Annotated in this window: 58 protein-coding genes and 3 pseudogenes (1 of these 61 running past the window's edge); 16 read left to right on the forward strand and 45 right to left on the reverse strand. The window is 66.0% G+C overall.

What is annotated here, in order from left to right:
- The first annotated feature begins 221 nt into the window (after window positions 1-221).
- A complete protein-coding gene (locus AB1446_09490; protein MEW6547131.1) occupies window positions 222-965 on the forward strand; it encodes a GntR family transcriptional regulator in 744 nt (247 codons plus the stop codon).
- Between the two features lie 90 nt (window positions 966-1055).
- On the opposite strand, the gene AB1446_09495 is transcribed toward AB1446_09490, so the two are convergent.
- The 3 genes and pseudogenes from AB1446_09495 to AB1446_09505 all read right to left on the reverse strand — a co-directional run bounded on the left by AB1446_09495 (window position 1056) and on the right by AB1446_09505 (window position 5191).
- Complete coding sequence (locus AB1446_09495) at window positions 1056-2894, reverse strand: ASKHA domain-containing protein (GenBank protein ID MEW6547132.1); 1839 nt, start codon at window positions 2892-2894, stop codon at window positions 1056-1058.
- Window positions 2895-3153: 259 nt separating this feature from the next.
- Window positions 3154-3318: pseudogene (locus AB1446_09500) on the reverse strand (D,D-dipeptide ABC transporter permease).
- A 166-nt stretch (window positions 3319-3484) separates the two neighbouring features.
- Complete coding sequence (locus AB1446_09505) at window positions 3485-5191, reverse strand: D-aminoacylase (GenBank protein MEW6547133.1); 1707 nt, start codon at window positions 5189-5191, stop codon at window positions 3485-3487.
- A gap of 619 nt (window positions 5192-5810) precedes the next feature.
- Between AB1446_09505 and cysK the strand changes: the two genes are divergently transcribed.
- Window positions 5811-6746, forward strand: a complete 936-nt coding sequence (gene cysK / locus AB1446_09510) for a cysteine synthase A (GenBank protein MEW6547134.1) — start codon at window positions 5811-5813, stop codon at window positions 6744-6746.
- Here cysK and AB1446_09515 read toward each other — a convergent pair.
- The 4 genes from AB1446_09515 to AB1446_09530 form a co-directional block, all read right to left on the reverse strand.
- Window positions 6743-7186 carry an Rrf2 family transcriptional regulator gene (locus tag AB1446_09515; protein ID MEW6547135.1) on the reverse strand — a complete coding sequence of 148 codons (444 nt, stop codon included), beginning with the start codon at window positions 7184-7186 and terminating at the stop codon, window positions 6743-6745. The two genes, cysK and AB1446_09515, sit on opposite strands and share 4 nt — an antisense overlap.
- A gap of 910 nt (window positions 7187-8096) precedes the next feature.
- Entirely contained in the window at window positions 8097-9539 is a 1443-nt protein-coding gene (locus AB1446_09520) for a M20 family metallopeptidase (GenBank protein MEW6547136.1), read from the reverse strand.
- 31 nt (window positions 9540-9570) lie between these two features.
- The gene (locus AB1446_09525; GenBank protein MEW6547137.1) at window positions 9571-9984 is read right to left on the reverse strand and encodes a secondary thiamine-phosphate synthase enzyme YjbQ; all 414 of its coding nucleotides are present in this window, start codon (window positions 9982-9984) and stop codon (window positions 9571-9573) included.
- 5 nt (window positions 9985-9989) lie between these two features.
- Window positions 9990-10685: a 5-formyltetrahydrofolate cyclo-ligase gene (locus AB1446_09530; GenBank protein ID MEW6547138.1), complete on the reverse strand. Its 696-nt coding sequence runs from the start codon at window positions 10683-10685 to the stop codon at window positions 9990-9992.
- Between the two features lie 338 nt (window positions 10686-11023).
- On the opposite strand from AB1446_09530, the gene AB1446_09535 reads away from it, so the two are divergent.
- Window positions 11024-11344: a hypothetical protein gene (locus AB1446_09535; GenBank protein ID MEW6547139.1), complete on the forward strand. Its 321-nt coding sequence runs from the start codon at window positions 11024-11026 to the stop codon at window positions 11342-11344.
- A gap of 430 nt (window positions 11345-11774) precedes the next feature.
- On the opposite strand, the gene AB1446_09540 is transcribed toward AB1446_09535, so the two are convergent.
- From AB1446_09540 to AB1446_09635, 20 genes and pseudogenes are all read right to left on the reverse strand, one after another.
- The gene (locus AB1446_09540; protein ID MEW6547140.1) at window positions 11775-12167 is read right to left on the reverse strand and encodes a hypothetical protein; all 393 of its coding nucleotides are present in this window, start codon (window positions 12165-12167) and stop codon (window positions 11775-11777) included.
- Complete coding sequence (locus AB1446_09545) at window positions 12164-12559, reverse strand: alpha/beta hydrolase (GenBank protein ID MEW6547141.1); 396 nt, start codon at window positions 12557-12559, stop codon at window positions 12164-12166. Before AB1446_09545 ends, AB1446_09540 begins: the two co-directional genes overlap by 4 nt.
- Window positions 12560-12877: 318 nt before the next feature.
- Window positions 12878-13225, reverse strand: coding sequence for an ASCH domain-containing protein (locus AB1446_09550; GenBank protein ID MEW6547142.1), 348 nt, complete (start codon window positions 13223-13225; stop codon window positions 12878-12880).
- A gap of 63 nt (window positions 13226-13288) precedes the next feature.
- Window positions 13289-13768 (reverse strand): biotin/lipoyl-containing protein, encoded by a 480-nt coding sequence (locus tag AB1446_09555; protein MEW6547143.1) that lies wholly within the window; start codon window positions 13766-13768, stop codon window positions 13289-13291.
- Window positions 13765-14061, reverse strand: coding sequence for a hypothetical protein (locus AB1446_09560; protein MEW6547144.1), 297 nt, complete (start codon window positions 14059-14061; stop codon window positions 13765-13767). The genes AB1446_09555 and AB1446_09560 overlap by 4 nt, the downstream gene beginning before the upstream one ends.
- A 14-nt stretch (window positions 14062-14075) precedes the next feature.
- Entirely contained in the window at window positions 14076-15644 is a 1569-nt protein-coding gene (locus AB1446_09565; protein MEW6547145.1) for a carboxyl transferase domain-containing protein, read from the reverse strand.
- 63 nt (window positions 15645-15707) lie between these two features.
- A complete protein-coding gene (gene mce / locus AB1446_09570) occupies window positions 15708-16136 on the reverse strand; it encodes a methylmalonyl-CoA epimerase (GenBank protein MEW6547146.1) in 429 nt (142 codons plus the stop codon).
- Window positions 16133-16546: a cobalamin B12-binding domain-containing protein gene (locus AB1446_09575; protein MEW6547147.1), complete on the reverse strand. Its 414-nt coding sequence runs from the start codon at window positions 16544-16546 to the stop codon at window positions 16133-16135. The genes mce and AB1446_09575 overlap by 4 nt, the downstream gene beginning before the upstream one ends.
- An 83-nt stretch (window positions 16547-16629) precedes the next feature.
- Window positions 16630-18342 carry a methylmalonyl-CoA mutase family protein gene (locus tag AB1446_09580; protein MEW6547148.1) on the reverse strand — a complete coding sequence of 571 codons (1713 nt, stop codon included), beginning with the start codon at window positions 18340-18342 and terminating at the stop codon, window positions 16630-16632.
- A 144-nt stretch (window positions 18343-18486) separates the two neighbouring features.
- Window positions 18487-19740 (reverse strand): Glu/Leu/Phe/Val dehydrogenase, encoded by a 1254-nt coding sequence (locus AB1446_09585; protein MEW6547149.1) that lies wholly within the window; start codon window positions 19738-19740, stop codon window positions 18487-18489.
- Window positions 19741-19825: 85 nt separating this feature from the next.
- Entirely contained in the window at window positions 19826-20389 is a 564-nt protein-coding gene (locus AB1446_09590) for a 2-oxoacid:acceptor oxidoreductase family protein (protein MEW6547150.1), read from the reverse strand.
- On the reverse strand, window positions 20379-21209 hold the full coding sequence (locus tag AB1446_09595) for a 2-oxoacid:ferredoxin oxidoreductase subunit beta (GenBank protein ID MEW6547151.1): 831 nt from the start codon (window positions 21207-21209) through the stop codon (window positions 20379-20381). The genes AB1446_09590 and AB1446_09595 overlap by 11 nt, the downstream gene beginning before the upstream one ends.
- 2 nt (window positions 21210-21211) lie before the next feature.
- Entirely contained in the window at window positions 21212-22309 is a 1098-nt protein-coding gene (locus AB1446_09600) for a 2-oxoacid:acceptor oxidoreductase subunit alpha (GenBank protein ID MEW6547152.1), read from the reverse strand.
- Complete coding sequence (locus tag AB1446_09605) at window positions 22281-22526, reverse strand: 4Fe-4S binding protein (protein ID MEW6547153.1); 246 nt, start codon at window positions 22524-22526, stop codon at window positions 22281-22283. Before AB1446_09605 ends, AB1446_09600 begins: the two co-directional genes overlap by 29 nt.
- Before the next feature lie 24 nt (window positions 22527-22550).
- Window positions 22551-23549, reverse strand: a complete 999-nt coding sequence (locus tag AB1446_09610) for a GntR family transcriptional regulator (protein ID MEW6547154.1) — start codon at window positions 23547-23549, stop codon at window positions 22551-22553.
- 222 nt (window positions 23550-23771) lie between these two features.
- The gene (gene yajC, locus AB1446_09615) at window positions 23772-24077 is read right to left on the reverse strand and encodes a preprotein translocase subunit YajC (GenBank protein ID MEW6547155.1); all 306 of its coding nucleotides are present in this window, start codon (window positions 24075-24077) and stop codon (window positions 23772-23774) included.
- A 3-nt stretch (window positions 24078-24080) separates the two neighbouring features.
- The gene (gene tgt / locus AB1446_09620; GenBank protein MEW6547156.1) at window positions 24081-25190 is read right to left on the reverse strand and encodes a tRNA guanosine(34) transglycosylase Tgt; all 1110 of its coding nucleotides are present in this window, start codon (window positions 25188-25190) and stop codon (window positions 24081-24083) included.
- 20 nt (window positions 25191-25210) lie between these two features.
- Window positions 25211-26257, reverse strand: a complete 1047-nt coding sequence (queA, locus tag AB1446_09625; GenBank protein MEW6547157.1) for a tRNA preQ1(34) S-adenosylmethionine ribosyltransferase-isomerase QueA — start codon at window positions 26255-26257, stop codon at window positions 25211-25213.
- A gap of 2 nt (window positions 26258-26259) precedes the next feature.
- A pseudogene (locus AB1446_09630) lies at window positions 26260-26418 on the reverse strand (sporulation protein).
- Window positions 26419-26838: 420 nt separating this feature from the next.
- Window positions 26839-28173, reverse strand: a pseudogene (locus AB1446_09635) (SpoIID/LytB domain-containing protein).
- On the opposite strand from AB1446_09635, the gene AB1446_09640 reads away from it, so the two are divergent.
- Window positions 28172-29224 carry a 2-hydroxyacyl-CoA dehydratase family protein gene (locus AB1446_09640; GenBank protein ID MEW6547158.1) on the forward strand — a complete coding sequence of 351 codons (1053 nt, stop codon included), beginning with the start codon at window positions 28172-28174 and terminating at the stop codon, window positions 29222-29224. The pseudogene AB1446_09635 and the gene AB1446_09640 sit on opposite strands and share 2 nt — an antisense overlap.
- Before the next feature lie 12 nt (window positions 29225-29236).
- Window positions 29237-30445 (forward strand): 2-hydroxyacyl-CoA dehydratase family protein, encoded by a 1209-nt coding sequence (locus AB1446_09645; GenBank protein ID MEW6547159.1) that lies wholly within the window; start codon window positions 29237-29239, stop codon window positions 30443-30445.
- Here AB1446_09645 and AB1446_09650 read toward each other — a convergent pair.
- The 15 genes from AB1446_09650 to tyrS all read right to left on the reverse strand — a co-directional run bounded on the left by AB1446_09650 (window position 30435) and on the right by tyrS (window position 41396).
- Entirely contained in the window at window positions 30435-31079 is a 645-nt protein-coding gene (locus AB1446_09650) for a L,D-transpeptidase (GenBank protein ID MEW6547160.1), read from the reverse strand. The genes AB1446_09645 and AB1446_09650 overlap by 11 nt on opposite strands.
- Before the next feature lie 24 nt (window positions 31080-31103).
- Window positions 31104-32294, reverse strand: a complete 1191-nt coding sequence (locus AB1446_09655; protein MEW6547161.1) for an anti-sigma factor domain-containing protein — start codon at window positions 32292-32294, stop codon at window positions 31104-31106.
- 20 nt (window positions 32295-32314) lie between these two features.
- The gene (gene sigI / locus AB1446_09660; protein ID MEW6547162.1) at window positions 32315-33034 is read right to left on the reverse strand and encodes an RNA polymerase sigma-I factor; all 720 of its coding nucleotides are present in this window, start codon (window positions 33032-33034) and stop codon (window positions 32315-32317) included.
- Between the two features lie 49 nt (window positions 33035-33083).
- Window positions 33084-33299 (reverse strand): DUF2905 domain-containing protein, encoded by a 216-nt coding sequence (locus AB1446_09665; protein MEW6547163.1) that lies wholly within the window; start codon window positions 33297-33299, stop codon window positions 33084-33086.
- Window positions 33300-33303: 4 nt separating this feature from the next.
- Window positions 33304-33858 (reverse strand): epoxyqueuosine reductase QueH, encoded by a 555-nt coding sequence (locus AB1446_09670; protein ID MEW6547164.1) that lies wholly within the window; start codon window positions 33856-33858, stop codon window positions 33304-33306.
- An 8-nt stretch (window positions 33859-33866) separates the two neighbouring features.
- Window positions 33867-34907, reverse strand: a complete 1041-nt coding sequence (ruvB, locus tag AB1446_09675; protein MEW6547165.1) for a Holliday junction branch migration DNA helicase RuvB — start codon at window positions 34905-34907, stop codon at window positions 33867-33869.
- A gap of 19 nt (window positions 34908-34926) precedes the next feature.
- Window positions 34927-35616, reverse strand: coding sequence for a Holliday junction branch migration protein RuvA (gene ruvA / locus AB1446_09680; protein MEW6547166.1), 690 nt, complete (start codon window positions 35614-35616; stop codon window positions 34927-34929).
- Complete coding sequence (ruvC, locus tag AB1446_09685) at window positions 35613-36113, reverse strand: crossover junction endodeoxyribonuclease RuvC (GenBank protein MEW6547167.1); 501 nt, start codon at window positions 36111-36113, stop codon at window positions 35613-35615. Before ruvC ends, ruvA begins: the two co-directional genes overlap by 4 nt.
- A 65-nt stretch (window positions 36114-36178) precedes the next feature.
- Window positions 36179-36703, reverse strand: coding sequence for a BofC C-terminal domain-containing protein (locus AB1446_09690; GenBank protein MEW6547168.1), 525 nt, complete (start codon window positions 36701-36703; stop codon window positions 36179-36181).
- 97 nt (window positions 36704-36800) lie between these two features.
- Complete coding sequence (locus AB1446_09695; GenBank protein MEW6547169.1) at window positions 36801-37550, reverse strand: YebC/PmpR family DNA-binding transcriptional regulator; 750 nt, start codon at window positions 37548-37550, stop codon at window positions 36801-36803.
- A gap of 18 nt (window positions 37551-37568) precedes the next feature.
- Entirely contained in the window at window positions 37569-37724 is a 156-nt protein-coding gene (locus tag AB1446_09700; protein ID MEW6547170.1) for a hypothetical protein, read from the reverse strand.
- Window positions 37725-37726: 2 nt separating this feature from the next.
- Window positions 37727-38458 carry a HesA/MoeB/ThiF family protein gene (locus tag AB1446_09705; protein MEW6547171.1) on the reverse strand — a complete coding sequence of 244 codons (732 nt, stop codon included), beginning with the start codon at window positions 38456-38458 and terminating at the stop codon, window positions 37727-37729.
- A gap of 74 nt (window positions 38459-38532) precedes the next feature.
- Entirely contained in the window at window positions 38533-39255 is a 723-nt protein-coding gene (locus AB1446_09710) for a HesA/MoeB/ThiF family protein (protein ID MEW6547172.1), read from the reverse strand.
- 60 nt (window positions 39256-39315) lie between these two features.
- Window positions 39316-40044 carry a sporulation protein YunB gene (yunB, locus tag AB1446_09715; protein MEW6547173.1) on the reverse strand — a complete coding sequence of 243 codons (729 nt, stop codon included), beginning with the start codon at window positions 40042-40044 and terminating at the stop codon, window positions 39316-39318.
- Between the two features lie 50 nt (window positions 40045-40094).
- Window positions 40095-41396 carry a tyrosine--tRNA ligase gene (tyrS, locus tag AB1446_09720; GenBank protein ID MEW6547174.1) on the reverse strand — a complete coding sequence of 434 codons (1302 nt, stop codon included), beginning with the start codon at window positions 41394-41396 and terminating at the stop codon, window positions 40095-40097.
- Window positions 41397-41590: 194 nt separating this feature from the next.
- On the opposite strand from tyrS, the gene AB1446_09725 reads away from it, so the two are divergent.
- From AB1446_09725 to AB1446_09755, 7 genes are all read left to right on the forward strand, one after another.
- Window positions 41591-43819, forward strand: a complete 2229-nt coding sequence (locus AB1446_09725; protein ID MEW6547175.1) for a penicillin-binding protein 1A — start codon at window positions 41591-41593, stop codon at window positions 43817-43819.
- A gap of 37 nt (window positions 43820-43856) precedes the next feature.
- The gene (locus tag AB1446_09730) at window positions 43857-44588 is read left to right on the forward strand and encodes an ATP-binding protein (protein MEW6547176.1); all 732 of its coding nucleotides are present in this window, start codon (window positions 43857-43859) and stop codon (window positions 44586-44588) included.
- 152 nt (window positions 44589-44740) lie between these two features.
- The gene (locus AB1446_09735) at window positions 44741-45748 is read left to right on the forward strand and encodes a glycosyltransferase (GenBank protein MEW6547177.1); all 1008 of its coding nucleotides are present in this window, start codon (window positions 44741-44743) and stop codon (window positions 45746-45748) included.
- A 322-nt stretch (window positions 45749-46070) separates the two neighbouring features.
- Window positions 46071-47957 carry a putative glycoside hydrolase gene (locus AB1446_09740; protein MEW6547178.1) on the forward strand — a complete coding sequence of 629 codons (1887 nt, stop codon included), beginning with the start codon at window positions 46071-46073 and terminating at the stop codon, window positions 47955-47957.
- 46 nt (window positions 47958-48003) lie between these two features.
- Window positions 48004-49053 carry a hypothetical protein gene (locus tag AB1446_09745; GenBank protein ID MEW6547179.1) on the forward strand — a complete coding sequence of 350 codons (1050 nt, stop codon included), beginning with the start codon at window positions 48004-48006 and terminating at the stop codon, window positions 49051-49053.
- Between the two features lie 99 nt (window positions 49054-49152).
- Window positions 49153-50037, forward strand: coding sequence for a serine hydrolase (locus AB1446_09750; GenBank protein MEW6547180.1), 885 nt, complete (start codon window positions 49153-49155; stop codon window positions 50035-50037).
- A gap of 34 nt (window positions 50038-50071) precedes the next feature.
- A complete protein-coding gene (locus AB1446_09755) occupies window positions 50072-50500 on the forward strand; it encodes a PaaI family thioesterase (protein ID MEW6547181.1) in 429 nt (142 codons plus the stop codon).
- On the opposite strand, the gene pheA is transcribed toward AB1446_09755, so the two are convergent.
- Window positions 50461-51291: a prephenate dehydratase gene (gene pheA, locus AB1446_09760; GenBank protein MEW6547182.1), complete on the reverse strand. Its 831-nt coding sequence runs from the start codon at window positions 51289-51291 to the stop codon at window positions 50461-50463. The two genes, AB1446_09755 and pheA, sit on opposite strands and share 40 nt — an antisense overlap.
- Before the next feature lie 146 nt (window positions 51292-51437).
- Between pheA and AB1446_09765 the strand changes: the two genes are divergently transcribed.
- The 4 genes from AB1446_09765 (at window position 51438) to AB1446_09780 (ending at window position 55666) form a co-directional block, all read left to right on the forward strand.
- Window positions 51438-52946 (forward strand): aminotransferase class I/II-fold pyridoxal phosphate-dependent enzyme, encoded by a 1509-nt coding sequence (locus AB1446_09765; protein ID MEW6547183.1) that lies wholly within the window; start codon window positions 51438-51440, stop codon window positions 52944-52946.
- A gap of 59 nt (window positions 52947-53005) precedes the next feature.
- On the forward strand, window positions 53006-54589 hold the full coding sequence (locus AB1446_09770) for an N-acetylmuramoyl-L-alanine amidase (protein MEW6547184.1): 1584 nt from the start codon (window positions 53006-53008) through the stop codon (window positions 54587-54589).
- Between the two features lie 479 nt (window positions 54590-55068).
- Window positions 55069-55260 carry a type II toxin-antitoxin system VapB family antitoxin gene (locus AB1446_09775; GenBank protein MEW6547185.1) on the forward strand — a complete coding sequence of 64 codons (192 nt, stop codon included), beginning with the start codon at window positions 55069-55071 and terminating at the stop codon, window positions 55258-55260.
- On the forward strand, window positions 55253-55666 hold the full coding sequence (locus AB1446_09780) for a PIN domain-containing protein (GenBank protein MEW6547186.1): 414 nt from the start codon (window positions 55253-55255) through the stop codon (window positions 55664-55666). The genes AB1446_09775 and AB1446_09780 overlap by 8 nt, the downstream gene beginning before the upstream one ends.
- Window positions 55667-55918: 252 nt before the next feature.
- Here the strand turns inward: AB1446_09780 and AB1446_09785 are convergent, their stop codons facing one another.
- Both AB1446_09785 and AB1446_09790 read right to left on the reverse strand, forming a co-directional pair.
- Complete coding sequence (locus tag AB1446_09785; GenBank protein MEW6547187.1) at window positions 55919-57229, reverse strand: Ger(x)C family spore germination protein; 1311 nt, start codon at window positions 57227-57229, stop codon at window positions 55919-55921.
- On the reverse strand, window positions 57226-57671 hold the 3' end of the coding sequence (locus AB1446_09790; GenBank protein ID MEW6547188.1) for a GerAB/ArcD/ProY family transporter. The gene runs 718 nt beyond the window's last position; the window shows 446 of its 1164 coding nt (coding positions 719-1164); the start codon falls outside the window, past its right edge; it ends in the stop codon at window positions 57226-57228. The genes AB1446_09785 and AB1446_09790 overlap by 4 nt, the downstream gene beginning before the upstream one ends.

The following is a 57671-nucleotide window of genomic DNA, read 5'->3' on the forward strand; positions in this document are numbered from 1 at the left end:
AAAGATCCTTTCTGGGAGACGGTGTATGCTGAGACATGATGATCCAGGGCCACAACCTCAGGAAGGGGACATTTCCTCAGTCCGGTTGAACGTTAATTGGGGTGACATTTTCTCAGTCCGTTGACAGGACACCCCCTCATCACCGAGCAGGGTTAGTGGGCTCCAGGTAGAATTCGCCTTTGTAAGCGCCGCCACCCTATATGTGAGGGTGGAAACCCGGAATGGAAGGAAGTCTCATGACACCCAAGCCAGACGAGATGCCCGGACAAGCGAACGTTGCGGCCGAACAGCAAAACCGCACGACCGTCGAGGACAGGGTTTACGAGAGGATAAAGACTGCAATAGCCAAACGTTACATCGGACCCGGCCGGCAACTGGTCGAAGAAACGCTCGCAAAGCAACTGGGCGTCAGCCGAACACCGGTGCGAGCAGCGATAAGACGCCTGGTCTACGAGGGATTCGTAGAGGTCGTCCCCCATCGCGGGGCTTTCGTAATCAAACCCACCATAAAGGAAATCGATGATACCTTCGCCGTGAGAATCCAGCTCGAACGCTTGGCTGCACGCCTGGCCGCAGCCAACGCGACCCCGGCGGATATTGATTACCTGGAGCGACTCGTGAGGGAAGAAGCCAGTAGATTCGACCGCCGCAACGTGGATGCCTACTACCGCGTGAACGACGCCTTCCACCTCAAGATAGCCGAAATGGGGAGCAACAAGACCCTGCACAGGTTCGTGGCAGACGTCCTGTCGAGGGTCAACATCTACCTTATCCTCTTCGACCCATTAGTGCACCTCGAGTTCAACCCCTCCATCGAGGAACACCACTCGATCGTGGATAGGCTCCGGCATCACGATGCTGAGGGCGCAGAGCAGGCCATGTGCGCACACCTGGAAAGCACGCTGGCCGGCCTCGAGCTGGACAAGGTCCCCGAGCAATACCCTGATGACTATCTGGTCGTGTGACGCCACCAGCAGGCCCCTTACCCCCTCCCGGGCTAAGATGGCCAGGATTGGCCGCGCCAGGGCGCCGAGGCACGTGCCCTCCAGGCGAACTCAACCCGGGAAACTCAGGCAGGAGAGGAAAAGGTCCTGGTAGCCAGGCAGCGTCAACAACTCCACATACCTCACCGACCTCGCCAGAGACGCCGCCTCCCGGCGCTTACCCTGCGAGACGAGGGCCAGGTAGGCCCCCATACCCGCTGCGTTGCCCGCCCGTACAAACCTCTCCGGAGGTAGCCGCGGGAACATACCCGTCGCCATGGCACTCTCGGGATCGATACCCGTCCCGAAGGCACCCGCCAGGTATACCACGCGTACTTCCTCCACCCCAGTACCCGTGGTGCGAAGGAGTCCTTCGATGCCCGAACGCACGGCCGCCTTGGCAAGTTGCAACTGCCGGATGTCCTGCTGCGTCAGGGCAATTCCACCGAGACGGAATTCCAACCCGCCGGGCCCTTCCACCACCCCCGGTTGACCGCGATTTAGCCTGCCGCTTTCGTCCATGATCCCTTTCTTCAACAGGACCGCCAGAACGTCTATCAGGCCAGCCCCGCAAAAACCCACCGGTTCTCCTCCACCGACCACGCTGAAGCGGACTTCCTCACCCTGCAGCCACACGCGGTCGATAGCCCCCGCCAGCGCGCGCATCCCCCGGGAAACGTGCCCGCCTTCGAAGGCCGGCCCCGACGCGCAGGAACAGCTCGTCACCACGCCATCCCGGGCAAGCGCGATCTCCGTGTTGGTGCCCACATCTATCGCGAGCGCCACACCCTGCTGTTCACGGAGCCCGGTGGAAAGCAGCACAGCCACGTGGTCGCCCCCCACATACCCCGCAACGCACGGCATGAGATACACGTACGCGCCGGGGGCCAGATACATCCCCAGGTCGCGGGCCTTGACCTCCAGGGGGCCAGTCAGGGCGGGGACATACGGGGCGCGCGCCAACTGGGACACCCCCAGCCCCAGGAACAGATGATGCATGGCCGTGTTACCGCAAACCACGGCCTCCTGGATCTCGGTGGCCTCCCGTCCCATTCGTCCGCAAAGCTCCCGGGCCAGGTCGTTCAGACCCTCGACGATCGCCTCCCTGATCCGCCGGTAGTTTTCGGGCGCGGCCGCCGCGTAGCCCAGGCGCGAAACCACGTCCTCACCGTACGCAATCTGCGGATTGAGGCGTGCGGCCGCGTGAAGGATTTCTCCTGTCCCCAGGTCCACCAAGTAGCCCGCCACCTTCGTCGTACCGAGGTCAACCGCCAGTCCGAGCAGGGGGGTGGGCTTGCGATGCAAGGCGACGATCTCGCCCCCCCGGACCACTGCCCAGCCCCGATACCCCCAGTCCGGCAACGCGTCCGCGAGTGACCGCAGGACGACCGTATCGCAGCGCACGTCCGGCGGCCAGGATTCCCCGGCGGTGGCACCACCCGCGAGTTCCCTGCAGCCGCCCATCTGGGACCCGACCGCGGCCGCTAGCCGGTCGGCTTCACCCTCCCTCTGTCCCACCTGGGGCGGCGTCAACCGGAACTCCACCTGCCGTACCACCGGCTCCAGAGCCACCCGGTCGGCTCCTGCCCCGGCCACCTGCAGCCGATCCCCGCCGCACAGCCGGTCGAGCTCTACGGTCACATCCCCGAGCACCCTCGCCCGGCAGGCGAGCCGGTAACCCAGGCCGCTCCTCCACCGGGCAAGGAGTTCAAGTTCGTCCTCGTCCGCTCCCGACACGCGCCCCGCACCGATCCTCACCCGGCACTGACCACACCGGCCCTGACCACCGCAACTGGGCCTGATGCCCCACCGCACCACCTGGCCAGCGACGAGTTGTGCCGCCTCCAGGACAGTCGTACCCTCGCGCACTTCGACCCTGATCCCCGGCGGCTGAAACTCTACTACCGGCATCCCGACACCCTCTCCACCAGGACGTCCCACAACGCGCCGCTGAGGTACCTGCCCAGCGTCACCACCGGGACCACGAACCCTTCCCGCCAGAGACTGGTCACGAAGTCCAGGTGGTGCCTGCCCCGCCGGGAATCCGGCTCGCGGGGCGGGTGCCTCAGGGAGCGGTCAATTAGGGAGAGGTCAGGGTTCCCCTCCTGCGGAAATCCGGACTCAACCCCTTTGCAAAACTCACTTTCGGGATGTTCCCCGCCCGGTCCTGCCACTCCACCACCGCTGTGGCCACCATGGTGTTGGTGAGGCTGGGGCCCAGAACAGGGGCAATAGTCATGGCGAGGATGAGGGAGGGAAAGACCAGGAATATGTCGGCGACGCGCATGAGGGCCTCGTCCACCCACCCGCAGGCGTAACCGGAAACGAGCCCGATGACCGCAGGGAGCGGCACTGTGGGTCGGCGTAGAGATGGCGCGCGGGCTCGTGCGGGTCATAGGGACACGGGGATTCGCCGCCTGCGCTCTACGGGCAACGCCCCACCCGGCCTTTCCAGCCATGCCGCCAGCCTGGCGCCACTCCGGTTTCCGCTGTCCCCTTACCTATCCCTTGTGCCTGAGAACCTGTCCGGCCAGGGCTCCCGCCTCCTCACCGTTATCCACTGCCACCACACCGTTGACCAGCACGTACTTGATACCCACCGGGTAAGCACAGGGGCCGGAATGTGTGGCCGTGTTCGCAATGTTTGCGGGGTCGAAGAGGCATAAGTCCGCCCAGAACCCCTCGGCGAGTAAGCCGCGATCGCGAAGCCCCAGCAACCCTGCCGGCAAAGACGTCATTTTGCGAACGGCTTCCTCGAGCGGGACGTACCGCTCCTCGCGCACGAACTCTCCCAAGACTCTGGCGTACGTGCCGTAGTTTCGCGGGTGCGGGGATATCCCCGGCCGCCGCAAATCCGGAATCCTCGCCAGCGTCCAGCCATCTGTCGAAACAGCAGCGAGAGGATGCCGCACGAGGGCTCGGATGTCCTCAACCCACATCCTGCCGCCCGCGACCTGACAGTATCCCTCATCATCGAGATAAAGGCGGCGCAGCCCTTCCCACGCGTCCTCGGGGTCGCCCAGCACCCGGCAGGCCTCACGCAGGTTCGCCCCCACCAATTCCGGGTGGCTTGGTGAGTGCACCACGTAACAAGAAGCCAGGGGGTCTTCCGGACCGGAAACCTTCACCCCGTGCTCGGCCAGCACACGGGCTCTTCCCTCGGCGGCGCGCCGCTCCTTCTCCTCCTGCTCCCGTAGCCGGCTCTTCAGGGCAGCCCATTCCCCGGCATTGGTGAGCCTGGCTCGCAGGCTGTCCGCGTCTCGGGGCGATATCTCGAAGTCGGTATAGAAGAAGCTGCCAAGGTTCGACTGTGCAGCGTACTCCCACGGGTAGAAGTCGCAGATCACGTCGACTCCCTGCGACCTCGCTTCCTCCATGAGGGCGAGCGTCGCGCGAACCTTGCCCCAGTTCTCCTCACCAATGGCCTTGTGGTGACTTATGCTACCCGGGATCCCGGCGTCGCGGCATATCGAAATGAACTCCTTCGTCGCGGAAATGAGCAGGTCCGCTTCGCTACGCATGTGCGAAACATATGCTCCTCCATAGAGAGCAACCACCCTGCAGAGTTCCACCAGCTCTCCGGTCGTGGCGTTACGGCCAGGAGCATACTCAAGACCGCTGGAAAGCCCGAACGCCCCCTGCTCCATGCACGCTCGCAGTTCATCTTTCATGGCCTGTAATTGCTCGGGCGACGGTACCGTGGCTTCCCCGCCCGCTCCCTCCTGGCCCATCACTGCTATCCGCAGAGCACCGTGGCCCACGAAGTGGGCAACATTGATGCCAATGCCACGGCGCTCCAGCTTCTGCATCCAGTCGTCCAGGGTTTCCCAGTCCCTTTCGCCCAACTCACCAACCGGGACCTGGCTCATCCCGGCCATGCGCTTGGGTGCCTCGTCGGCCAACTGCCCGCGAGCCGGAAACACACCGTAGCCGCACATCCCCACCGCCTCGGTGGTCACGCCAGCACGGAGGCTGGAAACCGCGTGATTGTGTATGAAAATCGAGTAGTCACTGTGGCTGTGGAGATCTATGAATCCTGGAGAGCACACGAGGCCATCCGCGTCGATAACCCGCCGAGCTTCGCCTTCATCTACCCCGCCCCTGCGTATCAGCACGATTCGCCCGTCCTTGACCCCAATGGCCCCACGGTAAGCACGACTTCCGGTCCCGTCCACCACCCAGGCCCCTTTGATCAAGATGTCGAGCATTGTCTAACGCCTCCCTGACTTGACTTTGACGAACTGGTATTCCACGCGAAAAACTTTTTCCCCTTCGGGATTGCAGCCACGGCCAACACCCGCCCGATCAGGCTGACAAAGCCCCGCCTGGCGCACCTGGCCGGACGGCTATCCAACTCAAGCAGAACCTGCGCCCCGCCGTACAACATGCGTGTGCCGAAAAGCAGGTTGTCTGCCGAGATGCGCTCGTTGTGCAGTGTGCCAGCACCCCCTCCGGCGGCATAGGCATCCGGCCGCAGCGGCTGAAGCCCGGGCCCGGCTTCTCTGGCACAAGCGCTCCTGATCGTACGACCAGTGGGAAGGGGGGGATCGTGCTGCCCCCTGGCAGCAAATGCAGCCGCGTCAGGACCAGGCACTGCTTCGGCCGTATCGGTCGCCAACCACAAGTACTCGGGATCGGCAGGCCATCCACCGTCGTCTATTGTTGACCTACCAGATTATCTGGCTTAGGATGAAGACAATAATCCACTCATCTGGGGTCGCAGGGTGTCCGGAGGTGGAAAGAGGTGGAGGCAGGAGGGGTCGAACCCTCAAGGTGAGAATGTGGTCCCGCCACGTTGCGAAACAGAAAGACAGGAGGCTGACACAAGTGCCGGAAACCAAGATTTACGAAGATGTCACCAAGCTCATCGGGCGCACCCCGCTGGTGCGCCTGAACCGGGTCACTTGCGGGTGCGTAGCCACAGTAGTGGGAAAACTCGAATTCTATAACCCCTGCGGCAGCGTCAAGGATCGCATCGGAGTGAGCATGATCGAAGCGGCGGAGCGGGCCGGCCTGATCAGGGAAGACACCGTCATCGTAGAACCCACCAGCGGCAACACCGGCATCGCCCTGGCCTTCGTGTGCGCCGCCAAGGGTTACCGCCTCATCCTGACCATGCCTGAGACCATGAGCCTGGAACGGCGGGCACTCCTCAGGGCTCTGGGGGCCGAACTGGTGCTCACCCCGGGGGAGGAAGGTATGAGGGGGGCAGTGCGCAAGGCCGAGGAGCTGGTCCGCAGCAACCCCCGGTACTTCATGCCGAATCAGTTCGCCAACCCGGCCAACCCGGAAATCCACCGCCGCACTACGGCAGAAGAGATATGGCAGGACACTGCCGGTCGGGTGGACATCCTGGTGTCGGGGGTAGGCACCGGAGGCACCATCACGGGCGTGGCGGAGGTACTGAAATCCCGCAAACCCTCCTTCAAGGCAATCGCGGTGGAACCGGCCAGCTCTCCGGTGCTTTCCGGCGGCCCTCCCGGCCCCCACAAGATCCAGGGAATAGGGGCGGGCTTTGTCCCCCAGGTACTCAACGTGGAGATCATCGACGAGATCGTGCAGGTGACAAACGAGCAGGCCTTCCAGATGGCACGCCGGCTGGCCCGGGAGGAGGGGCTGCTTGTCGGCATCTCCTCTGGCGCCGCCGTCCACGCCGCTGTCGAGGTGGCCAGGCGCAGGGAAAATGAGGGCAAGCTGATCGTGGCGATCCTGCCCGACACGGGAGAGCGCTACCTCTCCACCGCCCTGTTCCAGGAATCCTAGATGTAGTACATCAGGGCGCCACTGGAAAGCTCCTCTTCCCGGCGGGCCAGATCGGCGAGGGTATAGCGCCGCAGAGTGTTCTCGAGCGCTTTGGTGAGCTGGATCCACACCTCCCGCATGGCGCAACGGGACGCCCGCGGGCAGCCTTCGGGCCGATCCACGCACTCCACTGGGGCCAGGGATCCCTCCGTTATCCGCACCACATCGGCCACCGTAACCTCCGAGGGGCAACGGGACATCTGGATACCTCCGCCGGTCCCGCGGTGCGTGGCCACAAGGCCAGCCGACTTCAACACGCCAACAAGTTGGGCCAGGTAGTCGGGGGAGATGTCCTGCTGGGTGGCCACCTCCTTGAGTTGAACCTGGCGACCGGACAGGTGAGCACGGGATATGCTGACCAGAGCCCGACAGGCATAGCGGCTACGTGTGGACAGCTTCAAAAGTTCACCTCCTCCCCCCGCCCGGAAAGCGCACAGGCGCACGCCATCAACCCAATGGTAGGCCAACTGATCGATTAAGTCAAAACGCCCACAGGGATCATGGGAGCGGGGATAGAATGGCGGCAAGCGGGCCAGCATTCTCAGGGGGAAACAGTCTATGCTGGACGGAGTTCTGGTCGGCGGAGTATATTCCTCTCACCGGCATACCGCCAGCTGCGGGCAGACCTGGAACAGCACGGGCTGACCCACATACGTGCCGAGATTCCCTCGGCCAGCCTCTTCCCCGACGGCGAAACCGCTTGCCTGTATGGCGACCTGGAACGCACCCAGGCCAGCGTAGGACGCCACTCTGCAGCAGACGCTTTCACCCCCGCCCTTTCGCCGCGCGATCTGGCAGCGTACTGGTTCGAAAACCCCTGAGTGCGCGCCTGGTTTGTCCCCAAGGCTAGACACACGGCCGCCGGCCCGGAAACTGCCGGCGGAGGAGTGGCCGCGTGGCTTTACATGTGCCTGGGCATGGATCCCCAGGCCGGCATAGCCACCCCCGCCGGAGGCGCCAACCGGCTGCCTCAAGCCCTGGCCGGGCTCTTCCGATCCCTGGGTGCATACGAAGTGAAGGGCGACGCTGCCGGGCAGATTGCCGGGCAAGCCTGGGATCGCATCAAGGAAGCGTACGCTGACCGGGTGATCGAGATCCTGAGCCGGTATTGCCCCAACCTGAAGCAAGATATGCTGGGGCGGGTCTCGCTATCGCACCCTTATCCGCCGACTGTACCTCACGGGAGCCGCCACCCATCCCCAGTTACGCCTCGGGGTACGGCGACGTTAGGCTCCCGGTCAAGGGAAGGAAAGAGGCGGGCTGCCCGACGCGGCTATGCAAATGTGGATTCGGGCCAAAGCCGCAGAGGGTTCACCTCGGGCGGGATGAGGCAAGCTGATGGAAGGCCGGCTTCACCTCGAGCGGGATGGCACATCGGTAGGGCCGTCCCCCGGTACGCTTCAGGAACTCGGCTCGTGCCTTTTCCAGCACCCCGGGGTTGAGCAGCAGTTCCAGGCCAGCTTGGGCCAGCACCCTGGCCGCCGCGAGCATCCCCGCGTGGCCGATCCCCATGCCCGCCTGGGCGGTAAACTGCCAGGAATGTCCTGGGGTACCCAGAGCCACGCAGGCCGTACTGAACTGGGCAGTGGGACAGCACCAGCTGACATCTCCCACGTCCGTGGAGCCACGGGGCGGCAGTTCCTCCCGCGGGGGCGGCACGATGGTGTCGTTGAGCGTCTGCCGACGGAGCAGATCCCGGGTATCAGCATCAAGGAGCAGCTCGTCGATCATGCTCTCCTTCTGCCCGGGAGGAAACGTCCGCGCGATGCGGCTGGCGAACTCCAGTTCAGCCTGGCCGAAGCGCGGCGGCCCGGCCACCACCATAGCCCGGGCCAACACCTCTTCCAGCGCCCGGTTAGGGATGAGGTTGTAGATGCCGTCCAGGAACTCCACCTGGTAGGTGGTGCCGGTCATGAGGGCGGCTCCTTCCGCACACTTCAGCACCCGCTCGTACACTTCCTCCACCTGGTGGCGGTGGGGAGCCCGCACGTAGTACCACACGCTCGCCCGCGCGGGCACCACGTTGGGCTGCAGACCGCCGTCGGTGATCACGTAATGCACCCGCGCCTTCTCGGGGATGTGCTCCCGCAGGTAGTTCACCCCGACGTTCATGAGTTCCACCGCATCCAGGGCACTCCGGCCCAGGTGAGGGGCCGCAGAGGCGTGGGAAGCTCGCCCGTAGAATGTGACGTTCATCGAATTGAGGGCCAGGGAAGTCCCCGTCCGCACCAGGTTCACGTCCCCCGGATGCCAGGTCAGGCAGGCATCCAGTTCCAGGAAGAGGCCTTCCCGGGCCATGAACGCCTTGCCGCTGAAGTTCTCCTCCGCCGGGCAGCCAAAGTATCGCAGGGTCCCGCCAAGACCCCGTGCCGCCATCTCCTCCCTCAGAGCCAGCACCGCCCCCAGGGCCCCCACTCCGAGCAGGTTATGGCCACAGCCGTGGCCGGCGCCGCCCGGCACGAGTTCCTCCCGTTGCGGGGAAACCTTCTGTGACACTCCGGGCAGGGCATCGTACTCACCCAGAAACCCGACGGCGGGCCTGCCCTCGCCCCAGGTGGCGACAAAGGCGGTGGGCATGCCGGCCACGCCCCTTTGCACCCGGAAGCCGGCTGCCTCCAGTGCATGTGCCAGCACGGCCGCCGAACGGTGCTCCTGGAGCCCCAGTTCCGCGAACTGCCAGACCCGGTCGCTCAGTTCGACCAACCTGCCGCGGTTGTCCTCGACCCACCGAAAAGCTCGCTCTGCCCGATCCACTACCGTCCGCCTTTCTCCACGCGCCCGAGCATCACGCGCCCGCCGGGGGTGAGATGACGGGCAACACCTCGACCCGAAGGCGTCGGCGCCGCGGTCCGTCAAATTCGGCCAGGAATATACCCTGCCACGTCCCCAGGGAAAGCTGGCCTCCGGACACCGGTACCAGCACGCTCGAACCCACCAGGGCAGCCTTGATGTGGGCGTGGGCGTTCCCTTCCCGGTGCTGGTACGGCCCCGCGACCGGGACCAGCCGGTCCAGCTGGGCGAGAATGTCGGAGAGGACCGCCGGGTCTGTGTTCTCCGTCACCAGGACACCCGCTGTGGTATGGGGGCAGAATACCATGCATGCCCCCTCCGGCACGCGCACGCGCCGGACCACCTCGTCCACGGAGGCGGTGATGTCCACCATCTCGGCCCGGGCGTGGGTTTGAACCTCAAGCTGCACACCGCTCACCACCATCTGCTCACGTCATTTCGGGATGATCGCGCTCTTCTGATGTCAAGGGGGCCTCCTTCGGTAACCAGGATGTCCACGGGGAGATCATGGGGCAGCACGGGCAGCTGGTCCACTACCTGCAGGGAGAACGCCAGGCCCACCCGTACGGCCCGCGGCAGGTAGCCCAGGAGCCGGTCATAATACCCTCCCCCGTAGCCCAGCCGGAAGCCGCGGCGGTCAAAAACCACGCCCGGTACCAGCACGAGGTCTACGAGAGCGGCATCCACCGGCGGGCAGCGGCCCGGGTCGGGCTCCAGAATCCCCTGATAACCCGGCACGAGATCGGCAGCCAGGTCGCGCACACGCAGGAGGTCAAGAACCCTCCGCTTCCTGTCTACCCGGGGGAGCGCCAGTTCTTTGCCGCTGGCGACCGCGTCCGCCAGCAAGGGAAAGGTATCTACTTCTTGCCGGAAAGACGCATAACCCAGAACCACCCGGCTCACCTGCCATACCGGATGGGACAGCAGATGGCTCTTTACCCGCTCGCTGAGCGCCACGACCTCCTCAGGAGCAAGTGCCAGGCGCTGCGCGAGGACCCGGCGCCGGAGCTCGGCCCGTTCCCGCACGATTTCATCGCTACCCCGGGCAACAGGAGTGCGGGCAGTTGCCGCTCCACCCGCCGAGCTAGCCGGTGACCTCGGAGAAGCCATGGTCTGGGATTCCCTACCCTTGAGCCGCAATGGTTTTGGGGCTCAGGACTCCGGAGTTGCTAACCGTTTGCTAACCGGATACCCCATCCACACCTTCTCCATGGCCTTTACTGCCTCTCGCTGGGTGTCAGGCAACACGTGGCTGTACACCTCCAATGTAATGACACTCGGGGTCACGCTCGAGGACTACTGTCCAGCTGTTCTCCGACCTCTCTCTAATGTGCCCTCTCATCCTCTTGCGCCCCCCAAGATTAGGGCAGGGCGGAGCGCACCCTACCTTTTCGCCCCGCCCATCTCCGATTCCTTCGGGGCGGCCATCCATTGACCCACCCGGGTTGGTGGACATTGTGGAAGGGATCTGCGAGACTGCCCTGTACCGTGGGGGTGGTCGCTATCACACGGATTGGGGTGACTACGACGTGGTCGAGGACGACGGGTTGGTCCTGGCCGGTTGGAACCTGGTTACCCTCGACTGCTGTGCTGCTCGGGCGGTGGGCTCGCTGGAAATGGGTGAGAGGAGTTTTGCCCGGATCGGGGAGCAGGTATTCGGAGAAGCTGCGGTGGTTCCGCCCGAGTTGGCCGATGTGCTCGACCGCCATGCCCATCGCCTGTTTGGGGTAGTGGGTCCTCAGGGCACCGCCGCACCGGGGATGACGTGAGCGCGTCACCCGAACCGGTGACACGGAAACTGTTCTACCGGCTGTGTTCCGTGTCCGCCCGGCGTCGCCACCCCTGGCGCCGACGCGGGTCACCTGCTATCATCGGCCAGGTACCTGCGCACGACGGCGGCCACCAGTGGGCGAAAGTCGCTGCCTATACGACCCAACTCGGCGTGTACCTCCAGTTCGCGATGCAGGTCCCACCGCACGCCGGGTACGGGCAGGACCGCCAGGTCGACGTCGGAGAGCGGGTTTGGTAGGGGGTACCGTAGGAACCGTACAGATAAAGCGCGAGGATGTCGGGCTGAGCCTCGCAATAGCGCGCCATCTCGCCCAGTTCGTCGTCATGCAGCCTGATTCGGGAAAAATCCCGGGACAGTCTCACCGCCCGGACACCTCACGACGGCAGTTCGCTCGTCCTGAAGGTATTTTATTCCACCGGCGGGCGCTTGTCCATTCGCATATCGGGTGATCGGGGCCACATCTGGATCGGATCGTGCGACGCCCGATCGCAGCCCACGGTGATTGCCCGCTCGGGCACCAGGTCCAGTTGCCCGCCGAACCAGGGGGCCTGCGCCGGCCGGCTGACTTCGGTGAGTGCGGTCACGTGGGTGCCTAAGGCGGGGTCCGTTCCCGGTTCGTTGAACCCCACGTGCCCCTTGACCCCTATGCCCACCACGGCCAGGTCTATGTCGCCCGCGCCTGCGATGGCGTGGTCGTAGCGCAGGCATTCCGCAGGCAGATCGTCGACCCAACCGCGGGGCAGGTCGCAGCGGGCTTCGTCCAGGTCCCTGCAGGATGGCCAGCAGATCTCGACCTTCACCTTGTGGCCTCCTGGCTGAGGCCCGTGAGGAAGTCGAGCACGATGCGGTTAAACTCGGGGGGCTTCTGCATGTTCAGCATGTGACCCGTGCCGGGGATGATGACCCTGGTCGCCCCGGGAATCCCATTCTGCAGGATCTCTGCGATACGCAGGATATCGGGGACGTCCCCCTCGCCCACCACGACGAGCGTGGGAGCTTTGATAGCACCGGGCCGCCCCATGGCAGGGGGATTGATCTTCTGAGACGTGACCGGTGCCTTCCACAGATCAAAGACGGCGAACTGGTCATCCCACATGCGCCTGTCGAGGCAACCGCCGTGGATCAGGACGAGGAGTTCTCCCTCGCCCTGCACCTCGTAGGAGATGCGGCCCCCCGCGACTTCGCAGTACACCGGCGGTACCCCCCAACGTGATTTCCTGGATTTGCGCCCTGGGCCGATCGGCTGCGAGTGGCAGAGGACGGGACTATCTATATAGCCCCGTCGCGGGAAACAGTCAAGACCAGCCCGCTGTTGAACACAGACGCCGAAGGGAGAAGGCAAAACCGGTTCGTCGCGGGGCGCACTGTTGATATAGTGCTGAAGGGAAGGACAAACCCGGTGTTACGGGCGTGGAGGAATTGCCGGGACCGGGGTGTGGCCGAGAAGCAGGTCGCTTGGCGAACCCCGCCCGGCCCTTGTGTATCAACGGTTTTCGCCTGCCAGGAACGCCTAGTCACACACCTCGGAGAAGTGGATGACCGACACCGTCTCGTCCGGGGATATCTCTCGTCCATAGATGGATTTCAGGAATTCCAGTGCATCTTCCGGGGATTTCATATCCGGGCTCTCCCCGCGTAGGTCTTCCGGGGTCAGGGCCGAGAGGGGCTTCACTGCCACCCGGTCGATCACCGCCAGGAACACCTTCTTACGCGGCTGGAACCGGTTCCCATAGGTCACCCAGACCAGGTCGCCCTCCTGATACTTGGCCCTCTTATCACCCAACCTGATGGTGCAGCACTTTTCCCGCGTCAGCAGGTTGGCATGGTACACACTGGAGTAAAAGTTCAGGGCCCGCATGCTCCTCCCCCCATCTAGCCGGGCAATCAGCACCGCGTGAACAATCTCCGCGTCAGGCGGTCATCAGCCACGGGCGATCACCACCAGGGGATCACCGGCGTTGACCGCCGTGCCCCTGTCCACCAGTACCTGCCGCACCGTCCCGGCCACCGGAGCCAGGACTTCATTTTCCATCTTCATGGCCTCCAGCACGAGCAAAACCTCCCCCGCCTTCACTTCCTGACCGGCGGCCACCTTGACGTCGGAGATCACCCCCGGCAGGGGAGCCCGCACCGCTTCGCCCTCGACCAGCGGCTCCCGCTCCACCCCGGGGCCCGGCCTCGCCGGGGGTGCACCGCGGGATGCAGCAACGGGCGCGGGCGCAACCCCGGGGCGCGGCGCCGCCGCGGCCGCCGGAGTGACCACCGGGCCTGCTGCTACAGCCCCACCTGCGGCAACCCCCGCCCGAGGGGCAGCTGCTGCCCCCGCAGGCCGCGGCGGGGAGATTTCCTCGACCTCCACCTCGAATACCTCTCCGTTTACCACCACCCGGAATTTCCTCACCTGGCTTCCACTCCTTGCCTACCTGCTGCTCTGCGGCCAAAGAGGCTGGTCCGCGCCGCCATCAACTCCAGCCGGCCCGCCAGCCCCCATGCCGGAATCGGCGCCCCCGCAGGTGCGGGGGCAGGCGCCTCGAACCGGCGCACGTCAACGATCCGGAAGGCACGGCCGCTCAGTGCCTCCGCCTCCAGGTACCCCGCCAGCGCCGCCGCTATGGCGGCCACAACCGTACCCGCCACCGGTTCCTGGGACCGGGCACGCAAGCGAACTTCGGGGGCATGCATAACCTCGACCAATGTGTCACCTTCCGCTACAGGGGAATATTGCCATGCTTTTTGGCCGGGCGTGACTCCCGCTTTTGGGCCAGGGCCTCCAGAGCCCGCGCCACATGCTCACGGGTACGGGCGGGGTCTATTACCGAATCCACATACCCGCGGGCGGCCGCTACGTAGGGATTGGCAAACCGGTCACGGTATTCCCTGATCTTTTCCTGCCGGAACCGGACGGGATCTTCGGCCCGGGAGATCTCGTCCCGGAAAATTATGTTGGCGGCCCCCTCGGGACCCATCACCGCGATTTCCGCCGTGGGCCAGGCCAGGGCCTGGTCGCACCCCAGGGCCCGCGCACACATGGCAAGGTAAGCGCCCCCGTATGCCTTGCGCAGGATGACGGTGACCTTGGGGACGGTCGCCTCCGAGTAAGCGTAGAGGAGCTTCGCTCCGTGCCTGATTATGCCCCCGTACTCCTGAGCCGTACCGGGAAGGTATCCGGGGGTGTCCACCAGGGTGAGGAGGGGGATGTTGAAGGCGTCACAGAAGCGCACGAAGCGGGCTGCCTTGTCGGAAGCGTTGATGTCCAGGCACCCAGCCAGTACGCGGGGCTGGTTGGCCACCACGCCCACCACGCGGCCCCCAATGCGTCCAAAACCGACCACGATGTTGGCGGCGTAACGGGCGTGGACCTCCAGGAAGTCACCCCCGTCCAGCAGGGGCAGGATGACGTCGTGCACGTCGTAGCCCCGGTTTGGGTCGGTGGGGACCGCATCCCGCAGGGCGGGATCCTCCCGCTCAACCGGGTCCCCCGTCAGCACGACCGGGGGGTCTTCCATATTGTTGGAAGGCAAGAACGAGAGCAGGTGCCGCACCATGTGCAGGCACTGGCGGTCGTCTTCGGCGAAAAAGTGGGCCACGCCGCTCACCGTGCTGTGGGTGGCAGCACCGCCCAGCTCTTCCATGCTGACCTCTTCCCCGGTGACCGCCTTTATCACCTGCGGGCCGGTGATGAACATCTGGCTCGTGCCCTGCACCATGAAAACGAAGTCGGTAAGGGCCGGAGAATACACGGCCCCGCCCGCGCAGGGGCCCATGATCACCGAGATCTGGGGGATTACCCCCGAGGAAAGCGTGTTGCGGAAGAATATCTCCCCGTACCCGTTGAGGGCATCCACCCCTTCCTGGATGCGCGCCCCTCCCGAGTCGTTCAGGCCCACGAAGGGCACCCCCGCCCGGAGAGCCATGTCCATGGCCTTGGTGATCTTGCGCGCGTGCATCTCCCCCAGGCTACCACCGATAACAGTGAAGTCCTGAGAGAACGCGTATACGATGCGGCCGTCTACCCGCCCGTAACCCGTCACCACCCCCTCGCCGGGGGCTTCCACTTCCGGCATCCCGAATTCGGTGCACCGGTGACGGACGAAGGGATCGATTTCCACAAAGGTGCCGGGGTCAAACAGGAGGTCAAGCCTTTCCCGAGCGGTGAGTTTCCCGGCCCGGTGTTGCTTCTCTATCCGCTCGGCACCGCCTCCGGCCTGAACCTTCTCGAGCCTGGAGGCCAGCTCTGCCAGCTTCTGTCCCATGGTGACTTCCGACTGCTCGTTCATGCCATCTCCCACTTCTCTTCACCGCCAGCGCGAGGCGGGCTTGTTCCACTGCCCCGGCCACCCTCAGGACGGCCCCCGGGAAGGCCTTCCCGGGGAGCCGACGGGAGGCTGCCGGAATTCCAGCAAGACACCGTGGAGCCCCCGCGGATGCAGGAAAGCCACCCGAGCACCATGCGCCCCCTGCCGCGGCTTCTCATCGACGAGACGGATGCCCGCTTCCCGCGCCCGCGCCAGGGCCTTTTCGATGTCCTCGACCTCGAGACATACGTGGTGGATGCCCTCTCCCTTGCTCTCCAGGAACTTGCCCACGGGGGAGTCTTCCCGCAGGGGTTGCAGGAGTTCCAGGCGGGCTTCGCCGGCCGGAAGGAAGGCCAGCCTAACCCCCTGCTCGGGGACTTCTTCCTCCCCTCCCGCTTCCAGTCCCAGGGCCCGGTATGTAGCCAGGGCCTGGGTCAGATCCCGCACCGCTATCCCGACGTGGTGCAACCTCACCCGGCCTTCCTCCTCTTTTCCAGTTCTCTGCGGATGTATTCTACCACAACGGAGGTGGGTGTCCCGGGACCGAACACCTCCGCCACCCCCGCCGCCTTCAGGGCAGGCACGTCCCCCGCCGGGATGATGCCACCCCCGATCACCAGGACGTCTCCCAAACCCTTTTCCCGCAGGCACTCCACGACGCGGGGAAACAGGGTGCGATGGGCACCGGAAAGGGAACTGAGCCCCACCACGTCGACGTCTTCCTGCAGGGCGCTGGCCGCGATCTGAGCAGGTGTCTGGCGGATGCCGGTGTAGATGACCTCCATCCCCGCGTCCCGCAAGGCCCGCGCCACCACTTTGGCCCCCCGATCATGGCCATCGAGCCCCGGCTTGGCTATCAACACCCGGATGGGTCGCTCCTGCACCGAAATCCCTCCTCTGCAGATGCCCGCCGCACCGACAGCCCGGGGCAGGACCCGCCCCGCGCCGCGCCGGCCCCGAGCGCCTGCTAGATCTCGCCCGGGGCCCGGTACTCGCCGAATACCCTCCGCAAGGTGTCGCATATCTCGCCCAGGGTGCAGCGGGCCCGCACCGCTTCCAGCACGGGAGGAACCAGGTTGGCCGTCCCCCGCGCCGCCCGCTCCAGGTCGTCCAGGGCACGGTGGCAGGCGTCTTCGTCGCGCTCCCTGCGCAGGCGCTCCAGCTTGGCGCGCTGCCGCTCGGCCACCCCGGGGTCCACCTCCAGCAGACCCGCAGGTGGCTCCTCCTCTTCCTGGAAGGCATTGACCCCCACCACGATGCGTTCCCTGCGTTCCACTTCCATCTGGTAGCGGTACGCCGCTTCGTGGATCTCCTTCTGGATGAAGCCCCCTTCGATAGCCTTCACCGCCCCGCCCATGTCGTCGATCCTGCGGATGTAGTCCTCGGCCGCCTCCTCTATGCGTGTGGTCAGGCTTTCGATGCAATAGCTGCCTCCCAGGGGATCTACGGTGGAGGCGACCCCGCTCTCATAAGCGATGATCTGCTGGGTGCGCAGGGCAATGCGCACCGCTTTCTCGGAGGGCAGGGCCAGCGCCTCGTCCATGGAGTTGGTGTGCAGGCTCTGGGTTCCTCCCAGTACGGCGGCCAGGGCCTGCAGCGCCACCCGCACCACGTTGTTCTCGGGTTGCTGCGCGGTCAGGGAACACCCCGCCGTCTGCGTGTGGAAGCGCAGCATCAGGGAACGCGGGTCCTTCGCCCCGAAGCGTTCTTTCATGATGCGGGCCCACAGGCGGCGCGCCGCCCGGAACTTGGCCACCTCCTCCAGGAAATCGATGTGGCAGTTGAAAAAGAATGACAGCCGGGGGGCGAAGGAGTCCACTTCCAGTCCCCGCTCCCGGGCGGACTCCACGTAACAGATGGCGTTGGCCAGGGTGAAGGCGATCTCCTGCACGGCCGTGCATCCCGCTTCCCGCATGTGGTAGCCGGAGATGGAAATGGAGTTCCAGTCCGGGAGGTGGCGGCTGCAGTACTCGATGACGTCCGTCACCAGCCGCAGGGAAGGCCCGGGGGGAAAGATGTAGGTGCCGCGGGCCACGTACTCCTTTAGGATGTCGTTCTGGACCGTTCCCTGCAGGCGGGTGGGCTCCACTCCCTGTCGCTCCCCCACCACCTGGTACATGGCCAGGAGGACCGCCGCCGGGGCGTTGATGGTCATGGAGGTCGACACCCGGCCCAGGGGGATGCCTGCGAACAGGGCGTCCATGTCCTCCACCGAGTCGATGGCCACCCCTACCCGGCCCACTTCTCCCTCGGCCATGGGGTGATCGGAGTCATATCCCACCTGGGTGGGCAGGTCGAAGGCTACCGAGAGGCCCGTCTGCCCTTGCTCCAGCAGGTAGCGAAAGCGCCGGTTGGTCTCCTCGGCCGACCCATAGCCGGCGTACTGGCGCATCGTCCAGTGGCGACCCCGGTACATGGTGGGCTGCACCCCGCGGGTGAAGGGGTACTGTCCGGGGAAGCCCAAATCTCGCAGGTAGAGGAGGCCCGCCGTGTGCTCGGGAGTATAGACTCGATCGAGAGCCAGGCCCGACATGGTAGCGAACCGGGCCTGACGCTCTGGGTAGCGCTTGAGCACCGGACCCAGCACCTGCTCTTCCCATTGCTGGCGTGCTGCTACCACATCGGTGTCCGGGGCAGGGAAGCCCACCTTCTCGCCCTCACCAGATTGATCCTCAGCCATGCCCGTGACCTCCCGCTGACTGACCTGGTTTACCCCCTCCATTTCTTCCTGCCCGATGCCATTTCCTCCCCGGCAACGGGGGGCCTGCCTCCGCGCAGGCCCCCCTCGCCGCGGAATTTAGCACCGCCAGACCAGCCCGGCAGGCTAGCCCAGCCAGCCTCTCACCCGCATGGCCTGGACCACCCGGTCCACCGCCACCATGAAGGCGGCCTGGCGCATGGGCACATTCTTCTCCTGGTGCATGCGGTACACGGCCGCGAAGGAGCGCTTCATCATCTGCTCCAGGCGGGCGTTCACTTCCTCCTCGGTCCAGTAGAAGTTCTGCAGGTTCTGCACCCACTCGAAGTAGGAAACCGTCACCCCTCCCGCCGAGGCCAGGATGTCGGGGATGACCAGGACGCCGCGGCCGGCCAGGATCTCGTCTCCCTCCGGGGTGGTCGGACCGTTGGCCGCCTCGGACACGATCTTGGCCTTCACCTGACCGGCGTTCTGGCTGGTGATCTGGTTCTCCAGTGCCGCCGGGATCAGGATATCGCACTCCAGGGCCAGGAGGTCGGCGTTGGAAATGTCCCGCGTGCCCGGGGCACCCTTCACCGTGCCCGTGCGGGCCTTGTACTCATCCACCGCCACGGGGTCGATCCCGTCTGGGTTGTATGCCCCTCCCTTGGAGTCGTTCACCGCAATTACCCTGGCACCGGCTTCCTGCATGAGACGGGCCGCCACGCTGCCGGCGTTACCGTACCCCTGCACCACCACGCGGGCTCCCTTGACGGGGATCCCCAGCATGCGGGCCGCTTCCAGGGCCACGATGACGCAGCCCCGCCCGGTGGCCTCGCTCCGGCCCAGCGAGCCGCCGATGATCAGGGGTTTGCCCGTGATCAGGCCGAAGTTATTGTACCCCCGCAACTGGCTGAACTCGTCTACCATCCAGGCCATGATCTGGGGGTTGGTGTAGACGTCGGGGGCAGGGATGTCCTTCTCCGGCCCCACGATCTGGGCGATAGCCCGGATGAATCCCCGGCTCAGCCGCTCCAGTTCTCCCTTTGACATCTCCTTGGGGTTGCAGGCGATGGCACCCTTGCCCCCTCCGTACGGCAACCCGAGGAGCGCACACTTGAACGTCATCCACATGGAGAGGGCCCTGACCTCGTCGGCGTACACGCCGGGGTGGTAGCGGATTCCCCCCTTGGTCGGTCCCAGGGCGTCGTTGTGCTGAGACCGGTACCCCGTGAACACCTTGAGGCTGCCGTCATCCATGCGCACCGGAATGGAAACCTCCAGGAAACGCATGGGCTGCTTGAGGATCTCATAGGCAGCCGGCTCGACCCCCAGGGCCTCCACCGCTTCCTTGATCTGCTTTTGCACTATGTGGTACGGATTCAGAGTTTCCTGTGTCACTTCATTCCCCTCCTCTACCCCGCCGCGCTAGCATCGGGCCTTCCCGCGCGGCACGGTCATCGTGTGCCAGTTCGCGCTGGCACGATCATCGGACATCTTGGGCTGCGCCCACACTCCTGCCCGCGGCCAGCCCGGCACGCAGGGCTTTCCGGTTCAATTCCTCCGTGCCTTTAGGAACCCGCGCCAATACCGCCCGTTCCAGTACCTCCTCGGAAACCACCTCCGTTAGGGCCACCAGCACTCCCAGGGCCACGATGTTGGCAACTATCTCCCGCCCCGCCTCTTCGCGAGCAATGCGGGTGATGGGCACCCGCACCACCCGGTAGGGCCCGGGCGGGATGTCAGCCACCAGGTCCTGGTCCGCCACCAGCAGACCGCCTTCCTTCAGCCCCCCCAGGTACCGCCGGCATGCCTCCGGCGTCATCACCAAAAGCACGTCGGGGCGGATCACCTTGGGGTAGTCGATCTCCCCATCCGAAATCACCACTTCCGCCCGCGAGGCCCCCCCGCGGGACTCCGGTCCGTAGGACTGGGTTTGCACCGCGTTGCGCCCGGCCAGCACGGCCGCCTCGGCCAGGATGATGCCGGCCGTGATCAGGCCCTGCCCCCCGGCCCCGGCCAGACGGGCCTCCCACCTTTCACCTCTCATCACGGTCACCTTCTCCGCTCAGGCGAGAGATCAGAGCCTGGTAAGAACGGGTGTACTCGGATACGTCCTCGGTGCGGTGGAACTCACCGATGACCACCCGCCCGCGCAGATCCTCCGGCTTCATGCGCCCGGCCTGCGCCACCGTCACCGCCCGCTGGCGGAACCACTCCAGCATCTTCACGGGATCAGCCATGCGGTTGCGCCGCCCAAAATAAGTGGGACACTGGGTGAGCACTTCCACGAAAGAGAAACCGTCGTGCGTCAGAGCCCGTGCCACATACTCGATGGTCTGTTGCACGTGGTAGGTGGTGCTGCGGGCCACGTATGTCGCCCCGGCTGCCTCTACCAGGCGGCAGAGGTCGAAGTCGCGCTCCAGGTGGCCGTACGGCGCGGTGGCGGTGCGGAACCCCTGCGGCGTGAGCGGGGAGTACTGACCGCTGGTCATGCCGTATATCCCGTTGTTGAAGCACACACACGTGATCCCCATGTTCCGCCGGGCGGCATGGATAAGGTGGTTTCCCCCGATGGCGGCCAGGTCACCGTCTCCGGCCAGCACCACCACCCGCAGGTCGGGCCGGGCCAGCTTGATACCCGTGGCAAATGCCAGGGCGCGCCCGTGGGTGGTGTGCAGGGTATCCATGTTCAGGTATCCCACCGCCCGGGAAGAGCAACCGATACCCGACACCACCACGGTGCGGTCCTGGTCCACCCCCACCCGCAACATGGCCCGGATCACCGCTCCCAGGACGATACCGTGGCCACAGCCGGCACACCAGAGGTGGGGCAGGTGCTCCGATCGTAAGAAGCGCAGACCCTCCAACCCTACACCTCCTCAAGCACCGGCAGCAACTCCTCGGGCCGGATGAGTTCCGAATCCACCCGCTGGTATCCGACCACCCGGCAGCGACCACAGGCAGCCCGTTCCACCTCGCCCGCGAGCTGGCCCAGGTTCATCTCCGGCACCACGATGGCCTCCACCCGGCCGGCCACCGCCGTCACCTCATGGCGGGGGAAGGGCCACAGGCAGGCCAGGCGCAGCATCCCCACCCGGTGGCCCCGCTCCCGGGCCATCCGCACCGCCCGCAGGGCGGAACGGGCCACACAACCGTACGCAATCACCGCCACGCGGGCATCGTCCAGGTACCAGCGGTCCACCATGGTGAGTTGTTCCCGGCGGCTCTCCACCTTGCCACACAGCCGCCTGATCAGGCGATCGGCCTCCTCGGGATTCTCCGTCCAGAAACCGGAGGGGTCGTGGTACAGCCCGGTGACCAGCACCCTCTTGCCTTCCCCGAAGTGCACCATGGGCGGAACATCGGAAGGCGCCCGGCCCGCCCGCGGACGCTCCCCGCGGGGGAGCGTGCCCGGATCGGGCAGTACCACCCGCTCCCGCATGTGGGCCGTAACCTCGTCAGAGAGCAGGACGACGGGCACCCGCAGTTCATCCGCGATGGCGAATGCTTTCACCGTAAGTACGTACGTCTCGACTACCGAGGAAGGGGAAAGAACCACCACCGGGTGGTCGCCGTGGGTTCCCCAGCGGGCCTGCATCACGTCTCCCTGGGCGGGCGAGGTGGGCATCCCCGTAGACGGCCCCACCCGCTGCACGTTCACCACCACGCAGGGAGTCTCGGTGATAGCCGCGTAGCCCAGGTTCTCCTGCTTGAGGGAAAAGCCGGGGCCCGACGTGGCAGTCATGGCCCGCACCCCGGCCAGGGATGCTCCGATCACCGCCGCCATGCTGGCGATCTCGTCCTCCATCTGGATGAAAACGCCTCCCACCCGGGGCAGGCGTTCCGCCAGCATCTCCGCGATCTCGGTCGAGGGGGTGATGGGGTACCCGGCGAAGAAGCGCAGCCCAGCCTCCAGGGCCCCTTCCACGCACGCCTCGTTACCCTGCATCAGCCGGGGCTGGGACATGCCGCGCCTCCTCTCGGGCTTCCTCCACCTCGATGGCGAAATCGGGGCACCGCAGTTCGCACAGCAGGCAAACGGTGCATGCCTCCAGGTTCGCCACCCGGGGGATACCCTGCGCACCCGCCTCCAGCACCTTTGTGGGGCAGAAGGCAATACAGATCCCGCACCGCTTGCACCAGGCCTCATTGACCTTGATCTCGCTTGCCCTTTTCCTGGCCATAGAATTCCTCCCTGCACTCAGGAATCAGGCCGGGCGCCGGGCATCCAGCAGCGCCGTCCGCAGCAGGTTCAGGGAACCCGCGTCCGGCCGGTAGACGAACTCGATCACCTCGATCCGCCGGGGCAGCAACCTTTCCACTTCCTTGCGGCGACCCGGAGAAACGATGACCGCTCCGACCCCGGCGAGAAAAGCGGCCAACTCGCCGGCGTCGCGCGTGGTAGTGGTGACGAGCTGTATATGGTCGATCCCTGCCGCCGCCAGGGATTGCGCCACTGTGTCGGCAAATGCCTGGGAAATACACACCAGCCCGACCCTCTTCCCCCGCGGGAGCCGGGCAACCCTCACGATGCTGCTCAGGTCGGGGTCGAGGCCTATGCCCAGGATTTGCTTCCCCGTGTCACCCAGCATGGACCGCACCTCCTGCAGGTGGAAGAAGGTGGTCACCACCATCTCCACGCCCGCCACGTCGCGCGCCATGACGTCGGGTTGGCTCTTCCACTCGTCCAGCAGGACGGGCAGAACCGCCACCGCGGGCCCCAGGTGCATCTCCCGGTGAATCTGGCGGGCGAAGTAGTCCACCTGCTCGCGGTTGCACTCCACGAAGGCTATGCGCACCCGGCGCAGGTGCTCCTTCCGCTCGCGGGCGCGAGCCTGGGCGAGGGAAACGAACTCGTCCAGGTCAAAGCCCAGGTTGACCGCTTCTTCCAGGCACACGTCGATCAGGCGGGCAAGCCGATCGCGACGCCCACCGCTGCGCCAGGCCTCTTCCCCCCGGGCCACGTAGGTGCCGCTCCCCTGCCGGCACCTGATGAGCCCTTCTGCCTCGAGCTGGCGGTAGGCCAGGCTCACCGTGTTACGGCTCAGCCCCAGGTGGCGGGCCATCTCCCGCTCCGTGGGCAGGCGGTCCCCGGGTGCCAGGCTTCCCGTCCGCACCAGGTGTTCCAGGTGCCTCTTCAGTTGCAGGTACAGGGGAACACCCTCGGAGCGGTCCAGGTGAAAATCGGCTTTGCTCCACTGCCTCACGACGCCGGTGCCACCTCTTGGCAATTGGATCCCTATTTAGAGCTATTCGCCATGAGATGCCCGATTCCTGCTAGCCCAGAAGGCGATTGGACCCAATTGTGGGTCCAATCGCGCGTTCGGGCTAACTGGCTCAAGCGGGCAGCTCCCCCCGGGCACCCCGCTGATCACCTGTCCCGCTCTGCCTGCTCCGGGGAGTACCACGTCCGGCAGAGAAAAACGCCCTCACTCCTTGTCCTTTTCTCTTTCCTTCTCCTTGTCCTGACCGGTAGAGGAAAGGACGTAACCCACGCCGCTACGCTGCAGCTCCACTTCCACCCGGTCGGCGATGCGAACCAGGAAGGAGTTTTCCCGCACGGCTGTTACGGTCCCCACGATGCCCCCGGCGGTCACGATGCGGTCACCCGCCCTGATAGAGGCGATCATCTGCTGCCTGCGCCTCTGCTGAACCTGCTGGGGCCGAATGAGGAGAAACCACATGAGACCGAACATCAGCACGATCCACAGGATACCCACCACCTGCTGATTCACCCGTCAAACCTCCTTCTCGTCGTTGATGTGTACAGTCGCCTCCTGCCCCGCCGGAATACGCCGCCGCAGCTCCTCAGCCAAGCGGGTGAGGAAACGCACATTGTGGATGGACACCAGGCGGCCCCCCAGGGCTTCGCCGGCCCTGAAGAGGTGCCTTATGTAGGCACGCGGGTAACGCGCGCAGGTAGGGCAGTCACACCCCTCGTCCAGGGGACGGTCGTCCCGGGCCCAGACCGCGTTTTTGACCTGGAGCCTGCCCTCGGCGGTAAAGGCCACCCCGTGACGGCCCATGCGGGTGGGGAACACCGAGTCCATCATGTCCACCCCTAGCCTCACCGCCTCCACCAGGTCGGCGGGGGCGCCCACCCCCATAAGGTATACGGGCCGCTCGGGCGGGAGCACCTCTTTGAGCGCAGCCACCATCTCCCAGGTGAGGGAGCGTGGTTCGCCCACCGACAACCCGCCCACGGCAAACCCGTCCACGGGGAGGTCGGCCACCTCCCGGCCACAGGCCCGGCGCAGGTCCGCCCACGTACCTCCCTGGATTATACCAAACAGTAACTGGTCGTTAACAGCTCTAGCGTGCAGGGATCGGCGCAACCACTCGCCGGTGAGCCGGGCCGCCTCCCGTACTTCCTCGCGCGTGGCGGGGTAGGGAAGGCACACGTCGAGCGGCACCACCACATCCGCTCCCAGCTTCTCCTGTACCTCTATCACCTTCTCCGGGGTCCAGAAGTGCAAGGACCCGTCCAGGTGCGAACGGAATTCCACCCCATGGGGCGTGATGCGCCGGAAAGAAGCCAGGCTGAAGACCTGGAATCCACCCGAGTCGGTGAGGATGGCCCTTTGCCACCCCGTAAACCGGTGTAGACCTCCCGCTTCCGCCACCACTTCCGCCCCCGGCCGGAGATAAAGGTGATAGGCGTTGCTGAGGATCATGTGCACGCCCAGCGCTTCCAGGTCACCCGGTTCCAGGAGCTTCACCGCCCCCAGCGTCCCCACCGGCATGAATGCCGGGGTGGGCACCTCACCGTGAGCAGTGCGCAGCACGCCCACCCGGGCCGCGCTCCTGGAACTCCGGGCCTCGACCCGGAAGCAGCCTTCCGCTGCCACCTTCCCACCTCCCGCTTCCGCTACAGGATGAGCATGGCGTCACCGAAACTGTAAAAGCGGTACCTTTCTCTGACCGCCTCGCGGTAGGCAGAGAGCACCCGTTCGGTGCCGCCCAGGGCACACACCAGCAAAAGCAGCGACGACCGGGGCAGGTGGAAGTTGGTCACCAGGGCGTCCACCACCCGGAAGCGGTAACCGGGGTAGATGAAAAGGTCAGTCCAGCCTTCCCCTGCCCGGACCTCGCCTTCGGGCGCAGCCACCGTTTCCAGGGTGCGTACCACTGTGGTGCCCACTGCCACCACCCGGCCTCCCTGCCGCCGGGCAGCGTTGATGCTGTCGGCCGCCTGCTCGTCCACCCGGTAGAACTCAGGGTGGAGCCTGGCCTCCTCCACCTTCTCCGTGCGCAGGGGGCGGAAGGTGCCCAAACCCACGTGCAGCGTGAGGTAACACAACTGCACCCCTGCGTGCCGCAGGGCCTCCAACAAGCCGGGCGTGAAATGCAGGCCGGCCGTGGGGGCTGCCGCCGACCCCGGGCGGCGGGCGTATACTGTCTGGTAGCGCTCGCCGTCGCGGAGAGGCCGATGGATGTAGGGGGGAAGCGGAACCTCCCCCACCAGTTCCAGCACCTGCGCGAGGGATACCTCCGGGTCCCAACCCAGTTCCACCCGGCGCAGCCCTTCCGGGAGAGACTCGGTTACCACCGCCTCCAGCTGCCCTCTTTCGCACACCAGGCGAGCACCCGGCCGCAGGCGCCGGGCCGGGCGGCCCAGGACTTCCCAGGCCTGCCTCCCCCCTTCCTCTGCGGAGAGGGGACGCAACAAGAGCAGTTCCGCCTGGCCCCCGGTGTCCCGGCGCCGCACCCGCAGCCGGGCGGGAATCACCCTGGTGTCGTTGAATACCAGGATGTCGCCCTTGCGCAGAAAACGGGGAAGTTCCCGGAAGCGGTGATGGCCTGCCGTGCTGGCCCTGCGGTCCAGCACCAGCAGCCGGGAAGCGTCCCGGGGCTCAACGGGCTCCTGGGCAATGAGTTCTGGCGGCAGGTAATAGTCGAACTCTTCCAGCCTCATGTTTACGGCGCAGGGACCGACTGGACGGTCAGGGTACCGGGGCTCTGCAAGGTGGTACCTCGGTAGTAATACTGCAGGATCTGCTGGTAATTATGCCCGCGTTGGGCCAGGTTCTTCGCTCCGTACTGGGACATGCCCACCCCGTGGCCCCATCCCGAGCCCACGAAATAAATGCGGGCAGGGAGGAGCCGTCTTCCTACCAGGTATGCCACCACTTCCGGCTCGGCAGGCTGTCCGGGGGGCTGGGGAGGTCCCCCCGTCCCCCCCGGAGGCACCGGCTCGGGCGGGGGAGCAGGCGGGTACAACCAGGGGGGTGCGCCCGGGGGCAGAGTACCGCCGGTGGGTCCCTCGGGCACCTGCGGTTTTTCTTCTTGTTTAACCGGAGCAGGCGGCGTGGACCGCCGCAGGACCTCCTTCAGCGCCACCGGTCCGGCGCGGGTAAGCACCACCGCTGCCCCCAGGTCCAGGGACGTCACCCGGCCGGAGGAATCTACCACCGCCACCTGGTTTTTCAGGGGGGCCGGCCGCACGTAGTCGGCCATGCCCGGCTCCCGGGGTTCCATATCGAATTTGGCACTCCGCAGCCCCACGCGCAGGTAAAAGGTGTTGGCGGGGAGTACCACCTGGCCCCGCGAGCCTATCACGGCCAGTTTCGTCCACCGCCCCGAAACGCCTCGCGGCCCGGCCGGTTCTACCCGGTACACTTCCCCCACGTCGTGACCGGCCGCAGCCATGGCCTGGCTGATCTCGGCCAGGCTCACTTCCTTTTCCCAGCGGGACCAGGGAGAGTCCTCGTCAAAGTCCGGGACCCCGCGCAGGTAGGGAATAGGTAACGCCCAAACGTTTTCCACGTTCTCGGTATGGCCACCCGAGGAGGCGTGATAGAACGTGCGGGCCAGACCACCCTGGTACGTGAGCACCTGCCCGCGGGTGGCATCCACCGCGGCATTGGAATTGGGATCCTCCACCCCTATCCCGCGGTAAGCCTGGTGCGCCGGAGTATCCAGAAGGTCGTATCCGGACCCGGGGCCGCTACCCCCCAGACGCCCCACCGCATATGTACGGGCAGCAACAGCCTGGGCTTTGAGTGCCTCCAGGGGCCAGGAGGGAGACATCTCTATCCCCACCACGCCGTACAGATATTCCTCCAGGGGGAGGACATTGACCGCCGTCAGCCCGTTACCGTCCCGGTAAATCTCGATCTCTCCCCGGTAGCGGTACCCCTTGCACCAGAGAAATCCGGCTTCGGGGATGGCAGGTCCCCTTTCCAGGCCCATTCCGGGTGGGAGGGACACGGGACCCCCTCCCAGGGAGACCGACGCCTGGTCCACGGGGGGAGCACCCACCACCTTCACGCGCAGGGGTCCCGAGAATATCCCCATGGGGATCGGGTCGCCCAGTATGTCCTTCTGGCCCGGAGGAGCGGGTATCCTGACGGGATACAGCATGACTCTGATCCCCTGGGGAACCGGGGTCATTTCCCAGACCCAGCCCGTCTCCGTCCGCCCCACGCAACCTCCCGATGCCAGATTCCAGAGTTCATGCTGCCCCCGCCCGGTAACCCGCACCTGGGGCTGCGCTACCAGCAGGGCTACCCTCACCGTGCGGGACATGCGGTCCTGGGCCAATACCCCCGTATGGGTCAGGGGCGCCACAACTGCCAGCACAAGAACAAGGGTTGCTACCAACGCTGCTGCGGCCCGCCGCATCGTGCCCGATCCACCTCCAGCTTCCGCCCCCGCCTGTACTTCGACAGGTTTCGCCCCACATCCTCTCCCTGCTAAGAAGCGAGACGCTGGCACCGCCGTGCTCGCCCCTGGGAACAAACGGTGAGCGTGCAGGAAGTGGGACTCCGGGGAACGAAGAGGGGGAACGAAAAACTCTGGCGGGTAATGGCGGGCAGGAGTGGGATCCATGCAGCAGAACGACTTCGGGTACCTGTGCAGCTATTTCCCGGTGGAACTGGCGATGGCGGCTGGTTACCACCCGGTGCGCCTGTTGCCCGCGGGCCCTGCTCCCGCCGGGGGACTGCTACCCTCGTTTCTGTGCGCCCCCGTTCGCCACTACCTTACGTGCGCCCTGAACGGGGAATACCGGCACCTGGCCGGGGTGGGCATCACCCATGCCTGCGATGCCATGCAGTCCCTGGCCCAGGTGTGGCAGGCCACGGTCAAAGAACCACCCCTTTTCCTCCTGCACTTCCCCACCCGCCGCGATGCCGCCGCCCTGGCCCACCTCACAGCAGCGATGCGGGACCTTGGTGCCCGTCTGCCTGCCATCGTGGACGCGACCGCCCTGGCCGGAGCGGTATCCCGGGCACGGGCACGGCGGCGGCAACTGCACCACTTGCTCGAGCACCGTGCGGCCCTCGACCCGGCCACCGTGTGGAACCTGCTCACCGCCCCGTGGTGCGATAACGAGCAGCGTCCAAAACCCGACCGGCTGCAGGCGCCCGGGCAGGAGCACATACCGGCCGACGGGGGCACCGTCCGGATCGTGCTTTCAGGGAGCATCCTGTCTTCGCCCCGGCTTCTGGAAATAGTTAGGGAGTCGGGGGGAGTGGTGGTGGGAGACGACCTCTGTTCCGGAGAGCGAGGGCTCGGTCCCCTGCCGCCGGCTGAAGAAGGGGATTCGGTCCCCGGGGACGACCCCTGGACGGTGCTGGCGCGCCAGTATCTGGACATGCCTCCCTGTCCCTGCCGCCACCCGTCCCTGGAGGAACGGGTGCAGCACCTGCTCCGCCTGGCACGCGTGCGCCACGCTCAGGGCGTGATCCTCCTGCGGGAGAAATTCTGCGAACCCCACCGGTGGGAAAACCACGCCGTCTCGGCCGGGCTCCGCGGGCACGGCATCCCCGTACTGGAGCTGGAGACGGAGGGAGGGACGGTGGGGGGCGAAAGGGAACTCACCCGCCTGCAGGCCTTCCTGGAGATGGTGGGCGCAGAACACGGGGCAGGCGCCCCGTAGGGAGTGGAACCGATGGATGTGCCGCACCTGGGCTGCCTCCCTGCCATGAACAGGTTGCTCACCCGGCACTACCTGGGGGCGCGCTACCGCACCCTGCTGCACCCCCTCGACCGGCCGCCCCTGGCGTGGGTCACCAGCGGCGCCCCGGTGGAGATCCTGCGCACCATGGGCATCGTCTGCGTATATCCGGAAAACTACGCTGCCCTGGTGGCCGCCCGCAAACAGGGGGCTGCCCTCTGCCAGATCGCCGAGACGGCCGGGTACTCCCAGGATCTGTGCTCGTACGCCCGCATCCACCTGGGATCGGTACTGGAGCCTCGCGCGGCTCCCCTGGGAGGGCTGCCCCGACCCGACCTGCTGGTGGCGTGCAACAACATCTGCGGCACGGTGGTCAAGTGGTACCAGGAACTCGCCCGCCTGCTGGACGTCCCCCTCTTCTTGCTCGATACTCCCTTCCTTTACGGGGGTAGCGACGCCGGGGCGATTGCCTATGCGAGACGGCAATTGGACGAGTTGGTGGCGTGGCTGGAGCAGGTCACCAGGCGGCGCCTCGACCCCCACCGCCTGCGCCGGACAGTGGCACTGGCCGCCCAGGCCACCTCCCTGTGGGAAGAAATCCGGCAGATGGGCCGCTACCGCCCCTCCCCCCTCAACGTCCCCGACCTCTTCATAACCATGGGTCCCGTGGTCACGGTGCGGGGAACCCCTCAGGCGGTGGCGTTCTACCGCACCCTGCGAGCAGAACTGCAGGAACGGGTGCGGCAGGGGGTAGCCGCCGTACCCGGCGAAAAGCTGCGCCTCGTGTGGGACAACATCGCCATCTGGTACCGGCTGTACCGTTTCTTCCGGCCATTCACGGAACGGGGTGCCTGCTTCGTGGCAGACACCTACACAGCCGGCTGGAGCGTACGCCTGGGGGATGACGATCCGCTCACCGCCCTGGCGCGCGCTTACACTACCGTCTTCCTCAACCAGGACGTGGGCACCCGCGCCCACCAGATCGAGGAAATGGTGAGGACGTACGGGGTGGACGCGGTGGTGATGCACCACAACCGCTCATGCAAGCCCTATTCCGGCATTCAGCCCGTCCTGGCGCGCGCGCTCACGGCGCGCGGCATCCCCGTGCTCATGGTGGAGGCAGACATGGCCGACCCCCGCGCATACGCGGAAGAGGCTACCCGCAACCGCGTGGAAGCATTCCTGGAAAGGCTCAGCGGATGATCACCGGAGTACCGGCCGGGATGTGGCGGTAAAACCACTCCGCATCTTCCAGGGAAAGGCGTACGCATCCGTGGGAAGCTGGTTGTCCCAGGCGGGCCGCTTCCTCCTCCAGGATGCGCCCCTGCCGGTCCATGGGCACCGAGTGGAACAGATACTCCCCCCAGTTGTGGAAGGAAACCCACCACTTGCCCCCCTGCTTGTACTTCTCACTGAAAAACCATTCGCCCCGGTGCTGGATCTTAAACTCTCCCAGCGGGGTGGGCTTGTCCCCGGTACCGGTGGAGCACACCATGGTGCGCACCAGCTCTTGCCCCCGGTACACGTGGACCCTCTGGGTGGCCACGTCCACCAGCACCATCCACCCGCCCTCGGGGTCAACCACGCCCCCTCCCCCGGCCGGATCGTCACCGAGGTGAGTCCCTGCCCCGGGCCCGGGTTGACCCCCGCCGGGATCAGCATTCCCCCCAGATCCGGCCTCACCGTCGCCGGCCGGGAGACCTCCTGACCCGTCGCCCGCAGGTAACCCTCCCTGCCCGTCCAGGAAAGAGAGCGCAGGTCCGGTCCCCGCCGCCCAGGCCACCCAGGCGGCCAGGGTCAGGACCGCCAGGAACACGGATACCAATTGTCTTGGCACCTCTCCCACCTTGCTCCGGGCTGTCTACCTGCCCTCCGTCTTGCCCTTCTCAGCCGGCTTTTCTTTGTCCTTGCCAGCCGGTGGGAGGAACTTCTTCATGAGACCGGGCAGCTCCTTTTCCACCCCGGATTTCCCCCACACCTTCTCCAACAGTTCGCTCGGGGAAACGGCCGGTCCCGGCCCGGCCCCCGCATGGCCCGGCGGGGTGAGCTTGCCCCCGGGGGGACTCCCGACGCCCCCGGGTCCAGCCGGTGTCAGTTGGGATCGCCCTTGTCCGCGGTCATCCCGTCCGGAAGCGGCACCCGGTTTTTCGTCTGGCCTGGTTCCGGATTCCTCCCCGGATTTGCCCTCTTTCACCTGGCGTCCCCAGGCCTGGCGCAGCACCTGAACTACCGGGCCCTCACGCAACTGTTCCAGGGTGACTTCCATCCCCGCCTCCCGGGCGGCCAGGTAAAGGGCCAGGCGACCCGGCGACACGTTCAGGCGTATGGCTTCCTCCCGCACTTCCGGTGCTGCCGCCAGCCCCTTGACCACCACCTGCAGCCCGCGTTCCCGCAACACCCGGGTGGCGACCGTCACCGCCTCGTCCCGCACGCGGACGGGATCCACCACCGGCTGCCTGGCTCCGGTGGGAGAAAGTCTCGATTCCGGTGGGCGCTGCTCCGGCCCCGCGCCCGGCCTTCCGGCGACAGGTTCGCCGGGGGCTGCCTCGCCTTGGGGTGCCGCCAGCAGGGAAGGGCCCCCTACGGGTACGACCGTGACCAGCACCGCCCCCGAGTCCCCGCTGCGCAAATAACCATGCTCGACTGCGCGCAGGGTCAGGTCCGAGAGCACCTTCTCCAGGCTGCGGCGCCGGTAGCGGAGCCCTGCCAGCACTTTCTCCCCATCGGCATTGAGCGCGCGAGCCACACACACCCTCTCGCGGGCATCTATCCCAAGTTCCAGGCTGGGGTTGATGTCCACCGACACATATGCCACCACCGGGCCCAGGGCCCAGTAACGCTGGTAGGCCAGTCCGCCGGGAACCAGGAGCAAAAGGAGCACGCAGGCCAGGACCAGGGCCGGCCGCAGGTAGGCAGACGGCTCCCGACCCCAGGACACTTCTTCCCCGGGCCACCATCCTCGCCGGGGAACGCGCACGCGCAGGAACTGGCCATCGGGCGTGAGCACGATGGCCATCTCCCCCTGTATCTCCAGTACGACCCCCCGTTTCACTCCCCTATCCCCTTCGCTCCTCACGGGCGCAGGCTGTCCCGCAGGTAATCCCGCAGGTAAGGGAAATCTTCCAGTAACACCACGGTCAGGGCCAGGATATACTTGCGGTTGCGTTCCAGCATCTTGCGTCCCAGCCCCAGGTTCGCCTCCAGTTCCCGTACCGGCAACTCGCCCCGGGCCAGCACCTGCCGGCCCAGGAGAGGATGCGCGGCGAGGTACTGGGCCGCCCGGAGGGCCCGCTGACGGGCGTCCCGGTGCCGGGGGGAAAGCCGGACCAAATCCGCCAGGCTCAACCCCAACTCTTTCAGCCTCGCCCCGAACCGCGCCACCTCTTCCCGCCTCTCCCAGCTCTCCACGTAGGCCTGGTGCGCCGCCCGCGCTGCCTCCACCTCTGCGAGCGAATAGGTGCTCCCCTCTTCGTCTTCTTCCTCCAGGGCCGAGAGCGGGATCTCCCGGGCCCCCCGCACCTGGCGCCGGTAGTGGTCAATCAGCCGGCGCCTGATCACCATCTCACAGAAACTGAGGAACCCCACCCCGTGATCGGGTCGATAGCTGTCGATGGCCTCGTTGAAGGCCACCAGGGCTACGGACGCCTCGTCGCTGGAACCCGTCACGAACCTTCCCCGCACCCGGGCCGCCACGCGCAGTACGAAGGGCCGGTAGTCCCGCAGGAGGAGTTCCCGGGCACCCGAGTCCCCGGCCTGAGCACGCGCCACCAGGTGGTCAGGGCTGGGACGCACCTCCTACCACATCCTTTCGAGACATGTGCCCCGATTGCGTCCACACGAGCTACCGACGCCAGAACAAAAAACCCAGCAGGGTGAGGAGAAGGCTGAGCAAGATGCTGGTCATCAGGGGAAAGTAGAGGGTGAACCCATCACGCCGGATTATAATGTCACCCGGCAGCCTGCCCAGGGGCAGGATACGGGTCCCGAAGGTGATGATGAGCCCGAGGCCCACCAGCACCAGTCCGAAGACGAGCAGCATGCGCCCGAAGTATTCCAAAACCTTAACCCCCCTTCTGCCCGCCCCTGTAGTATCTCTCTCGCTCACTGAACACGCACCCGCAGTAACCCTGCCGGTACATGCCCAGCTCGCGAGACCGGCGCACGGCCTCTTTCCAGCCGGAGCGAAAATCGCGGTAGTAGAAGGGGATGCCCAGGGTGTCCGCCACCTCCCGGCCCACCCGGGCCACCCCCTCGTGGTTCTGGTAAGGACTCACCAGCAGGGTGGTGGAAAAGGCGTCGTACCCCTCGCACGCAGCCCGGCGAGCCACCTCGTCCAGCCTGATCCGGTAGCAGGTGGGACAGCGCCGGGCGGGATCATAGGCATAGGGCAACACGGCTTCCAGGTATTGCTTCAGGTCGTAACGGTCGTCGACCCGGAGATCCACGCCCACTGTTGCCAGATACTCCCGCAGGGTATCCAGGCGCTTCTCCCATTCTCTGTAGGGGTGGATGTTGGGATTGCAGTAGCAGGCGCTCACCTCGTGCCCTTCCTCCCTGAGCACATCGAGGGGATAAATGCTGCAGGGACCGCAGCAGGTGTGCAGAAGCAGGCGCATCGCGTGCGTCACCTTTCCGAGAAGAAATCCAACTGCCCACCTGGGGGCTCCATCCCCAGGTGGCGGTATGCCAGAGGAGTCACCATGCGCCCCCGCGGAGTGCGCTGCAGGAAACCCGCCTGAAGGAGATAGGGCTCGTACACCTCCTCGATGGTGTCCGGCTCTTCCCCAATTGCCGCCGCCAGCGTCGCCAGGCCCACCGGACCTCCTCCGTACTTAGAGATTATGGTCCGCAACATGTCCTGGTCAACCCGATCGAGCCCGGCCTCGTCCACCTCGAGAAGCTCCAAACCCTCGCGGGCCACCCGCAGGGTAATTACTCCGTCGGCCCGGACCTGGGCGTAATCCCGCAGCCGGCGCAGGAGCCGGTTGGCTACCCGCGGGGTGCCGCGCGACCGCCTGGCCACCTCGCGGGCGGCTTCCTCTTCGATCTCCACTCCCAGGATGGACGCGGCTCTCAAGACGATCTGGGTGAGTTCCCGGGGACGATAGAAGTCCAGGTGCACGATGATGCCGAATCGGTCCCGCAGGGGCGAGGTGAGCAGGCCCGCCCGGGTGGTGGCCCCCACCAGGGTGAAGCGATTCAGCCGGATGCGGTTGGTGCGGGCAGTGGGACCCTTACCCGACACCCAGTCGAACACGAAATCTTCCACGGCCGGATACAGGGTTTCTTCCGCCTTGCGGTTGAGGCGGTGGATTTCGTCTATGAAGAGGATCTCCTTTTCCTGCAGGTTGGTCAGGATGGCCACCATGTCCCCCGCCCGCTCGATCGCGGGTCCCGACGTCGCCCTGATGCCCACTCCCATTTCGGCGGCCAGGATATATGCCAGCGTGGTCTTGCCCAGACCCGGGGGTCCGTAAAGCAGTACGTGGTCAAGCTGCTCACCCCGGGCTCGCGACGCTTCCAGGAAGATAGCCAGGCGCTCCTTCACGCTTTCCTGCCCCACGAACTCAGCCAGGGTGCGAGGGCGCAGGCTCTGTTCGAATAATCGTTCTTCCTCCCGCACCCTCGCACTCACCAGGCGAGCGGGATAAGCATCCTCGGGCAACCGTCACTCACTCCCATATTCAGCGGGTCTCGGGCGCCTGGCGGCCCAGCCACCGCAGGGCGGCCACGATAACGTCGTCAGCGGTGGCTTCCTCGCCCAGGGTTTCCAGGGCTGCAGCTATCGCCTCGGCGGTCTCCCGATGGGAATATCCCAGGGCAGAAAGGGCGTCGCGGGCCTGATCCCGCACGGACCCGGCCTCCGTTGCCCGGCCCGCTGCCTGCCCTGCCGCGGCAAGGTGCCCGCGGGTTGCCAGGGCTGCCCCGGCCCCCTGTGCCGCGGACGACACCGCCGCTTGGGTGGCCACCTGGACCGGCACCCGATCCCTCAACTCCACCAGCAGCCGCCCCACCGTCTTCCTGCCCACCCCCGGGATACCCCCCAGCAGGGAGGCATCCTGGCGGAGCACGGCCTGCCAGAACCGCGCGGGAGGGCACCCCGACACAATGGCCAGGGCCAGCCGGGGCCCCACACCGGATACCCCTTGCAGGGTGCGGAACAACTCGCGCTCGGCCGTGGTTGAGAACCCGTACAGAGATACGTCGTCCTCTCTCACGAGCAGCTGGGTGTACAGCGTTACCATCTCGCCTGGAGACGGAAGGGCCTGCACCGTCCCGGCGGGCACCCTTACCTCGAGCCCCACCCCCCCCACCTCTACCACCGCGCGGCCTGAGCCGGCTTCCACCAGGCGTCCCTTCAGGTAGGAGATCACTGCCCCCCGACCTCCACCCGGGAAAGGGTCTGCCGGCAAAGCAAGCAGCACAGGGCCACCCCCAGGGCGTCGGCGGCGTCCTGAGGACGGGGGTGTGACTCCAGGCGCAGGGTACGGGCCACCATGTCCTGCACCTGGCTTTTGGTGGCCTTGCCATACCCCACCACCGCCATCTTCACCTGGAGGGGGGAGTATTCGTATACAGGCAGCCCGGCCTCGGCCGCCGCCAGCAGGGCTACGGCACGGGCCTGTCCCACCGCGAAGGCAGTGAGCTGGTTGCGGCAGAAGAATATCTCCTCTACCGCCACTGCGGTGGGGGCATATTCCCTGACCACCTGTCGCAGGTCCCGGTAAAGGCTGAGCAGCCGCTCCGGCAAAGGCATCCCGGCGGGAGTGCGCAGGCAACCATACCCCGCACACACCGGGGCTCCTCCTCGCTCTTCCACCACACCATACCCCAGGGCAGCCGTGCCCGGGTCAATCCCCAGCACCCGCAAAAGCAATCCCCTTTGGCGGGTTTCGACGGTAAGCGCGCCCAATCCTGCCCCGCAGCATGCGGGCTTCAGTCTCCCAGCCCTTCCAGGAAGCGGGCCACCTGATCGTCTCCCTCCATCACCATCCCCTGCTGGAGCAACTGGCGGTCCTCGGGCAGGAGGCTTTCGGAGCGCACGGTAGTCAACTCCTTGAGCAGCAGGTGATCCCGGCTGCGTCCGTAATAGACGGCCACCTTGCCGTCAGAGATGGTCAGGAACCGGTACCTGACCATCTCCGGGCAGACAGCATCAACCTGCCGCTCCAGCTCTATCCGGGTGGGGCCGAAGGACACCAACGTCCAGCCCGGGTGGCGCGTCATGAACTCTTGCTCCGTGCAACCCACCAGTTCCGGCCACACGGGCTCCTCCTTTTCCTCCCGGTATCCGCACAGGAGGTAAGTGGTCCGGTACAGCACCCTGGCCCCTTCCAGAACTACGGGGGAGCGGTGCACGGCTCGGTCGTGCTCCCGGAAAGACGGTAAGAACACCAGGACCGTGCCCACCACCACGGCCAACACCACGATAGCTAACAAATACCATCTCGCCCCGGACAAAACCAGAACCCCCAGGCATACCTAGCTTGCCCAGGGGACCATTCTTTATGCAGGGGCCCGTTCAACCAGCGGGAGCCGCTGCTTGTGCACCGCCGTTTCAACCCGCCAGGCGGCGCATCTCCTCGGCTGCCATGTCGAAGTTGGAAAAAACCCGCTGTACGTCGTCGTGGTCCGAGAGGGCATCCATGAGCCGCAGGAGTTGCTCGGCCTCCTTGCCCGCCACCCGCACGGTGGACTGGGGCACCATGGTCACCTCAGCGACTTCCGGGTGCATCCCGCTCTCTTCCAGGGCGGCCTTCACCCGATCCAGGTCCTCGGGAGCAGTAATGACCTCGTAAGATTCCTCATCGCTCTGGAAATCCTCAGCCCCCGCTTCCAGGGCGACCGTGAGGACGGCGTCCTCGTCTCCTACCTTGCGATCCAGGGATATATAGCCCCGCTTGCGGAACATCCAGCTCACGCATCCGGTTTCCCCCAGGCTTCCCCCGTGGCGGGAAAACAAATAGCGCAGTTCGCTGGCGGTGCGGTTACGGTTATCGGTGACCACCTCCAGCATGATGGCCACACCGCCGGGACCGTAACCCTCGTAGGTCAGTTCCTCATAGCTCACACCCTCGAGTTCCCCGGTTCCCCTCTTGATGAGCCGCGCGATGTTCTCGGCAGGCATGTTGGCGTCGCGGGCCTTCTCCACCGCCATCCGCAGCCGGGGGTTGGTGTCCACGTTGCCGCCGCCCTGACGCGCGGCCACGATGATTTCCCGCGCCAGCTTGGAGAACAGGTTGCCTCGCTCGGCATCCTTCTTGGCCTTGGTGTGCTTGATGTTGGCCCACTTGCTGTGACCAGACATGCCCTCACCTCGCCGCCATCAGTAATCTACTTTCTGGACGACACCCACTACGCCATACCGGCTGCGCACCAGCCAGTGGACGATCACCAGTTGTCCCCCTGCTCTGTGCACCACGTGCCACCGGCGCACACGACCGCGTCCGGTCCGGTGACGGGAGCGCGATCCCCGTTGCATGTTCATTCCCCCTTTTGCCCGGAACAGTAGGGACACCCGGGATCAACGTGACACTTCACCTGCCTGAAGCGTCCGGTCATTCCATCCAGGAAAAGGTACCGTCGTGACAACGGCTCTCCCAGGCCAAGCAGCACCTTGATGGCTTCGGTGGCCTGCAATATCCCCACGGCCCCTGCCACCAGAGACCCCAGCCCCTCGGTGAGCACGCCGTCGGAGTCGTCCGGGAAGACGCAGTTCCAGCATGGACCTTCCCCGGGCACCATGGTGAACGCATGGCCTTCCCACCCCCGTACCGCCGCACCCACCAGGGGCTTCCCTTGGGCAAGGCACAGCCGGTTAAGTTCCTGCCGCCACCGGGCCGAGCGCACGCACCCCACGACTACGTCGTACCTGGCCACCAGGTCTGCCATGCTCGCCTGCAGGTACTCCTCGACCCTGACGGCCGGATTCAGCGCCTGCAGCCGCCGCGGGGCGGCCCCGGCCAGGGCCGACTCCTCACCGCAGGACGAGTAATGCACAAAATCCAGCCCTTCCCCATCTTCCGGTTCCACCAGGCCCAACCGGCCCACGCCCGCCGCCGCCAGGTACAGGGAAGCGGCCATCCCCTGGCGACCCAAACCTACCAACAGGGCCGAAGCGTGCAGGAGGCGCACCTGGCCCTCCACCCCGAACCCGGGCAGAAGCAGGTGCCGGCTGTATCTCCTGAGGTCTTCTGCGGTGAGCTGTCCGGTCATTGACATCCTCCGGTCGCATTTTGCCGTGGACCCCCGCCCCCTCGCCGCTCCTGCCTCCCCAAACCACAGCAGCCTCAGAAGGCCCCGTAGTCATCCGCCAGCCCAGTGATCCGGGGTCCATCCCCACATACCGGGCAACGGGGGTCACGGGTCAGGGCCACTTCGTCCCAGGTCATGAGGCGGGCATCGTAAAGCAACAGCCTGCCCCGGTACGTTTCCCCTGCCCCCGTGAGGTAGCGGACCACGTCCATCGCCTGTAGGCACCCGATCAGCCCCGGCACCGGCCCGAATACCCCCGCTTCCCGGCAGGTGGGCACCGACCCCGGGGGCGGGGGTTCCGGGAACAGGCAGCGCAGGCACGGTCCCTGTCCCGGGAAGAAGAGGCTGGTCTGCCCTTCGAAACGAAATACCGCTCCGTAAGACAGGGGCTTCCCCAGCAGGTAGCAGGCGTCGTTCAGGAGGTACCGGGTGGCGAAGTTGTCACAGGCATCGACCACCACGTCGTACGGTGCCAGGACAGATTGAGCGTTTTCCCGCGTCAGCCGCACGGGGTAGATATCGATCCGGAGATCGGGTCGCAAGCTGCTCAGCTTATCGGCGGCCGACTCCACCTTGGGTCGTCCCAGGTCGGGTGTGGAGTGGATCACCTGCCGCTGCAGGTTGGACAGCTCCACAGCATCCCCATCCACCAGCCCAAGCCTGCCGATACCAGCCAGGGCCAGGTACAGACTGGAAGCAGAACCGAGGCCGCCGGCCCCTACCACCACTGCTGAAGCCTGCCGGAGGTATCCGTGCATCCCTACCTCCTGACAGCACGTCCGTGCCGTGCTCTATCGTAGCAATGTGCAACAGGCCTGTCAACGCACTCCGGACGGAACGGGCGGGACATAAAGCATTCCCGCCGGCACTTCCCCGACAATCACGGCCTGGGCCACGGGAACCGAGCAGGTGGTTTCCACCCAGCGACTCCAGAAGGGCGTTGCCACCGTTACCCCCAGGATCACCTGCAGGTACAGGGCATACCGGGTTTGGTTGATCCCCGCCCCCTCGAAGCTGTCCCGAAAGTCCACCCGCGCCGTCCCCACCGGGACCACGCGCACCGGGAGGCGGGGTCCCCACCCCGCCCAAAGGCCGTTTCCCAGCACCTGCCCCAGCGGAATATGCAACAACCACTGGTCCTGGCGGCGCATCTCTTCCTGCAGGGTGGCCAGTACCCGGGCCGCCATGCGCTGCAACAGAGCGGTATCGGGTTGGACATACCGCACCTGACCCTGATCCCCGGGTTGTACCCGGATAAGGGTCTGGTCCGAGAATTCCGCCATGGCCTGATCCAGGGCCCGGTAGACGGCCTGGTTGGCCAGCAGGACGGCCTCTCCTTCCGCGCGCGCCCAGAGGGACGGCATCACCCGCTGCGCGGCCACCCAACCAGCCAGGGCCAGGACCACCAGCAAGCTCCCCGCTATACCAAACCAGGCCCGGCTGCGCCGGGAAGCACGCCCCCTTCTTCCCGTTCCGCCCGGGATCCCGGCCGCCAGACGCCACTTGGGATACAGGAGAGAACGATACCACCAGCCCCGGAGACTCACGCTGTCATCCTCGCCAGCCAGCTTATGCCGGGCCGGCGGCCCGGGTGCCGTTACGGAGTCCAGCGCACCCGCACGAATCGTCGCCAGCCCACCTGGAGGATGCTACCGTCGGGGGCTTCGAGGGAGGCTTGCGGGTCTGTCACCTGTAGCCCGTTGAGGCGTACCCCCCCTTGCTCGATCAGGCGCCGGGCCTCGCTGTGCGAAGAGGCCAGTCCCGCCAGCACCAGCAATCGGGGCAGCCACACCAGCACGGGGGCGTCGGGGAGGGACCCGGGCATCTCAGGCACCCCGGCCTCCCGGAGGGAAATGGTCTTCTCGGGGACGTCGGCGGGGATCTCCCGGCGGGAGAACACACGCACGAAGCGCTCCTCGGCTGCCTCCGCCGCCCCGGTCCCGTGGTAGATGGTGACGATTTCGCGGGCCAGGCGCATCTTGGCCTCGCGGGGATTTAGTTGACCTGCCTCCATGTCGCGGGCCATAGCCCTGATCTCGGCCATGGGAACATCGGTGCAAAGTTCAAAGTAAGAAGGGAGCAGGCTGTCGGGAACCGACATCACCTTGCCGTACATCTGGTCGGGAGGTTCGGTGATGCCGATGTAATTGCCCAGGGACTTGGACATTTTCTGGACCCCGTCCAGCCCGACCAGGAGGGGCATGGTGAGCACCACCTGGGCCCCCAGGCCGTATTCCCGCATCACCTCCCGGGTAAGCAGGAAGTTGAAGGTCTGGTCAGTTCCCCCCAGTTCCACGTCGGTACGGGTGGCAATGGAATCGTAGGCCTGCGCCAGGGGGTAGAGGAACTCGTGTACGCTGATGGGCCGACCTTCCCGGAAGCGAGCGGCAAACTCGTCCCGCTCCAGCATGCGGGCCACCGTGTAGCGGGAGCAGAGTTCCACCACCTGGTAGAAGTTGAGCTTTCCCAGCCAGTGGGAGTTGAAGAGGATCTCGGTACGCTCCCGGTCCAGGATGCGGTAAACCTGTTCCTCGTAGGTGCGAGCGTTGGCGCGCACCTGCTCCTCGGTGAGGGGCTTGCGGGTCTCCGACCGCCCGGAGGGATCCCCGATGCGCCCGGTGAAATCCCCGATGATAAACATCACCAGGTGTCCCATATCCTGGAACTGGCGCAGCTTCCGCAGCACCACCGCGTGCCCCAGGTGGATGTCGGGGGCGCTGGGGTCGGCCCCCAGCTTGACCCGCAGAGGACGCCCGGTTTCCCGGGCCTCCTGGAGCTTGTGCTCCAGTTCCTCGGGCGACCACACCCCCACCGTACCCCGTAACAGCATCTCCATTTGCGCACGGATCTCGCTCAAACCTTCCCACTCCCCGTTCCCTACCTCGCGCCATTGTACCACGTGCTTGTCCCCCTGGCCAGGGGATGCGTACGCCGCGGACCAAGAAGACACCCGAACAGTGCCGTTGCGAGAATAGTAACTGCAGAGGCATTTACGTGAAACGTGTATCAATATGGCATCAAACCTGGAAAAAACCCGGAAGGAGGCGGACCACCCGGTGACGAAGAACAGGTACCGGAAGGAGGCATGGCTGCGTGCGTGCTGTGGTCAGGGTAGGCGTGGCCCTGTTTATCCTCGTCCTGGCCCTTACCCTGGGTGTGGGGGTCGGGTTCCTGGCCGCCGGCATCTACCGGGTTCGGCCCGTCCTGGCCGCCATGGAGCCGGATCCGGCCCTGTCCAGCCTGATTTATGACGCCAGCGGCAACCTGGTGACAGCCATACCGGGGCGGGAAAAGCGCATCTACGTGGACCTCAAGGATATCCCGCAACACGTGCAGGAGGCCTTCTTGGCCGCCGAGGATGCCCGCTTCCGCTACCATGCGGGAGTGGATTTCCGGGCCATCGCGCGCGCCCTCTGGGAGGACATCGCTTCCGGCCGCATTGCCCAGGGCGGCAGCACCATCACTCAGCAACTTGCCCGCAATGCCTTCCTGACCCAGGAACGTACGCTGAGCCGGAAAGTCCAGGAGGCCATCCTGGCCGTCATGCTGGAACGGGAGTACACCAAGGACCAGATCCTGGAGATGTATTTGAACCAGATATTCCTCGGCCACGGCGTCTACGGGGTGCAGGCAGCCGCTCAGCTCTACTTCGGGAAGGATGCCCGTGACCTCACGGTGGCAGAAGGAGCCATGCTGGCGGGCATCACGAGAGCTCCCAGTGTTTACTCTCCCTACGTGAACTTCTCCCTGGCCAAGCAGATGCAGTCGGTGGTACTGGACCAGATGGTCAAGTACGGGTTCCTCGACCGCGCCCTGGCAGACAAGGCGGCCGCCCAGCCCATCAAGCTGGTGGGTCTGGCTAACGCCCAGGCGTACCCGGCTCCCTGGTTCGTAGACTACGTGCTGGAATACCTGCTGGCCCGCTACCCGGCCGATCTGGTGTTCCACGGTGGCCTCAAAGTGTACACCACCCTGGACACCCGTATCCAGAAGGCAGCCGAGCAGGCCGTCAAGCTGCTGGACCGCCCCTTCCCTCTCAAGGAAGACCAGCCCTCGGTCCAAGCGGCCGTGGTGGTCATGGATACGGAAACGGGGTACTTGCGGGCCATCGTGGGCGGCCGCGACCATCGTAAGCTACGCGCATTTAACCGCATCCTGGCCAAGAGACAGCCCGGTTCGGCGTTCAAGCCCATCATCGATTATGCCGCCGCCTTCGAGGCCGGCTGGGGAACGGGGATGCTGGTGGACGATGCCCCCGCCGCCTGGCCGGACCCGTACTCTCCAGACGGCTTCTTTCGACCCAACAACTACGACTCCAAGTTTGAGGGGCTCATGACCGTGCGGCGGGCGCTGGAAGAGTCCCGCAACGTGCCCGCGGTGAAGGTACTCGACGCCATCGGTGTTAGGGCAGGAGTGGAGATGGCCCAGAGGCTGGGGATCACCACCCTGGTCACCTCCGGCAAACACAATGACATGGGCCTGGCCACGGCCCTGGGCGGGGTGACGGAAGGAGTGCGGCCGCTGGACATGGCCGTGGCATTCGCCGCCTTCGCCAACGGAGGGGTAAGGGTGCAGCCCCTGGCCGTGCTCAAGGTCGTGGACAGGGATGGCAACGTGCTCGAGCAGTCCCAGCCCCAGCGTCAGGTGGTGATCTCCCGGGAAACGGCGTACATGATGACCGACTGCCTGAAGGGGGTGATGACCAAACCGTGGGGAACGGGCCGGGCGGCGGCCATCGGACGGCCAGCCGCGGGCAAGACGGGAACGACCAGCGACTGGCGGGATGCCTGGTTCGTCGGGTACACGCCCCAACTCGTGACCGCGGTGTGGATGGGTTATGACGAGGACAAAACCATGCCTCCGGGCACCACCGGGGGCGGGTACCCCGCCCGCATCTGGAAGGAAGTCATGACCGAGGCCACCCGGAACCTGCCCCCCCTCGATTGGGAAAAGCCCGCAGGCCTGGTATCCCTTCCCGTATGCAACAAATCGGGCAAGCTGCCTTCGCCCCTTTGCCCCGACGACCAGGTGACCCAAGAGCTCTTCCACCGGGGTACAGAGCCCACGGGCATTTGTGATGTGCACGTACTGGTCACGATTTGCCCCGAAAGTGGCTTGCTGGCCACCCCGTTCTGCCCCAACCCGCAGGAGAAGGTGATGATCCGGCGCCCCCAGGTCTACCCCGCCGATCCCAAGGGAAGAGTGCCACTCGACGCCGCAGAAGAGGCGCCCCGGGAGTACTGCGGGGTTCATGCTTCCGGTGGACCAGTCCTTCCCGGAAGCCGTCCTTCCGTTCTTCCTCCTCCGGCTTCTCCTCCGTGAAGGCTTTCCGCGCGTTCCCGCAGGGAGATGCTACGCCATGAGTGTAAGCGATCCCAAGATCTCTGCTCTGGCTACCGTGGGGGAACTTGCTGCTACTCTGGTACATGAAATAAAGGGGCCCCTCGCCGTCGCGGACGGTTACATACAACTCCTGCACAACCAGATCCATGATGTAAGGTGCCGGGACATTTGCCAGAAGGTGAGGAGTCAACTGGAACACATTGACCACCTCGTCCAGGGACTTCTGTTCCTGGCCCGCTCCCAACGACCCAACTGGCGACTGTGCCGGGCCGACGAGATCGTCAAGAATGCCATCAGCCTGATCCAGGCCACGGCCCTTGCCCGCGGTGTGGAGATCCGCGTCACCGGGCTGGCCCGCGCCCCCGAGATCTGCGCCGACGCCGGTCAGATGACCCACGTCATCCTGAACCTCGTGCTCAACGCCCTGGAAGCTATGCCTTCCGGGGGCACCGTCTGGGTGCGCCTGCGTTGCCTGCCGTCGTCCCGCGGGCTCGTCATCACCGTCGCGGATAACGGGCCGGGGATCCCGCACGAGATCAGGAGCAGGCTGTTCCAACCCTTCGTGACCACCAAAGAAGGAGGGACCGGGCTGGGACTGACCATCTGCCGCAATATCGTCAGCCAGCACGGCGGCAACATCCGCATCCGCAGCGGCAAGAGGGGGACCATCGTACAGGTCAGCCTGCCCCCGGCAGATACCCGCCTGGTGGCCCCCGAGCGCTCGGCGGCGCCCGTCGCCAGTTGCTGAACGGGGGCTCGCCTCCGGGTTCGCAGGCGATGGCGGGGGGAACATTGCATCCCGCGGACAAGCAGGGCTGGCCGGGAGTATCGGTGATCATACCGGTGGCCCCCTGCTCGGCAGACCCCGCCGGGCGTGGGAAACTGCCTGCGGTCCAGAGCATGAAGCGGCAGCAATACCCGGGGCCCCTGGAAGTGATCGTCGCCAGTGCCCTACTGCCGCCCGACAACCCCGCACCCGCGGCGGGCTATCCGGCCGCGGCCGAGCCCGATGCCAGCGGCGGGCCGCCCGCGAGCGCTACGGACAAGGTGCGCAACCTCTGGACCGGGGTCAAGCGGGCTCGTCACCGCATCCTCGTCTTCTGCGACGCCGACGTGGAAGTGCCATCCACCCTCCTGCGCGAACTCGTACAGGCCTTGTCCCAACCGGAGGCGGGACTCTCCTACGCGCTACCTTGCTGGACGGGGGCGCGATCGGGAGGTCCCCTCCTCCTTCAGGCCTGGGCAAACGCCCAGGTGGGTGCCTTCCTGCTCCCCATCGCCAGGTACGCCCGGCGACGACCGGTCACCGGAGCCCTGGTGGTCATCCCCCGGCAAGTGCTGGAGGAGATAGGCGGCGTGGCGGCCCTCGCTGGCTACCTGGCAGACGATGCCCGTCTGGGGGACCTGGTACAGACCGCGGGGTACCGGGCCATCCCTTGCGGTTGGGTCCGGGTGGCGAGCGGGAACCGGGGCTGGGGAGAGGCTCTGTCCACCTTCCTGCGCTGGCTCCTCACCCTGCGCCACCACACCCCTCTCGCTTACACCCTGTCGTATCTCACCCACTGGGTGACTGCCGGCCTCATCTGGGGCCTGTGGATGCAAGCCCGGGGAGCAAACCCCCTCTGCGCCTGGGTGCCCCTGGTGGCAGCGGCTGTGGCCCGCGTGTGGTCGGCGTCTCTTCCGGCCCGGTATGCACGTGCCCCCGATCCCTGGGTGGCCGTGCTGGCGCCCCTCGCGGATCTGGTGGCCGCGGTACTGTGGCCGGCTCCCCTCCTGGTGCGCCGGGTCACCTGGGCGGGAACCACCTTCCGCGTCCTCGGCGGGGGACGCGTCCTCCCCGTGCGCGCACCGGGTGATACAGGGACCTCGCACGCGACGAAACGAAACAGCCCCGCGGGACGTCAATAAATGGCGAGAATCCAGGAAGGGAGTCCCGACCTTGCTATCACCTCGGCGCCGCGCACTGCACGCTGGCCTGTTCCTCCTCACCGTCGTGCTCATGGCCATCTCCGTGACCCAGGCGTGGCAATTGCTTCCTCCCGGGTCTCCTCCGGCGGCACACTCGCCTGCAAACGCCACCAGCACCTCCCAGGACGGATCGAGCACCGGGGGATCCGGCGCTGGAGGCGGGCAGCCCGGCTCCGCAGGTGGTGAGCGCGGACAAGAGCAGGGAAACGCCGCGCCGGGCATGGAGGGGCCACCCGTACCGGTGCGGGCGAGGGGCATCTATGTGACCTCGCACGTAGCGGGCATGCCGGGGCGGCTCGAACAACTCACGGCCCACATCAAGGGCTCGGGGCTGAACGCCATGGTAATCGACCTTAAGGACAACTCAGGCACCGTTCCCTACCCGCTACCTGTCCCCCTCCTCAGCGAAATCAAGGCCGTCCGCCCCCGCATCGACGATCTGCCCGCCCTGGTCCGACACCTCAAATCCCAGGGGATATACCTCATCGCTCGCATAGTGGTTTTCCAGGATCCCGTGCTGGTCAACGCCCGGCCCGAGTGGGCCATTCGGGATCAGCAAGGGAAACCCTGGCGTGATCAACACGGGTGGTACTGGCTTAACCCGTACTCACGGGACGTGTGGGAATATAACGTGGATCTAGCCGAACAGGCGGTGAAGCTGGGCTTCGACGAAGTGCAGTTCGACTACGTGCGTTTCCCGGACAACCCCCAGCGGGTAGCCAGGACGGCAGTGCTGGATAACCCCGAGGGTCTCACCCGCACGGAGGCCATCCTTGCCTTCCTGCGGCTGGCCCGCGAGAGGCTGGCGGGAAAGGCCTTCCTCTCCGCCGACGTATTCGGTCTTGCCACCACCGCGGCAGACGACATGGGCATCGGCCAGGACTTCTCCGCCATCTGCCAGGTGGTGGACTACATCTCCCCCATGGTCTACCCCTCTCACTACTACAACCCCGGGATATACGGCCTGCCGGTTCCCGAGGCCGATCCCTACCAGGTGGTGAAACGGGCCCTCCAGGATGCCAAGGCCAAGGCGCGGGGTACACGGGCCATGATCCGGCCCTGGCTCCAGGACTTCAGCCTCCGCATTCCCTACGGCCGGGCGGAAGTGGAAGCACAGATCCGGGCCGCCCACGAAGAGGGAATCGACCAGTGGTTGTTGTGGAATCCCGAGAATGTCTACACTGCGGGGGTGGATTACCGGGCCGCCCAGGCCCCACAGGCCCCAGCCAACGAACTGGGAAGGGTACTCATCCTGGAATACCACCACATCGGTCCCCAGGAGGGTCGCTGGACCCGGACTCCCCAGAACTTCCGGGCCGATCTGGAACGCCTATATCGCGAAGGGTACCGGTTGATCGGCCTCACCGATTACCTGCAGGGCAGGATCTCCGTTCCCGCCGGCTTTTCCCCCGTAATCCTCACCTTCGACGACTCCTCTCCCGGCCAGTTCAGGCTCCTGGACCCCGGGCAGGAGCCGCCTCCGTCACCCCGCCGCGACGGCCCCCTCCCTCGCCCGCTTAAGGTGGGCGATCGTTACATCGACCCCGACTGCGCGGTAGGGGTTTTGCTCGACTTTTGCGCGCAGCACCCCGACTTCGGCCGGGCGGCCACCTTCTACGTCCTCTTCCCCACTCCTTTCGGACAGGCGGACTGCTGGAGGGAGAAGCTCGTCTTCCTGCACGAGATGGGGATGGAAATCGGCAACCACACCATGAGCCACGCCAGCCTGAAGAACCTCGGCCCGGACGAGATCCAGCGGGAGTTGGCCCTTCCCCAGGCCCGGGTGCAGGAGGTTTTGCCCGGTTACCTGATGACCTCCCTCGCCCTGCCCTTCGGTGAAGCACCCGCGCAACGCAACTTGCTGCTGGCCGGAGAGTATAAGGGAGCCGCCTATCGCCACCTGGGCGTCATGGTGGTGGGTGCAGAACCGGCCCCCTCGCCAGCTGCCCGGTCCTTCCGGCCCGATGCCATCCCCCGGGTGCAAGTTTTCGCGGAGGAGCTCGACAAGTGGCTGTCGTTCCTCGCCAGCCACCCCGGGGAACGATACGTCTCCGACGGTGATCCCGGGCGCCTCAGCTTTCCACCCGCCCTGGCCGAACGACTCCACCCCGAATGGGATGGGAGGGTAACACCCTCCGGGGAGAGGTGACGGGCCCAGGGCTGATAAGGTAAGATGATGGCAGGAAGGGAATCATATGGTACCGGAGGGGATGACCGGTATGGGGCGCTCCTGGTTGGTCCTTGCGCTGGGTTTGCTGGGAACTGCCCTGGCCGTGGCCTACGTGCTGTGGCCGGAACCCCCCCTCCACCCGACCGGCTACACCTACCACGTCCAGGGCGGATTTGCCGGGTTCGACCTAACTCTGGAACTGGATGCCTCTGGAGAATGGACGTACCGGGACGCCAAAGATCCCTCGCGGCACACATCGGGCCGTCTTTCTCCTCAGCAGGCCGCCGCCCTGACCCGTCTGGCCCACGAGGTGGACTGGCCCCACCTTCCCGACCGGTTCACAAGTCAACCCGCACCAGCCGACGAACTGTTCCGCACCGTGGAAGTGCGGGCCTCCGGCCGGCGGTATCGGGTCACGGTGGGTAGTGTGGCCCCCATCCCCGAGCCTTTAACGAACCTGCTCAACTTCCTCGAGGGAGTGCGCCGCGAAGCCGAGGCCAAGCTGCCCTCCCGGTTCAGCCTGGTGGCAGAAGGTCCCACCCTGTACCTGACCGGGGGGACGGGCCAGAAAATCAAGCTGCTCGAACTCGCCCAGTTGCCGGACACCTTCCGACCCCAGGGAAGTGATACCGAATTCGGGGTGGGAAAGGACAGTTTCGGACCCTGCGCCCTGTCGCCGGGTGGCACGCGGGTGGCCTGGGCCACGATGGGGCTCCATCCCCTGGTGGGGTACCTCACCGTGCGGGAACCCCGGCCCGTTCCCCTGGACCTGTACTTTGAAGGCAGCATCCAGGCCGTGTCGTGGGCTCCGCAGGACGATTACCTGGTCGTGCAGGTGCTCTCGCCCGCCGGAGGCAGTTCCCTGTACGCGTACGCCGTCCCCCGGCGTGCCCGTATACCATTCCCCGGCCGCAACCAGTTCCCTCCCTCCGGGTACCGGGTGTCCATCAGGGGCTGGAAAGACGGGCACACTCTGTTGTTCCGAGTCGAGAACCTTCCCGGCACGGCCCCCCCGGAAGCCGGGGAATGGACGTGGGATCTCAGGACCGGTAAGGTGGCCGAGGACCAACGCTGACCCCTGACGTTGTTTATCAAGTTTGGTTATGATACAATTTTTTTCGCACAACCCGGCTCGCCGCCGGGTTACTTATGTGACAGAATCGAGGTGAACGCTGTGAGGAAGCGCGTGCTATTCAGCATATTGCTGATCATGATTCCCGTCGCCATGGTCACCGCCGCGGGGGCACCGCTGGCGGCACCGGGCTGGACGGCGAATACATGGCACCCGGGGTACGAACCCCTCAAGGCGCAGATCATGGCCTGCCTGGCCGGCGATCCGGCCACCTACGGCGTGTATTTCCTTGATCTGGAGTCGGGCAAGAGCTTCGGTATCAACGCCGATCTGCCCATACCCCAGGCCAGCACGGTGAAGGTACCCATCGTGCTGTACGTGAACCATCTGGTGGCACAGGGCCGGGCAAGCTGGAGCGATCGTGTTGCCTACCAGCCTGCTACCGACCACCGTACCGGGGCCGGGGCCCTGCAGTTCTTCGCCCGGCCGGGAGACACCTACTCCCTGCGGGTGCTGTCAAACCTGGCCATCACCCTTTCCGACAACGTGGCCAAGGCCATGCTGGTCAGGCACCTGGGAGCCTCGAACATCAAGCGGTTCATGGCCTCGCTGGGTGCATCCCATCCCAACATCAACGGGGAGGAACCCACCACCGCCCGGGATATGGCCATCTACCTGCAGGCCATCCTGCGGCTGGCGCGGGAAAACCCCGAACTGGGCTGGAGAATGATCGACGACCTGTCCCACACCATCTGGCACGTGGGCCTGCCCGGACAGTTGCCGCCCGGAATTCAGGTGGCGCATAAAGAGGGCGACATCACGGGAGTATCCAACGACGTGGGCATCGTATTCTCGTCTCACCCGTACATCCTCTGCATCCTCTCGGATGGTCAGCAGGATATCGAGGCCGGGTTCAGAAAGATATCCGAGATCTCCCGGCTGGTCTACGACTACCAGGAGCAGGTCTACCGCTCCCTGGGACGGTAACTCCCGTGCAGGATGCGGAGGTGCAAGCTCTGGCATGGAAATGGCCCGGCACGAACTCAGAGACAGGATTAACGACTCCCCGTTCTACAGGCTGATGGGCATCCGCCTGGTAGAAATCGAACCGGGCCGCTCGCGGCTGGAGGCGGACGTGGGGAACCAGCACCTGAACGTATACGGCACCGCCCACGGAGGCCTGTGTGCTGCCCTGGTGGATTGCGCCGTGGGAACCGCCCTGATCGGTGACCTGGGTCAGGTGACCAGGCCCTCTCCCACCGTAGAGATGAAGATCAACTACCTGGCTCCCGTTACCGGAGGCAGGCTGGTGGCAGAAGGTCGCCTCCTGCACCGCGGACGCACCCTGGCTGTGGGTATGGCCGAGATCAGGGACGGCGAAGGGACTCTGGTGGCCGTCGGCACGGCCACCTACCTGTCCGGGGGAAAGGAACCCAACACCTTGAGGTAGGTGGCAAGTTGTCCCAGTTCGGCCAGCGCCTCTGCGAGGGCGGGATCATCCACATGGCCCTCGCAGTCCACATAGAAGATGTACTCCCAGGGACGAGCCCGGGAAGGGCGGGACTCCAGCCGGGTGAGATTGATACCGCGGCGGGCGAACGCTCCCAGGCAAGAGTACAGCGCCCCCGGCCGGTGGGCCGTTCCCATGATCAGGGTGGTCTTGGCCGGCCCGGCGAAACACAGGGGTTCCCGGCTGATGACGAAGAACCGGGTCTGGTTGTCGGGGCGATCTTCGATCCCCCTGGCCAGCACGTCCAGGCCGTATATGGAGGCCGCTCTGCTGCTGGCGATGGCCCCCGCCCCGCGCAGTCCCCGCTCCCGGATGTGACGGGCGCTCCCTGCGGTGTCAGCGGCCGCTACGGCTTCCAGCCCGTGCCGGCGCAGAAAGTTACTGCACTGGGCCAGGGCCTGGGGATGGGAGTAAACCCGCCTGATCTCTTCCAGGCGCTGACCGGGCAGGGCCAGCAGGCAGTGGCTGACGGGGAGGATCACTTCTCCCCGCACATACAGGGCGAACCCGCGCAGCAGGTCGCTGGTCTCGTTGATGGATCCGGCATAGGAGTTCTCCACCGGCACTACGCCCAGATCGGCTCTGCCCTCCTGCACGGCCCGGAAAACGTCCTCCACCGTGGCACACGCCAGCGGATGGGGATCCTCCCGCTCACCCCATCTCTCCCAATAGCGCCATATGGCTTCCTCGCTGAAAGCACCGGGTTCCCCCTGAAACGCAACTTTCACCATTTGTGGATACAAACCCCCAACCATGCGTCTGTCCGGACTTTTCCCCAGAATAGCGGGGAGTGCCCGGACTCGTCAACCGGACCGCCGCCACGTGCGGCCGTCGCCAGCCCCTGCTCCATATACTGACCGGGGAAGGAGGCGGGTACATGGACACCTTAACCCTGACCGCAACACCACTGGTGGACGCCCTGACAGAATACGCGCGCCAAGGTGTGATCAGGTTCCACATGCCCGGACACCGGGGAGGCCAAGGCTGCCCGGATGTCCTGCGGGATTGGCTGGGCGAGGCTATGCGGCTGGACGCCACCGGCGTATTGGGCCTGGACGACCTCCACCAGCCCGGCGGCGTACTGCAGATCACCCAGGAACTGGCTGCCCGGTGCTTTGGAGCCGACCATACCTTCTTCCTGGTAAACGGCACCTCGGCGGGCGTCCACGCCATGATCCTTGCCACCTGTGGCCCAGGAGACAAGATCATCGTCGCTCGCAACCTCCACAAGTCTGCCCTGGCCGGGCTGGTGCTGTCGGGTGCCCACCCCATCTATGTCCAGCCCGAACTCGACTCTGAACTGGGCATCAGCATGGGCGTGGAAGCCCACGCGGTCGCCGCCGCCCTCGAGACCCATCCCGAGGCCCGGGCCGTGCTGGTGGTCAGCCCCACCTATTACGGCGTCACCAGCGATCTGGAGGCCCTGGCCGCCCTCGCGCACAGCTATGACGTCCCCCTGCTGGTGGACGAGGCCCATGGCCCTCACTTCCGCTTTCACCCCGCTCTCCCCACCCCCGCCCTGGAGGCGGGGGCAGACGCCGCCGCCCAGGGCATCCACAAGATCCTCTCCGGCCTGACCCAGGCCTCTATGCTCCACCTGCGCGGCAACCGGGTGGACGTCACCCGCATGCAGTATGTGCTCCGGATCCTGCAGAGCACCAGCGCCTCGTATCTGCTCATGGCCTCCCTGGACGCCGCGCGCGCGCAAATGGCCAGAGAGGGCTACCGCCTGTGGGAGAAGGCTCTCCACCTGGCCGCACTGCTGCGCGAGGGAGTGGCCGCCATCCCCGGCCTGGCCACCTTCGGCCGGGAGCGCGTGGGCAGGCCCGGCGTCCACGACCTGGACCTGACCAAGGTCACCGTGCATGTCGCCGGCCTGGGTATCAACGGTCCCGAAGCCGAGCACATCCTGCGCTACCGTTACGGCATCCAGGCGGAGATGTCTGACCTGTACAACCTGCTCTTCATCGTGGGATACGGCAACACCCGTGAGGAGGTACTCTACCTCCTGGGTGCCCTGGCAGCCTTGGCCCGGGAAGCAGGCGCCTGCCACAATCCGTCGTCGGGCTCATACTCCGCCCCGGATTCCCCCACCTCCTGCGGCACACCTGATACCGTCCGGGTACCTCCTCTGCCGCCCGTACCCCCGCTCCAACTGCTCCCCCGAGAGGCCTTCTTCCGGCCCTCCCGCCCGGTGTCGCTCGAGCATGCCCGCGGTATGATCTCTGCCGAAACGGTCACCTGCTATCCGCCGGGAATACCGGTGCTGTGTCCGGGCGAACTGGTCACCCCCGAGGTTCTCGACTACCTCCTGGCGATCCGCTCCGCAGGGTTGCGCATCTCCGGTCCCGCCGATCCCGATCTCCGCTACCTGCGGGTCCTCTAACCGTGTCGCCAAAGCCTCCTGAAACCCACGGTCGCATATAGATTAGCCGGGGTGAGGAAGTGGAGGCCCTCCTGACCAACATGTGGACCACGGTGAGACCGAGCCCCAGCGGGCAGGCCCTGGTTTCCGCCGTCGTGCTCGAATCCACCCGGCCTCCCACCCGGTGGCATCTGGAGACGCGGGGCCCCCTGGAACTGGAACTGCATGTGGAAGGACTGGCCCTCAACTTCCCTCCGGCCCGCCTGCCCGTCCTGGACGGTCTCGTGCACGAGGTATCCGTCGGCCCACACGATGGTGCGATCACAACTGCCATCCACCTGGACCACCCATCTGCCCCCACCCTGGCCCTGGAGGGGGACGGGCCGTTTCGCCTGCTATGCTGGTTTGACCGTTCTCTCCTCCGGCAAATTATGGGTGGAGTCAAGGTACTTGTGGACCCCGGCCACGGGGGGAAAGATGCCGGGGGGCGGGGCCCCATCAACCTGGTCGAAAAGAACGTGACCCTGAAAGTGGCGCGCTACCTGGTCGGAGAACTGCGGGCATGGGGTGCCCACCCCCTGGTAACCAGGCATGACGACCGCGACGTGCCGGCCAGCCACCGCTTTCTGCCGGCCCGGGAAGGGCAGGCCCGGATAGTGGTCAGCCTGCATACCGACCGCCTGCGCGACCCCACCGTGCGCGGGGTGCGGACCCTTTACTGGACCTCCCACCCGGGGAGCCGCGACCTCGCCCACCACATCCACCATTGCCTCCTGGAACGTACCGGCTTCCCCAGCCGGGGCGTACGCCAGGCCAGGCCTCCGGACCCGCGGGTGGCGGTACCGGCCGTAACCGTGGAGCTGGTGTGCATCAGCAACATGCTGGACGAAGCCTGGCTGCGCAGCACCACCTTCCTGGCGCGGGCAGCCCAGGCCATCACTCGCGGCATCAAAGACTACCTGTTCTCGACTGCTTCCCAGGCACGTCCTCCCGAGACCCGCAGGGCGGGAGTCGTGCCGCAGGTCTGCTTCTCTGCCATCCCCGTGCGCACCCACGTGCTATCCGAGCAGGACGACATGGTCCAGGTGGTGGCCCGCTACACGCGGGGAATCGCGGAACCAGGTGACGTCATCTGCGTGGCCGAGTCCCCTCTGGCGGTAACCCAGGGACGTGCCATCGTATCTTCCCAGGTAAAGCCCGGCCTGGCCGCCCGCGTGCTGAGCAAGTTTCCCGACCCCGACGGGAGCCTGGGTACCCCTCAGGCCATGCAACTGGCCATTTCCGAAGTGGGGCTGGGCCGTATCCTCGTGGGCGGGTTAGCCGCTGCCCTGGGTAGAGCTGCGGGCCGGCGGGGCGACTTCTTCCGGGTGGCCGGGCAGGCCCTGGCCCAAATCGACGACATCGCGGGGACCATGCCCCCCTATGACCGCCACGTGGTCCTGGGGCCCCGGGACCCCCAGAAGGTGGCGGATTCTATCAAGCGGGCCACCGGGGTAGACGCCCTGGTCGCCGACGTCAATGACATCCGTTGTGTGGACATCCTGGGATCCACGAGCGATTACCCGGAGGCCGCCCTCACCGAGGCCCTGCGGGAGAACCCCTTCGGCAACGACGATCAGTGCACGCCGATAGTCGTGCTCAAACCCCTGCGGCGCGACCACTGAAACCGTTGGGGATCAAGGCTTTCCCGCAACCACTCCTGGGGCATTCTGGCAGCGGAGCCGGGAATGGCCCAGCCGTTCGGCCACCACCTTCGGGTGCACCCCCTGCCGGAGCAGGATCGTGGCTTGGGTGGCCCTCCGCAGGGGCAGCACGCCGACGGCCTTCGCCCCGGGGGCGTACGGGGACGCCACGGCGATCCCCGCGCCGCCAAGCAGGACGGCGCGGGCCAGTGCTAGGGCGACGGGCGCCCCGACTGTCCCGTCGGCGTCCACCACGAGGAGCCGGAGGGCGGGCAGGTCGGCGGAGAGGCCCGCAGGCCATGAAGGAGGCCAGAGAGGGCCCGGGCCTCGTTGAAGGCGGGGAGCACGATCCAGGTGATCGTGTCCAAGGGGCACCATGTCGCGAGCGCGCGGGTCTGTCTTGACGCCCTACCGTTGGTCTGTTATTTTGGATGCAGGAGTGATGGCATACGAAAACCACGCTGTATGTTGACCGAAATCTGTTGGAGGAAGCGGCGAAGCTGGCCGGGTTCAAGAGCTTCACGGAGACGATCCACGCGGCCCTCTCCGAGTTCGTCCGCAGGAAGCGCCTCGAGCAACTCGCCGCCGCCCTGGGCACCGTCGACCTCGCGCTCGACGACCGGGCGCTGGAGGAGCTGCGCCGCGATGGCTGACCGCTTCCTGGCCGACACTTCCCTCTGGATCGAGGCCCTGCGGCCGGGCGGACGGTCGGACATCGCGGCGTGGCTGAAGCAAGCCATACTCCGCGACTCGGTCGTGCTAGCCCAGCCCGTACTGGCCGAGCTACTGATAGGGGCGCGCGATGAGAGGCAGTCCGAAGAGCTCAAGAAGAAACTCGGCGCCCTGCCGCTCTTGGAGGTGGGAGGCCAGGTGTGGGAGCGGGCAGCTTCCCTGGGCTTCAGACTGCGCCGCCGGGGGCGCATGGTGCCGCTGGTGGATCTCTTGATCGCGGCGTCGGCCCTGGAGGGCTCGTGCGTGCTGGCCCACAGGGACGAGCACTTCGAGGTGGTCAGGGAAATCGAACCGGCGCTACGCACCATCGACTTTCTCGTGTCGTGAGGAATAGCGCCTCGGCTTTCGCCCCAGCTCACGGCCCCCGATGTCGCGCACAGTGAAATCCCTCCGCGCCACCTCTGGTGCCTCCCCTCGGGGTTTGTCCCAGGGTGGCCAGATTTTCGTCTGCGGCCCGATGGGTAAGTTACATGCCCCCCTGACACGCTGCCTTTCCACCGCCCCCGCAACCTCGGTGAAAGTGGCTCTGCAGTGGACCCGCGATTCGACCGTCAGCCTGAAGAGCCGTCCCGATCTGCCTCAGCGGTCGCCTCCCGGCGTCCCCGGGAAAAGTGGCGACTTGGAGGTCAGGCCCTCGGCGCGCAGTTTGACCTCGACCTGTACGTCCACAGGCAAGCGTCCGTAAATCTTATCCCAGTGCTCCCTCACGGCAAACCACTGTTGCGGTCGTTTCCGGTACAACCACCAGCCGAAGCCGAACACGTCGGCTCCCATTTCCTGGGTTCGGCGCAGCGCGCTGGCGAGGTCCTGCGTGAGCGCCGTGGCCAGCGCTCGTTCGAGCTGCTTGAGCCTGGCCGGCTCGATGAAGTAGGTGGGGGTAAGTTCTTCGCGGAGTTCTGCCGCAACACGCAGGCGCGTTTGCCCTCTCAACTGGCCGCCTTCGGTCATCAGTTTGATTTCCGGGCGGTACGACAGCACGCGCGCCGTGATCGGGGCCCCCGAGTCGGGGGCGGTGGCCCGGATGAGTGGCCGCCTTGCCCTGCGCAGCGTTAACGAAACGGCTAATGATTCGTTCTGCGGAAGCGCACCCACCATGCGATCTCCCCTGAATACCGCCAATCCCGCGGCGCGAACCTCCGGGGTGGGCGGAACCGTACCCGGGGCCGCCGTGGTCCGGCCGCCGGCCTGGCCACCCGCCCGGTCGGGACTCCCCGATTGCCCCCCGGGTAAGGCCTGGGCTTCCGGGGGAACGATTTCGACCATTGCCGCCACCGGCTGCATGCCCTCGGCGTGCAGGGCGAGGCCGAAGCGGCCAGCAGGCGTGGCGATGGTGGCCCCGGTGTCAGCCGCCAGTTCCAGCAGGGCGACCAAGCCTGCCCCCGGGATATCAGCCAACCGCGGCTGAAAACGCAATAGCTCTTCCGCCCGGCCGGGGGTAACGATGAGCTGGGCGGCGCGGCGCGCCTGTGCATCTCGGGTCAGGAAGTCCCACAGGCTGGCGACACCCCTGTCACGAGCCACCTGCTCCGACATGACCACCGCCTGCAGGTGGGACAGCGCCGGCGTGCGGGGCAGGTATTCACACAGAAGATGGAAGCCTTCGCTTACGGCGTCGGTCTCAACCGCCCGCACCCACACACGCGGCGCATCGGCACCGCCCTCGCCGCCCCCACCGCCCCCTGCCGCCCCGGCTGCTGCACCCCCTGCCAGCATGCGCGGCACCATAATCTGGAAGGTGACCCGCAGGGCGCGGGTGTTCCCCCGGTCGACGCCCATCGCCACCACATGGGCCGTGCGCTCCGGGTCTTCCGCATCCCAGCAGCCGGAGAGGACCATACATACCAGGGCCAAGCACGCCAGCGGAACAAGTTTGCCTCGGGGGAGGCTCACGGCCGGGCCCTCCTTGCCCGCACAGGGGAGGCATGCCGTCGCCCCGTGGACCTGGGGGTGTGCCCTGACCGCGCCGAACCGGTGACCTGCCGGCGGCGCCACAAAAGCCCCAGGACCACCACGGCTGGCAGGAGCGTCTGGAGAGCCGCGGAGACGATGCCACCCCAGAACAGGACCCGGCTGTACACGGTGCGCTGGGAGGGCACGTTGAGGGCGAATACCGCGGTCAGGGCGGCCAGCAGGGGGATCAGGGGACGGTGGTCACCAAGCCCCAGGATGCACCCGGCAGCCCGCGCCTGTACGATGAAGAGGAGGGCGATTTTGGCGAAGGAGACGAGCATCCAGATGGTTGCGACTGCCACCTCGATTCGTTCCAGCAGGGGGGGCACCCGCACCACCCGCAGACCCTCGAGGAACGAAAAGGGTATGCGGGAGAGGTTGT

Source organism: Bacillota bacterium, from assembly GCA_040757085.1.
GTDB lineage: Bacteria > Bacillota > Sulfobacillia > JACIYH01 > JACIYH01 > JACIYH01.

Bases quoted from the DNA above. Each gene is read 5' to 3' on its own strand.
- AB1446_09490 (MEW6547131.1), top strand. From the start codon at position 222: ATGGAAGGAAGTCTCATGACACCCAAGCCAGACGAGATGCCCGGACAA.
- AB1446_09495 (MEW6547132.1), bottom strand. From the start codon at position 2,894: ATGCCGGTAGTAGAGTTTCAGCCGCCGGGGATCAGGGTCGAAGTGCGC.
- AB1446_09505 (MEW6547133.1), bottom strand. From the start codon at position 5,191: ATGCTCGACATCTTGATCAAAGGGGCCTGGGTGGTGGACGGGACCGGA.
- AB1446_09530 (MEW6547138.1), bottom strand. From the start codon at position 10,685: ATGGCTTCTCCGAGGTCACCGGCTAGCTCGGCGGGTGGAGCGGCAACT.
- AB1446_09550 (MEW6547142.1), bottom strand. From the start codon at position 13,225: ATGCGGGCCCTGAACTTTTACTCCAGTGTGTACCATGCCAACCTGCTG.
- AB1446_09565 (MEW6547145.1), bottom strand. From the start codon at position 15,644: ATGAACGAGCAGTCGGAAGTCACCATGGGACAGAAGCTGGCAGAGCTG.
- AB1446_09580 (MEW6547148.1), bottom strand. From the start codon at position 18,342: ATGGCTGAGGATCAATCTGGTGAGGGCGAGAAGGTGGGCTTCCCTGCC.
- AB1446_09590 (MEW6547150.1), bottom strand. From the start codon at position 20,389: ATGAGAGGTGAAAGGTGGGAGGCCCGTCTGGCCGGGGCCGGGGGGCAG.
- AB1446_09600 (MEW6547152.1), bottom strand. From the start codon at position 22,309: ATGTCCCAGCCCCGGCTGATGCAGGGTAACGAGGCGTGCGTGGAAGGG.
- AB1446_09605 (MEW6547153.1), bottom strand. From the start codon at position 22,526: ATGGCCAGGAAAAGGGCAAGCGAGATCAAGGTCAATGAGGCCTGGTGC.
- queA (MEW6547157.1), bottom strand. From the start codon at position 26,257: ATGAGGCTGGAAGAGTTCGACTATTACCTGCCGCCAGAACTCATTGCC.
- AB1446_09640 (MEW6547158.1), top strand. From the start codon at position 28,172: ATGCAGCAGAACGACTTCGGGTACCTGTGCAGCTATTTCCCGGTGGAA.
- AB1446_09645 (MEW6547159.1), top strand. From the start codon at position 29,237: ATGGATGTGCCGCACCTGGGCTGCCTCCCTGCCATGAACAGGTTGCTC.
- AB1446_09670 (MEW6547164.1), bottom strand. From the start codon at position 33,858: ATGCGCCTGCTTCTGCACACCTGCTGCGGTCCCTGCAGCATTTATCCC.
- AB1446_09695 (MEW6547169.1), bottom strand. From the start codon at position 37,550: ATGTCTGGTCACAGCAAGTGGGCCAACATCAAGCACACCAAGGCCAAG.
- AB1446_09700 (MEW6547170.1), bottom strand. From the start codon at position 37,724: ATGCAACGGGGATCGCGCTCCCGTCACCGGACCGGACGCGGTCGTGTG.
- AB1446_09705 (MEW6547171.1), bottom strand. From the start codon at position 38,458: ATGACCGGACAGCTCACCGCAGAAGACCTCAGGAGATACAGCCGGCAC.
- AB1446_09710 (MEW6547172.1), bottom strand. From the start codon at position 39,255: ATGCACGGATACCTCCGGCAGGCTTCAGCAGTGGTGGTAGGGGCCGGC.
- AB1446_09730 (MEW6547176.1), top strand. From the start codon at position 43,857: ATGAGTGTAAGCGATCCCAAGATCTCTGCTCTGGCTACCGTGGGGGAA.
- AB1446_09735 (MEW6547177.1), top strand. From the start codon at position 44,741: ATGAAGCGGCAGCAATACCCGGGGCCCCTGGAAGTGATCGTCGCCAGT.
- AB1446_09745 (MEW6547179.1), top strand. From the start codon at position 48,004: ATGGTACCGGAGGGGATGACCGGTATGGGGCGCTCCTGGTTGGTCCTT.
- AB1446_09755 (MEW6547181.1), top strand. From the start codon at position 50,072: ATGGAAATGGCCCGGCACGAACTCAGAGACAGGATTAACGACTCCCCG.
- pheA (MEW6547182.1), bottom strand. From the start codon at position 51,291: ATGGTGAAAGTTGCGTTTCAGGGGGAACCCGGTGCTTTCAGCGAGGAA.
- AB1446_09765 (MEW6547183.1), top strand. From the start codon at position 51,438: ATGGACACCTTAACCCTGACCGCAACACCACTGGTGGACGCCCTGACA.
- AB1446_09780 (MEW6547186.1), top strand. From the start codon at position 55,253: ATGGCTGACCGCTTCCTGGCCGACACTTCCCTCTGGATCGAGGCCCTG.